The following is a 54,954-nucleotide window of genomic DNA, read 5'->3' on the forward strand; positions in this document are numbered from 1 at the left end:
CAGCTGTCCAACGCGCTGATGGCCGTGGGCCGCGGCGAGTGGACCGGCGTGGGCCTGGGCAACTCGGTGCAGAAGCTGTACTACCTGCCCGAAGCGCATACCGACTTCATCTTCTCGGTGACCGCCGAGGAGCTGGGCTTCCTCGGCACGTGCCTGATCATCGCGCTGTACGCGCTGCTGGTGGGCCGCACCTTCTGGCTGGGCATGCGCTGCGTGGAGATGAAGCGTCACTTCTCCGGCTACATCGCCTTCGGCATCGGCCTGTGGATCAGCATGCAGAGCTTCGTGTCGATCGGGGTCAACCTCGGCATCCTGCCGACCAAGGGCCTGACCCTGCCGCTGATCTCGTCCGGTGGTTCCAGTGTGCTGATGACCTGCGTGGCGATGGGCCTGCTGTTGCGCGTGTCCTATGAGCTGGACCGCGCCGAGCGGCGCCAGGCCGTGCGCATGGGCGCGCCCGAGGGCGACGACGGTGCCGCTGCGGCCGACGCGCCGACCAGCGCCACGGCCGTCGCCGCCGCCCTGCAGGATGCCCCGCGCGACAGCTCGCCGCGCGGCACCAGCCGCATGCAGCAACGCATCGAACCGACCCTGGGGAGGATGGGATGAGCCTGCCCGTTGCCCCTTCCGAACGCCCGGTGATGATCATGGCCGGTGGTACCGGCGGCCACATTTTCCCCGGCCTGGCCGTGGCGCGCGTGCTGCGCGAACGCGGTGTGCCGGTCACCTGGCTCGGCGCCGATGGCGCGATGGAAACCCGCCTGGTGCCGCAGCACGGCATCCACATCGACACGTTGGCCATCAGCGGCCTGCGCGGCAAGGGCACGCTGGCCCTGATCGGTGCGCCGTGGCGCCTGCTGCGCGCGGTGCGTGCCGCTGGCTTCCTGATCCGTGACCGCCAGCCGCGTGCGGTGATCGCCTTCGGTGGCTTCGCCTCCGGTCCGGGTGGACTGGCCGCGCGCCTGCACGGCCTGCCGCTGCTGGTGCACGAACAGAACCGCGCGCCGGGCCTGACCAATCGCGTGCTGTCGCGCGTCGCGCGGCGCATCCTGACCGGTTTCCCGGGCAGCTTCGCCGCGCGCGAGGAAGCGGTGGGCAATCCGGTGCGCGCCGAGATCGCCGCGATCGCCATTCCCGAATCGCGCCTGGCCAACCGCCAGGGGCCGCTGCGCCTGCTGGTGCTTGGCGGCAGCCAGGGTGCGCGCGCGTTGAACAACGCCGTGCCCAAGGCGCTGGCGGCACTGGGCGCGCGCGTTGCCATCGACGTGCGCCACCAGAGCGGCGAGAAGCTGCATGCCGAAGCCGTCACTGCCTACCGCGAGGCTGGCGTAACCGCGCAGGTGGATGCGTTCATCGCCGACATGGCCGAAGCGTACGCCTGGGCCGACCTGGTGGTGTGCCGTTCCGGCGCGTCCACCCTGGCCGAGCTGTGCGCGGTGGGCGTCGGCAGCGTGCTGGTGCCGTTTGCGGCCGCCGTCGACGATCACCAGACCCGCAATGCGGAGTACCTGGTCGAGCGCGGCGCGGCCGTATTGCTGAAGCAGGATGAAACGCTGGCAACGCACCTGCAGGGCGTGCTGCACGAATTGTCCGAAAATTCCGCCCGACGCATGCAGATGGCCAATGCCGCGCGTGCCCTGGCCAAGGTCGATGCCGCTGAGCGCATCGCCGACATCATCCTCGAGGAATCCAAATGAACACCGCACCGCGCCACGGCGCAGGCCCGACGCGAGGCCGCGCATGATCCGCCGCCTGCACGACACCAACGACCTGGTACGCGCCTTCCCGCGCGTGCACTTCGTTGGCATTGGCGGCACCGGCATGAGCGGCATCGCCGAAGTGATGCTGACCCTGGGCTATGAAGTGTCCGGCTCGGACAACGCCGACAACGCCGCCACCCGCCGCTTGGCCGGCCTGGGCGCGCGCGTGATGCGCGGCCATTCCGCCGCCAACGTGCTCGGCACCGACTGCGTGGTGGTCTCCAGCGCGATCCGCGAGGACAACCCGGAACTGATGGAAGCGCGCAGCCAGCGCATTCCGATCATGCCGCGCGCGGCCATGCTGGCCGAACTGATGCGGTTCCGTCGTGGCATCGCCGTCGCCGGTACCCACGGCAAGACCACCACCACCAGCCTGACCGCGGCGGTGCTGAGCGAGGGCGGGCTGGACCCGACCTTCGTGATCGGCGGCCAGCTGCTGGCTGCCGGCGCCAATGCCAAGCTTGGCAGCGGGCAGTGGCTGGTGGCCGAGGCCGACGAAAGCGATGGCAGCTTCCTGCGCCTGAACCCGCTGGTGTCGGTGATCACCAACATCGACGCGGACCATCTGGAGAACTACGGCAACGACTTCTCGCGGGTCCAGGCCGCCTTTGCCGAGTTCCTGCAGCGTCTGCCGTTCTACGGGCTGGCGGTGCTGTGCATCGACGATCCGGAAGTGGCCGCCCTGGCCGCACAGACCCCGCGCCATGTCATGAGCTATGGCATGAGCGGCACCGCCGACGTGCGCGCCGAGGACGTGGTCCAGGACGGCCCGCGCATGCGCTTCACCCTGCGCCTGCCGGAGGGCAGCAGCCACCCGGTGACGCTGGCGCTGCCGGGCAGGCATAACGTGCTCAACGCGCTGGCCGCCGCCGCGGTCGGCTGGCAGCTCGGTGTCGCCCCGGAGGCCATCGCGCGTGCACTGGAAGGCTTCGCCGGCATCGGCCGTCGCTTCAACGACCTGGGCATCGTCACCACCCGCACCGGCGCCAAGGTGCGCGTGATCGACGACTACGGCCACCACCCGCGCGAGCTGGCTGCGGTATTTGCCGCCGCCCGTGGCGGCTGGCCGACCCAGCGCCTGGTGGTGGCGTTCCAGCCGCACCGTTACAGCCGTACCCGCGATCAGTTCGACGCCTTCGCCGCGGTGCTGTCCGAAGTGGACGCGCTCGTGCTGAGCGAGGTCTACCCGGCCGGCGAGGCGCCGATCCCCGGCGCCGATTCTCGCTCGCTGGCCCGTGCGATCCGTGCGCGCGGCCGCAGCGAGCCGGTCGTGGTCGGCCAGGCGGCAGAGCTGGCGCACGTGCTGCCTGACGTGCTGCAGGACGGCGACCTGCTGCTGATGATGGGCGCCGGCGACATCGGCTACGTGGCCCAGCACATCGCGGTGGACGGTTTCCAGGAGGCACCGGCCGAATGAGCGCATTCGTGTTTCCCTCGCTGCGCATCACCGACCCGGCCGCCTTCGGCCGCGTCGCGGTGCTGCTCGGCGGCAGCTCCAGCGAGCGCGAGGTATCGCTCGATTCCGGCCGCAACGTGATCGAGGCGCTGCGCGCCCGTGGTGTCGATGCGACCGCCGTGGACGGCATTCCGGCGCTGGCCCAGGCCCTGGCCGAGCGCCGCTTCGACCGTGTGTTCAACATTCTCCACGGCCACAACGGCGGGGGCGAAGACGGCATCGTGCAGGGGCTGATGGAGGCCTTCGCCGTGCCGTACACCGGCTCGGACGTGCTCGGCTCGGCGCTGAGCATGGACAAGATCCGCACCAAGCAGGTGTGGCTGGCACACGGCCTGCCGACCCCGCGCTTCGTGTCGATCGGCACCGGTGCCGATGTGCATGCGGCCGCGCGCGAGCTCGGCCTGCCGGTGGTGGTCAAGCCGGCCAATGAAGGCTCCAGCGTGGGCATCAGCCGGGTCACCGAGGAATCGGGCCTGGACGAGGCCGTGGCGCTGGCCGTGCGCTACGACGGCCAGCTGCTGATGGAGCAGATGGTGGTCGGCGATGAGCTGACCGTGGCCATCCTCGGTGATGTCGCGCTGCCGTCGATCCGCATCGTGCCCAAGGGCCAGTGGTACGACTACAACGCCAAGTACATCGCCGAAGACACCCAGTACCTGTGCCCGGGTCTGGAGGGTGAGGACGAGATCGAGATCCGGCGCATCGCACTGGCGGCGTTCCGCGCCGCCGGCTGCAGCGGCTGGGGCCGTGTCGACGTGATGCGCGATCGCAGCAGCGGCCGCTTCTACCTGCTCGAGGTCAATACCGCCCCGGGCATGACCAGCCACTCGCTGGTGCCGAAGGCAGCCCGTCAGGCCGGCATCGACTTCGAGGAACTGGTCTGGCGCGTGCTGGAGCAGACCGTGGAGGTGCGCTCCGCATGAACGCCGTGCTGCGCATCTTCGTCTGGTTGCTGGCCCTGTCGCTGGTGGCGCTGCCCGTGGTGGCGGTGCTCAACGGCTGGGTCGGCGCCGAGCGCTGGCCGCTGGCGAAACTGCGGGTGCACGGTGAATTCAAGCGCGTGCCGGCCGAACAGCTGCAGCAGGTGGTCCTGCCCTATGCCAGGGCCGGCTTCTTCGCGGTCAAGCTGCAGGACGCCCAGGACGCGATCGAAGGCCTGCCGTGGGTGGAAAGCGCGCAGGTTCGCAAGCAGTGGCCGGACGTGCTGGAAATCCGCCTGGTCGAACACAAGCCCTTTGCGCACTGGGGCAAGGACCGGCTGCTGTCCGAGCAGGGCAAGCTGTTCGCCACGCCGCGCAAGCTGCAGGACGTCGAGCTGCCCGACCTGGACGGCCCGGACACCCAGACCGCCGAAGTGGTGGCGCTCTACAACGATGCGCGCGCGCTGTTCGCGCCGGCCGGGGTGGACGTCAAGCGGGTCACGATGGACGCGCGCGGCAGCTGGTCGCTGCTGCTGAGCAACGGCACCGAAGTGGTGGTCGGCCGCGACGATGCGCGCTCGCGCCTGCAGCGCTTCGTGCGCGTGCTGCCGCAGCTGGCCAGCCAGCAGGCGCCGATCGAACGCGCCGACCTCCGATATACCAATGGTTTCACGCTGAGCTGGGGCACCCCGGCCCCGGCCGCGCCGGCCGCACCGGCCAATGTGGCGCACAGGACGCAGGACAGGACATGAATCGCAAGGGTGACAAATCGCTGATCGTCGGCTTGGACATCGGCACCTCCAAGGTGGTGGCGCTGGTCGGCGAGTACTCGCCGGGCAATCCGATCGAGGTCATCGGCATCGGTTCGCACGAATCGCGCGGCCTCAAGCGCGGCGTGGTGGTGGATATCGAGTCCACCGTTCAGTCGATCCAGCGTGCGGTCGAAGAGGCCGAGCTGATGGCGGGCTGCGAGATCCGTTCGGTGTATGCCTCGATCTCGGGCAACCACGTGCAGTGCAAGAACTCGCCCGGCATCGTGCCGATCCGCGATGGCGAAGTGACCTGGGGCGACCTGGACCGCGTGCTCGATGCGGCCAAGGCCGTGGCGATCCCGGCCGACCAGAAGATCCTGCATGCCATCCCGCGCGAGTACGTCCTGGACGATTCGCAGGAAGGCATCCGCAACCCGGTCGGCATGACCGGCGTGCGCCTGGAAGTACATGCGCACCTGGTGGTGTGCGCGCAGTCGGCCGCGGCCAACATCTCCAAGTGCGTGCAGCGCTGCGGCCTGCAGGTCGACGACCTGGTGCTGTCCTCGCTGGCCTCCAGCGTGGCGGTGCTGACCGCCGACGAGCGCGAGCTGGGCGTGGTGCTGGTCGACATGGGCGCCGGCACCACCGATCTGGCCGTGTTCGTGCAGGGCGCCATCTGCCACACCGCCTCGCTGCCGATCGCCGGCGACCACGTCACCAACGACATCGCGCATATGCTGCGCACGCCGACCCCGGAAGCGGAGCAGATCAAGGTGCGCTATGCGTGCGCCCTGGCCCAGCTGGCCACCGCCGAGGAAAGCATCCAGGTGCCCAGCGTCGGCGATCGTCCGCCGCGCCGGATGCCGCGCCATGCGCTCGCGCAGGCGGTGCAGGGTCGCTACGAGGAAATCTTCGAGATGGTGCAGGCCGAACTGCGTCGCTCCGGATTCGAGGAACTGGTGCGCGCCGGCATGGTGCTCACCGGCGGTGCCTCGAAGATGGAAGGCGTGGTCGAACTGGCCGAGGAAATGCTGCAGATGCCGGTCCGCGTGGGCATCCCGCAGCATGTCACCGGGCTCGGCGAAGTGGTGGGCAACCCGGTGCACGCCACCGGCGTGGGCCTGCTGCTGATGGGCAGCCAGATCGAACACCCGCGCCGTCCGTCGCTGCCCACCGGGCGCGCGGGCAGCATGTTCAAGAAACTCAAAACCTGGTTCCGGGGCGAGTTCTGACGCCCCCGCGGTACAGCCGACTGTTGGTCGGCTGGTTCAACACCGGCCTTGGCCGGCGCTTCAAACAGCAACACACAACCCACACAGCCGCAACGGCAACATGCAGCGCGAAGGCAGGACGCCTGGACGCCCATGCCACCCAGAAGCGGATACAACGAGGACACGGACATGGCGCATTTCGAACTGATTGAAAAGATGGCACCCAATGCGGTGATCAAGGTGATCGGCGTGGGCGGCGGCGGCGGCAACGCCGTGGCGCACATGGTGAGCACCAGCGTGGACGGCGTGGAGTTCATCACCGCCAACACCGATTCGCAGGCCATCAAGAACTGCGGCGCCAAGCTGCAGCTGCAGCTGGGCACCAACGTCACCAAGGGCCTGGGCGCCGGCGCGAACCCGGAAGTCGGCCGCCAGGCCGCGCTGGAAGACCGCGAGCGCATCATGGACGCCCTGCAGGGTGCGGACATGGTGTTCATCACCGCCGGCATGGGCGGCGGTACCGGCACCGGTGCCGCACCGGTGGTGGCACAGCTGGCCAAGGAGATGGGCATCCTGACCGTCGCCGTGGTCACCAAGCCGTTCCCCTTCGAAGGCCGTCGCCGCATGCAGGTCGCGCTGAAGGGCATCGAGGAGCTGAGCCAGCACTGCGACTCGCTGATCACCATTCCGAACGAAAAGCTGATCACCGTGCTGGGCCGCAATGCCACCATGATCCAGGCCTTCCGTGCCGCCAACGACGTGCTGCAGGGCGCCGTGCAGGGCATCGCCGACCTGATCGTGCGTCCGGGCCTGATCAACGTCGACTTTGCCGACGTGCGCACCGTGATGTCGGAAATGGGTCTGGCGATGATGGGCACGGGCACCGCGCGTGGCGATGACCGCGCCCAGGCCGCTGCTGAAGCCGCCATCCAGAACCCGCTGCTGGACGATGTGAACCTGGCCGGCGCCAACGGCATCCTGGTCAACATCACCGCCGGTGCCGACTTCACGATGGCCGAGTTCGACGAGATCGGCCGCACCATCGATGGCTTCGCGTCCGAAGACGCCACCGTGGTGGTGGGTACCGTGCTCGATCCGGACATGCAGGACGAAGTCCGCGTGACCGTGGTGGCCACCGGCCTGAACCGTGTTGTCAGCGCCAAGACCCAGCGTCCGGGCGAACGCGCGCCGATCAAGCTGGTCCGCAACGCCACCACCGGCCAGCCGGAGTTCGGCGAGTTCGACACCGGTGGCGATGCCGTGTCCAAGGCGGTGGGTGGCATGGGTCTGGGCCTGCGTCGTCCGAGCGCGGATACCGTGGCGCCGTCGTCGTCGTCGTCCTCCTCGGGCCCGGCCGCGGCCGAGCTGCCGAACGATTACCTGGACATCCCGGCGTTCCTGCGCCGCCAGGCGGACTGAGGAACGCCCACCCGGGGTCTTGTCCTCCCCGGTGAGCGCCTCCATGTCCCATGCTGCCGGGCCAGGATCGGCCCGGCAGTCTGCCGCCCCGTCGCCACGACCGTGTGTCATGGCCCCTTGGCGGTGGTATCGATGCACCCCGGTTCAGAAAGGGGTGGCGGTACTGCGTGTTATTCTTGTTTGTCACTTGTCGCGCTGACTGCGCGCTATCCGGCCTGGCCCCATGATTCCGCAACGCACCCTCAAGAACACGATCCGCGCCACCGGCGTTGGCCTTCACAGTGGCGACAAGGTCTACATGACCCTGCGCCCGGCCCCGGTCAATCACGGCATCGTGTTCCGTCGCGTGGACCTGGACCCGGTGGTGGAAGTCCCCGCCCGTGCCGATCTGGTCACCGAAGTGACCCTGTGCACCGGCCTGACCCACCACGACGCCAAGATCCAGACCGTCGAACACCTGATGTCGGCCCTGGCCGGCCTGGGTGTGGACAACATCATCGTGGAGCTGTCCTCGGCCGAACTGCCGATCATGGACGGTTCTTCCGGCCCCTTCGTGTTCCTGCTGCAGTCGGCGGGCATCGCCGAACAGGACGCGCCGAAGCGGTTCATCCGCATCCTCAAGACGGTTGAAGTGACCGACGGCGACAAGGTCGCCCGGTTCGAACCGTATGAAGGCTACAAGCTTGGCTTCACCATCCAGTTCGACCACCCGATGATTCCCGCCAAGCAGTCGCGCGCGGAGATCGAGTTCTCGACCCTGGCCTACACCAAGGAAATCTCCCGCGCGCGCACGTTCGGTTTCATGCGCGACCTGGAGTACATGCGCGAGCGCAATCTCGGCCTGGGTGGCTCGATGGACAACGCCATCGTGCTGGACGAGTTCCGCGTGCTCAACGATGACGGCCTGCGCTACGCCGACGAGTTCGTGCGCCACAAGATTCTCGATGCGATCGGCGATCTCTACCTGGCCGGTGGCCAGGTCCTGGGCGCCTATGAAGGGTTCAAGTCGGGGCATGCCCTGAACAACAAGCTGGTGCGCGCGCTGCTGGCCGATGCCTCGGCGTGGGAGTGGGTGAGCTACGAATCGCCGGCCGCTCCGGCCCCGGTGGCGTATGGAATGCCCGCCTACGCGTAAGATGGTTTTTGCAAGCCATTGAAATGAAAGAAAAAACAACGGCGCCGATGGCGCCGTTCGCGTATCCGGACCGGACGCCAGCGCTGGCGTTGACGTGAGTGAACCGTGGGGGTGCCTACGTCACGGATTTGTGAACCCGATCAATTTATCGTCGATGTTTAACGCGTTTCTAACAAAACGCTAACGACTGGGCGACCATCCACCGCTACGATGCTGGCCGGCTCCCTGCCAAGTTCACATGCTCGTGACGCGGCGGGGAAGGGGCTGGATGCCCCGATGCAGTCAGGAGGTGGAGGACGAATCCACGTCGTGCAGACAAGCCAAGGCGTCGCGTAGCCCTTTGTGCGTGGCGGCTGAAACTGCGTGGGGGCCATTCCGGTTGTCGAGCGCTGGGGAGCGCGGTGGAGGGGCAGACGCAGTCTTGACGGTCACCTTGGTGACTTTCAGCCCGATGGACCGGGCCGCGTCGATGAGCTGGGCTTCGGCAAGCCGCACCTTGGCATGCCAGACCGGGGACTCGACGAGAAAAACGAGGTGTTCGCCGTTCACATTCGCCAGCCGGCAACGGGTGGCCAGGGTGCGCGGCAAATGGGGGCGCAACTGCCGGTCCAGCGCATCGAGCCACAAGGCTCGGCGCAACGGGTTTCCGGATTTGTCCGCCATGACTGCATCCAGCGCCGGTTTCGGTGTTGAAGCAGGACGGGCACTGGATTTCGGCTCAGACATGAAAACTCACTGATGGCATTCAAAAAGATCGTAATCAAAACGCGTGAAGGACAGGCCAAGACGCCGCTGGCGCGTTTGCGTTTCTACTTCGAGGATCGACCCCGGGCCCTGCTGGGCAGTGTACTGGGGGTGGGCTGCCTGATCGGCTTTGGTGCCGGTATTGGTGGCAGCATGTTCAATGATTCCCGCCTCCACGCCAAGGTCGCCCAGCAGGAGCGCGAGCTGGCACAGGCCCGGAAAGACGCCCAGACCCAGGTCAACGCGCTGGCAGCGCGGATGGGCGAACTGCAGGCGCAGGCCACCCGTCTCAACGCCCTGGGCGAACGACTGACCCAGATGGGCAAACTGGAAGACGGCGAATTCGACTTCAACGAGACCCCCGGCCTCGGTGAAGGTGAAGCCGGCCCGACCCAGGACATCCCGGTCAGCGCGGTCAATGCCGACTTACAGGTGCTGGAGCAGCGCTTCGCTGCTTCAGGCCGCCAGCTGTCGGTGATGGAGTCGCTGATGTTCGACCACCAGCTCGAACAGAACGCCGTTCCGGGTCGCATGCCGATCCGCAACACCTACATCACCTCCAATTTCGGTACCCGCAGCGATCCGTTCGGTCGCGGTGCGGCCACCCACAAGGGCATGGATTTCCACGCCCGCGTTGGCGATCCGGTGATGTCCGTGGCCGACGGCGTGGTCAGCTTCGCCGGGGTCAAGGGCGGTTACGGCAACGTGGTCGACGTGGACCACGGCAATGGCTATGTGACCCGCTACGCGCATAATTCGCGCCTGGTGGTGAAGCCCGGCGATCTGGTCCGGGCCGGTCAGGAAGTGGCCAAGGCCGGTTCCACGGGCCGTTCCACCGGTGCCCACGTGCACTTCGAGGTCTGGGAAAACGGGCAAGTGGTCAATCCCCGCAAGTTCCTGGGCGATGGCGGCAATACCCCGGTCGGGCGCGTTTCGCGCGGCTGATCCACTTGGGCGGGGGTGCTTGAAACGTACGCCCCCCGTCCCAAGCTACAATGGGTGTTGCCATAGACAGGGCGCAGTGCGCCCTGTTTCGTTTGCGGCCGATGGCTCCCCGTGGGGAGCCTCGCCGTTGGGGCGTCTCATTCCAACCGGTTCCTTCAATGATCAACAGCCTGCTTACCCGCGTCTTCGGCAGTCGTAATGAACGACAGCTGCGCCAGCTCAACCGCATCGTCGCCAAGATCAATGCGTTGGAGCCGGACATCGAAAAGCTCTCCGACGAGCAGCTCAAGGCCAAGACGCCGGAATTCAAGCAGCGCATCGCCGACGGTGAAGCCTTGGACAAGGTCCTCCCGGAAGCGTTCGCAGTCTGCCGCGAAGCCAGCCGCCGCGTGCTCGGCATGCGCCACTACGACGTGCAGCTGATCGGCGGCATGGTGCTGCACCTGGGCAAGATTGCCGAAATGCGCACCGGTGAAGGCAAAACCCTGGTGGCGACCCTGCCGGTCTACCTCAATGCGCTGGAAGGCAAGGGCGTTCACGTGGTGACCGTCAATGACTACCTGGCCCGCCGCGACTCGGCCCAGATGGGCAAGCTGTACAACTGGCTGGGCCTGAGCGTGGGCGTGGTCTACCCGGGCATGCCGCACAGCGACAAGCGCGAGGCCTACGGCAGCGACATCACCTACGGCACCAACAACGAATTCGGCTTTGACTACCTGCGCGACAACATGGCGCTGTCGCGCGCGGACCGCTACCAGCGCGGCCTGCACTATGCGATCGTCGACGAGGTCGACTCGATCCTGATCGACGAAGCCCGTACCCCGCTGATCATCTCCGGCCCGGCCGACGACTCCCCGGAGCTGTACATCCGCGTCAACCGCGTCGTGCCGCACCTGATCAAGCAGGAAGCGGAGGACGGCGAGGGTGACTTCTGGGTCGACGAGAAGGGCAAGCAGGTGCACCTGTCCGAAGCGGGCATGGAGCACGCCGAGCAGCTGCTGGTCGAGGCGGGCATCCTCAACGCCGAGACCGAAGGCCTGTACGCCGCGCAGAACCTGACCGTGGTGCACCACCTCAATGCCGCCCTGCGCGCGCATGCGATCTACCAGCGCGACGTCGATTACATCGTGCGCGACGGTGAAGTGGTCATCGTGGACGAATTCACCGGCCGCACCCTGGCCGGCCGCCGCTGGTCCGATGGCCTGCACCAGGCGGTGGAAGCGAAGGAAGGCGTGCCGGTCCAGCGTGAGAACCAGACCCTGGCGAGCATCACCTTCCAGAACCTGTTCCGCATGTACAAGAAGCTGTCCGGCATGACCGGTACGGCCGATACCGAAGCCTACGAATTCCAGAGCATCTACAACCTGGAAGTGGTGGTCATTCCGACCAACCGTCCGACCATCCGCAAGGATGCGCCCGACCAGGTGTTCCTCAACCGCAACGGCAAGTTCAATGCGGTGCTGGCCGACATCCAGGACTGCAACAAGCGGGGCCAGCCGGTGCTGGTGGGCACCACCTCGATCGAAACCTCGGAGATGCTCTCCGAGCACCTGCGCAAGGCCGGCGTGCACCACGAAGTGCTCAACGCCAAGCAGCACGACCGCGAAGCCACCATCATCGCCAATGCCGGCATGCCCGGTGCGGTGACCATCGCCACCAACATGGCCGGTCGCGGTACCGACATCGTGCTGGGCGGGTCGCTGGAAGCGCAGCTGCATGAGCTGGGCGAAGAAGCCACGCCCGAGCAGCGCGCCCAGGTCAAGGCCGCCTGGCAGGAGCGCCACGACCAGGTCAAGGCTGCCGGTGGCCTGCACATCGTGGGCACCGAGCGCCATGAATCGCGTCGTATCGACAACCAGCTGCGTGGCCGTTCGGGCCGCCAGGGAGACCCGGGTTCCTCGCGCTTCTACCTGTCGCTGGAAGACAACCTGATGCGCATCTTCGCCTCGGACTGGGTCCAGAAGGCGATGCGCATGATGGGCATGAAGGAAGACGACGTCATCGAAGATCGTCTGGTCAGCCGCCAGATCGAGAAGGCGCAGCGCAAGGTCGAAGCGCACAACTTCGACATCCGCAAGAACCTGCTCGACTTCGACGACGTCAACAACGACCAGCGCAAGGTGATCTACGCCCAGCGCGACGAGCTGCTCGATGCCGAGTCGGTGAAGGACAATGTGGACGGCATCCGCGGCGACGTGATCTACGACATCGTCGCCCGCTTCGTGCCGCCGAATTCGATCGACGAACAGTGGGACCTGCCGGGTCTGGAGGCTACGCTGGCCGCCGACCTGGGGCTGCAGATGTCGCTGACCGACCTGGTCAAGTCGCACGAGGAGCTGGACGCCGAGGGCATCGCCGAGAAGGTGCAGGCCCGTGTGGACCAGCACTTCGCCGAGAAGGAAGCCGGTGTCGGCGACGAGACCATGCGCGCGCTGGAAAAGCACGTGATGCTGACCGTGCTCGACCAGAGCTGGAAGGAACACCTGGCCCGCATGGACTACCTGCGCCAGGGCATCTACCTGCGCGGTTACGCGCAGAAGCAGCCCAAGCAGGAGTACAAGAAGGAAGCCTTCGAGCTGTTCTCGGACATGCTGGAGAACGTCAAGCGCGAAGTGGTGACCCTGCTGGCGCGCGTGCGCATCCGCAGCGAAGAAGAAGTGGCGGCGCTGGAAGCGGCCGAACGCCAGCAGGCCGAAGCGCGTCTGCTGCAGTCGCAGTTCCAGCACCAGGACGCCGGCGGCTACAGCGCCGACGAAGAGGCGGCGGAGGTGGAGGCGGCGCGCAACGGCGTGGGCCAGGTCACCCGCGAAGAGCCCAAGGTCGGCCGCAACGACCCGTGCCCGTGCGGCAGTGGCAAGAAGTTCAAGCATTGCCACGGTCAGCTGACCTGATGCACACGAAGCCCCGCCTCGAGCGGGGCTTTTTTTTGGGGTGACGGTTTTCCCCCAACGTGTCCAGGCCAGTGGCGCCCTGTGGACGCGTTGGCGTCCCACGCCTGCCGGGATGACCGCCTCGCGCGCCTCTGACCGTGCGCCACCAGCCCTGGCCATCCATGCGGTCGGCAGCCATTGCGCCAGCCGGCCGGGATTGGGCATCCTGCCTGTATGCCTTCCCCCAAACGATCGATCCATGTCGTGGCCGGCGTCATCACCGACGTCCGTGGCCGCATCCTGCTCAACCGCCGTACCGAGAACAGCGATATGGCCGGCCTGTGGGAGTTCCCTGGCGGCAAGCGCGAGCCGGGCGAGACCTCCGAGCAGGCGCTGGTCCGCGAGCTCCGCGAAGAGCTGGGCATCGAGGCCGAGGTCGGCGCGTGGCTGATGGATGTCCCGCAGGTCTATCCGGACAAGCATCTGCGGCTGGAAGTGCGGCACATCCGCAGTTGGAAGGGCTCCCCGCGCGGCCGTGAAGGCCAGGCCATCACCTGGGTGACCCCGGACAAGCTGTCGCGGTACTCGATGCCCCCGGCCGACCTGCCTGTGGTGGCCGCCCTGCGCCATCCCGACCGCTATCTGGTCACCCCGGAACCCGCTGGCGAGCACGACCATCCGCACTGGCTGCAGCGGCTGGGTGCAGCGTTGGATGCCGGCGTGCGCCGCGTGCATCTGCGCACCCCCGACAGCCCCGCCCGGGCCGCGCTGGCCGAGGCGGCGATCCGGGCCCACGGCAACCGGGCGCAGTGGCTGCTCAACCGCGACATCGCGTTGGCCGGGCGGCTGGGGGTGGGCGTGCACCTGGGCAGCGAGCAGCTCCTGCAGCTGGACGCCCGCCCGCTGCCGGCCGGGCAGCTGGTGGGAGCCTCCTGCCACGACCTGACGCAGCTGCAGGCCGCACAGCGGCTCGGCTGCGACTTCGCGGTGCTGGGGCCGGTGCAGGCCACCCCCAGCCACCCTGGCGCGACACCATTGGGATGGGAGGCCTTCGAGGCCTTGCGGGCGCAGGTCTCGCTGCCGCTGTACGCGCTCGGCGGCCTGGCCCCGGCCGATATCGCCGAGTCGCGTCGCCACGGCGCCCAGGGCATCGCCGCCATCCGCAGCCTGTGGCCTACAGTGTGATCCAGAAACAGCCGTACTGACGCCGTAGCCCGAACACCGTGCGGGCCGGCGTGACCGAGTTGGCCAGGGTCTGCTCCAGGCGCAGGCCGATCGGGCGCGGGCGCGCGACCGGCGCGGGCAGCGGGTCGGTGCTGCCGGGAACCGTGAGGCTGGCCGGCGCTACGTCCACCGCATCGGAGTACACCGGCGCGATATCGATCAACGGGCGCTGCACCACCGTCTCCAGCCGTCCGATGATGTGGTTGGCGGTGGCGTCGGACACGTTGTTCCACAGGTAGATCGAGGACAGCCGGTTGACGTCGCGGGTGCTCACCGCATCGCGGATCTGCCCGGTCAGTTCGCTCAGCCGCCGCGCGCAGCCGGCGCGGAACATGCCGGTGTTGCCGACCTGCGGCACGCGCGCCGGCATTCGTGTGGTGGCACCCAGCGCATCGCAGCTGCGGTCGGTGAACACGGTCTCGCCCTGCGCGGTGGTGCAGCGGTTCACGCGCGACGCCTGTGCCCCGGCCGGCGTGGGGAGGCAGGGCAGGCACGCAAGCAGCAGGAGCACGGTCGTTCGCATCGCTGCAGCGTAGCGGCCGCGCCGTTATCTGCAAGCGATTGAGCGCCGTCGCTCAGCCGCGCAGCAGTTTCAGCACCTGGGTGGTGGGCTTGGCCAGATTGAGGGTGTAGAAGTGCAGGCCCGGCGCGCCGCCGGCCACCAGCCGTTCGCACAGGCTGGCGACCACCTCGGCACCGAAGGCGCGCACCGACTCGGCGTCATCGCCGTAAGCCTGCATGCGCTTGCCGATCCAGCGTGGGATTTCCGCGCCGCACTGTTCGGAGAACCGGCGCAGCTGGCTGAAATTGGAGATCGGCATGATGCCCGGCACGATCGGCACGCTCACCCCCAGCCTGCGTACCGCGTCCACGAAGTGGAAGTAGGCATCGGCATTGAAGAAGTACTGGGTGATCGCCGCATCGGCGCCGGCATCGATCTTGGCCTTGAAGTGCTTCAGGTCCAGCAGCGCGTCGTTGGCCTGCGGGTGCGTTTCGGGGTAGGCGCCGACCTCGATGCGGAACGCGTCGCCATGCTCGGCGCGGATGAAGCTGATCAGCTCGGCGGCATAGCGCAGGTCACCGGGGTGGCCCATGCCCGACGGCAGATCACCGCGCAGTGCGACGATGCGGCGGCATCCGATGGCACGGTACAGCTTGAGCAGTTCGCGGATCTCCTCGCGGCTGCCGCCGACGCAGGACAGGTGCGGGGCCGCCTCGAAGCCGTGGTGCTGGTTGAGGTGGCGCACCGTCTCGGAGGTATAGCTGAGGGTCGAGCCGCCGGCGCCGAACGTACACGAGACGTACTCGGGCGCGAATGCCTTCAGCCTGCTCGCGGTACGGTCGAGCTGGGCGCGCTGCTCGTCGGTCTTGGGCGGGTAGAACTCGAAGCTGATGGCAGTCATGGGCGGGCGCGGCGACGGGGGTGATGCAATCATATCTCTTCATCGCGATGAAAGTGAAGTGAACGCCATGCGCCTTGCACAGGGTCCGGCTTACAGTGGCGGCACTGTCCAGGAGTACCCGCCATGCAGATTCTCATTACCGGTGGCACCGGCTTCATCGGCCGCCGCCTGTGCACGCGGCTGCTGGCCGACGGTCACACGCCCATCGTGCTGACCCGCCGGCCCGGCCGCACCCCGCAGCCGGGCATCCACAGCGTCGGCACGCTGGCCGAGGTCGGCCCGGTCCAGGCGGTGGTCAACCTTGCCGGTGAGCCGCTGATGGACGGACGCTGGAGCGAGGCGCGCAAGCAGGCGCTGCATGACTCCCGGATCGGCACCACACAGGCATTGCTGGCCTGGATGGCGGCGCTGCCGGAGCGGCCGCAGGTACTGGTGTCGGGGTCGGCGATCGGCTGGTACGGCCCGCGCGACAGTACGCCGCTGGACGAAACCGCGTCGCCGGGCCACGACTTCGCGGCGATGCTGTGTCGCCAGTGGGAAGCCGAAGCGTTGAAGGCCGAGGCCCTGGGAGTGCGCACCTGCGTGCTGCGGACCGGCATCGTGCTCGAACGCGAGGGCGGGGCGCTGCAGAAAATGCTGCCGCCGTTCCGGATGGGGCTCGGTGGCCCGATGGGCGATGGCCGGCAGTGGATGAGCTGGATCCATCGTGAGGACCTGGTCGGCATGATCCTGTGGCTGCTCGCCAACGGGCGGGCACGGGGGGCCTACAACGGCACCGCGCCGGGCACGGTCACCAACCGCACCTTCGCCACCACGCTGGGCGAGGTCCTGCAGCGTCCCGCGCGGCTGACCACCCCGGCGTTCGCCCTGCGGCTGGCCTTCGGCGAACGGGCCGGGCTGCTGCTGACCGGCCAGAACGTACAGCCCGCGCACGCGCTGGCCGAGGGCTTCACCTTCCAGCATCCGTCGCTCGCAGGCGCATTGCAGGCAATCCTGGGTGCGCCGGACGATTGAGCCGTGCCGCGTCATCGGTCCCCCGCGACCGCTCACCCGCCGTCTGCGGCCGCTGCTCATCTCACCGCCCCCGCCCGCGTCGACCCGCGCCACGCTGTGTACTCACCCAGCAGGAGCCTGCCATGTCGACCGAACGCCACCGCCCCCTCCGCTCCCTCGCTCCGTGGATCGCGCTCGCGCTGACGGCGTGGGCCGTCCTGGCCCCCCCGGTCCACGCAGCGCCCGCGCGCTTCCAGGATCTGCAGGTCGAGGTGATCGGCAGCGGCCGCCCGGTGCTGATGATCCCCGGCCTCAACAGTGGGGCCGAGGTGTGGCGCGATACCTGCGCCGCACTGCAGCCGCAGGTGCAGTGCCATCTGGTGCAGCTGCCCGGTTTTGCCGGAGCGCCGCCGGTGGCCAGCGATGACTTTCTCATGGCGATGCGCGACCGGCTGCTGGCTTATGCCGCCGCACAGCGGCTGGAGCATCCGGCGGTGATCGGCCACAGCCTGGGCGGTGTGGTGGCCCTGCAGATGGCGATCGAGGCGCCGGACCGGGTCGGGCCATTGGTGATCGTCGATGCCTTGCCCTATCTCGACGCCGTCCGCGATCCGCCCGCGACCCCGGCGCTGCGCAGAGCCGCCGCCGCCCAGGAACGCAGCACCCTGATGGCGGTCGAGGACGCCGCGTACCGCGCCAGCACCGACCGCTTCCTGGCCAGCATGACCCGCTCACCCGAGCACCTGGCCACGCTGCAGCAGTGGGGGCGCGACAGCGACCGGGCCACCACCGCCAATGCGATGTACTCAATGAGCATGACCGACCTGCGCGAGCCGATCGCCGCGATCACCGCGCCGGTGCTGGTGCTCGGTGCGTGGGCGGCCTACCAGCCGTACGGCGCCACGCTCGCGTCCACCCGTGCAACCTTCGCCGGGCAGTACGCACGTCTGCCGTCGGCGCGCATCGAGATGAGCGCCGACGGCTACCACTTCCTGATGTGGGATGATCCGCGCTGGCTGCAGGCACAGGTGCGTCGCTTCCTCGACCTGCCTGCACGCCACTGATCGCCCACGCGGAGAGCTCGACCGGCATGCAGGCAACAGGCGACAACGCGTTCTGGTGGCGCAATGCGGCGGTATGGCTGACCTATCTGGCCGTCAGCACGATGCTCGGCATCGGCTATGTCGGCCAGTGGTCGGGCATGCTGCTGATCTCGGCCAGTGTGGGCGTGGGGCTGTTCCTCGTCAGCGCGGCGATCCGGTTCCATGCGCTGCGCGTCGGCTGGCTGCAGCACGACGCGCTGGCCCTGGGCTGGCGCCTGCTGCTGGCAGTGGTGATCGGCAGCACGCTGGTCCAGGTGGGCACTGCCCTGCTGCTGTTGCCTGCACTGCAGCTGGACTGGGTACGCCTGCCCGGTCAGCGGGCCGATTACCGGCCGTTCGCGCTGTTCGGCTACTGGCTCAACAGCGCGGTGATGCTCGCGGCGTGGTGCGCGCTGTGGGCCGGTCGTCGTGCCCTGCTGCGCGCCCGCGACAGCGAAATGGCGCAGCTGCGGGCAGATGCCCAGCGGGTCACGCTGGAGCACCAGGCACTGCGCGCCCGGCTCAATCCCCATTTCGTCTTCAATGCACTCAACAACCTGCGTGCATTGATCCATGAAGATCCGGTGCGCGCGCGCGACATGGTGACCCACCTGTCGGGCACCTTGCGCCACGCACTGACCCACACCGACGCTGGGTGGGTCGCGTTGGCGGAGGAATGGCGGGTGGTCCAGGACTATCTGGCGGTGGAGGCAATCCATTACGAAGCGCGTCTGCGCGTGCGGGTCGATATCGAGACCGCGGCGCTGGCCGCGCGCCTGCCGCCGATGGCGCTGCAACTGCTGGTGGAAAACGCGATCAAGCACGGCATCGCGGTGACCTGTGGCGGTGGAGATCTGCAGATTGCCGCGCGCCTGGTCGCTGGACAGCTGCACCTGCAGGTACGCAACCCGGTGGGTACCGCTCCGCCCGGTGAAGGACATGGTGTTGGCCTGGCCTACCTGCGTGCGCAGCTGGGCATTGGCGATGGCCAGGCAACATCGGCACAGGGGCGGTTGCAGCTGCTGCGCGAGGGCGATGCCATGCTGGCGCAGCTGGAGGTACGGCAGTGACCGCGCCGTTGCGGGTGCTGGTGGTGGACGATGCGCGGCTGGCGCGGCTGGAACTGCGCACGCTGCTGGCCGGGATCGAGGGCGTGCAGTGGGTGGGCGACGCGGACGACGTACCCGCCGCGCGCGAGGCGATCGCCCGGCTGCATCCGGACCTGGTGCTGCTGGACGTGCAGATGCCGACCGGCAGCGGGTTCGATGTCCTGGAGGGCATCGAGGCCCTTCCTCTGGTGGTGTTCGTCACCGCGTACGACCACTACGCGGTGCGGGCGTTCGAGCGTGATGCGCTGGACTACCTGGTCAAACCGGTCGACGCGACGCGGCTGCAGTCCGCCGTGGCGCGGGCGCAGGCACGGCTGGCGCGTGTCGATGCAGCGGCCGCCGCACCCCGCGATCGGCTGGGTGTGGACGACCAGGTCTTCCTGCGCGACGGCGAGCGCTGCTGGTTCGTGGCCCTGGGCGAGATCCGCCGGATCGTGGTGGACGGCAACTACGCGCGCCTCTGGTTCCGCGACCAGAACGCCGTGCTGGCGCGCAGCCTCACCACGCTGGAAGCACGCATGGACCCGGCGCTGTTCTTCCGCGCCAATCGCACTACGCTGGTCAACCTGAGGCGCATCCGCGCGGTGGAGCCCAGCATCGGCGATGGCTACGATCTGGTGCTCGACGACGGCAGCCAGGTCGAGGTATCGCGCCGGCAGGCGCGCGAACTGCGTGAGCGGATGGCACTGTAGGGGAGGACGTCGCGCTAACCTAAGCGCAGTTTCTCCGCCGAACACACCATGTCCATCGTCCTCACCGAATTCGCCCGACCCCGCCTGTTCCCGCGCGTGCCGCGGGCCAACACCATCCAGGACTGCAGCGCCGAGCAGTTCCAGGCGCACCTCAACGCGCATGCGCCACTGAAGGTGCTGGACGGCTATGCGCCGTTCTGCAAGCTGCATGTGTACGAGAACTGGACCAGTACGCGCTGTCTCACGGTGCCGATCACCGACGCCAACCGCCACCAGCTGCACAGCGCCTACGAGGCACGCAACCGCGACGAACTGCCGGTGCTGGTGCGCTGGTTCGAGGGCGTGGAATCGCCCCGCGCCAACTACCTGGTGGTGATCCTGTACAGCGCCGCGCAACTGGCCAGGGAAGGATCGCCCATCGACGCGGACTGGGGCATCGTCGGCTGCATCTACACCGCCGAGCCGGAGGAGGTGCCGATGGCGCCGATCACCATGATGCGCAATGCGCTGGGGGTGGAAGAGGGCGGCTCGGGCGTGCCGCTGGACCGGGAGGCCTATGCACGCGCGGTGGCATTCTGGGACTGCAATGCCAACTGGCGTCCATGAGCTGCCGGGTGTGAAGCAGTGCCTGTCGCCGGGCTGGCTATCATGGCGACAGGCACAGACAGGGAGCGCAGACAATGCAGGCACGGATGACGGGCGCGATCGCGCTGGGAGCAATGGCCGTGGCGATGTGCGTGCCGGTGCAGGCAGCCGGCGTCAACCGCAATGGCCCGTGCGGCGGATTGACGGACCTGGCGCCCATCCAGGACGCCCAGGTGAACCGCCTGGTCGCGCAGCCGCAGGCCGGGCAGTGTGTCATCCGCATCGAGGCGGACACGGCATCCGCCCTGGAACGCCAGCAACGCATGCTCGAGGCGATCGCACAGATCGCCTGCAAGGGCGCAGTGACGCTGAAGCCGGACCCGCAGGTCGGGCTGGCAGCAGAGGCGACGCTGCCGGCGCGCTGCGCACTGCCTGCCGGCAAGCCGCTGTTGCCGACGGGAGAGCGGTTCTGGGGCCGGCTGCACAACATGTCCTTCCGCTATCCGGCGCAGGCGCAGCGCGATGGACTGCAGGGCCGGACCGTGCTCAGAACACTTGTCGATGGCACCGGACGGGTGAGGGCGGCCGTGCTGGCGACGTCCAGCGGCCATGAGGTTCTCGATGAGGCGGCGGTGGCGCAGACGGCGCCCTGGCGGTTCGAACCGACCCGGCCCGGTCTCGCGGCGCCGGGCATGAGCGTGATGCCCGGTACCGTGAGCTACAACCTGGAGTAGCGCCCGCCTACGCAGGTGGACGTGGGGTCCATTCCCACCACGGCGCGTGGTACTCGCGGTCGGTGCAGCGCCATCCCCGCCCGCATACAGTGCAGGTGGCGTCCAGCGTATCGCCCCAGCCGCCGTCGGCCACGCCGGTGGCGAGGGGCAGCACGTGGCCGCTGGCGACTTCGCGGCCGGGCTGATAATGCATCCAGTGCGGATACAGCTGGCACAGGCATCCACTGCCGTCACGCCAGTGGCGCAGCTTGCGCAGCACGAAGTCCAGTTCGTAGTGTTCGCGGATCCACCTGGGGTCTGTGGTGTAGCGCGCCCGGGCGGACTCCACGTAGGGCAACTGTGCAACCAGGTCGTCCAGCACGCCCGCATCGCGGGTGAGGGCGACGGTGGCGGCCGCCGTGCGCAACCGGCCGTAATCGCCACTGCCCAGCGCCTGCAGCAGGGCAGTGCCTGGGCGACCCTCCTGCAGCGTCGGCAGGGACGCCCCCATCAGGCGCTCGAACAGGCGTCCGATCATGCCGATCTGCCGATCGGTGCATACGCGCCGTGGGTGAGCTGCAGCAGGTCGGCCGGGGCCAGGGCCACTTCCAGACCACGGCGTCCGGCGCTGACGTGCACGGTGGGCAGCGCCGCCGCGCTGGCGTCCACGAAGCTGCGCAGCCGCTTCTTCTGCCCCAGCGGGCTGATCCCGCCCACCAGATAGCCAGTGGCGCGCTGCGCCTCGTCGACCTTGGCCATCCCGCACTTGCGGCAACCGGCTGCCTCGGCCAGCGCCTTCAGATCGAGCGTGCCGCTGACAGGCACGATCGCCACCAGCAGTTCGTGTGTGTCGGTACTGGCGAGCAGGGTCTTGAACACCTGGGCGGGGTCCAGCCCGAGCTGCTGTACCGCTTCGCCACCGTAGGAGTCGGCCGTGGGGTCATGCGTGTAGGACAGCACGCGGTGGGCGATGCCAAGCTTCTTGAGCAGGTTGATGGCCGGGGTCATGGCAGTTCCTTGGAGCCGGGTGCACGTGCATCGTAGCGGTGCTGCGGGGGTGTTGGCTTGACCGAGGCTATCGGGGAAGGCGAGACAAAAAAAACGGGCACCTTGCGGCGCCCGTTTCGTTTCAATGCAACTGGACCGGCAGGCCGATCAGTAGCGGTAATGATCCGGCTTGAACGGACCTTCCACCGGCACGCCGATGTAGTCGGCCTGTTCCTGGGTGAGGGTGGTCAGCTTCACGCCGATCTTCTCCAGGTGCAGGCGGGCCACTTCTTCGTCCAGGTGCTTGGGCAGCAGGTACACCTTCTTCTCGTAGCGGTCCTTGTTCGCCCACAGGTCGATCTGGGCGAGGGTCTGGTTGGCGAACGAGTTGGACATCACAAAGCTCGGGTGGCCGGTGGCGCAGCCCAGGTTCACCAGGCGGCCCTCAGCCAGCAGGAAGATCGCGTTGCCGTTGGGGAACACGTACTTGTCCACCTGCGGCTTGATGTTGATCTGCTGCACGCCCGGGTAGCTGACCAGCGCGTCGACCTGGATCTCGTTGTCGAAGTGGCCGATGTTGCAGACGATGGCCTGGTCCTTCATCGCGCTCAGGTGCTCGATGCGGATGATGTCCTTGTTGCCGGTCGTGGTGACGTACAGATCGGCACGGCCCAGGGTGGATTCGATGGTGTTGACCTCGAAGCCTTCCATCGCGGCCTGCAGGGCGCAGATCGGATCGATCTCGGTGACCACCACGCGGGCGCCGTAGGCGCGCAGCGAGGCGGCACAGCCCTTGCCCACGTCGCCGTAGCCGCACACCACGGCGACCTTGCCGGCCAGCATCACGTCCATCGCGCGCTTGAGCCCGTCGGCCAGCGACTCGCGGCAGCCGTACAGATTGTCGAACTTGCTCTTGGTGACCGAGTCGTTGTCGTTGATCGCCGGGATCAGCAGGGTGCCGGCCGGGGCCAGCTGGTACAGGCGGTGCACGCCGGTGGTGGTCTCTTCGGAGACGCCCTTCCAGTCCTTGACCACACGGCCCCAGTAACCCGGGCGCTCCTTGGCCACGCGCTTGAGCAGGTTCTTGATGACCTGTTCTTCGTGCGAGGCGGCCTTCTCGTCGACCCAGGTGCTGCCGTTCTCGAGTTCATACCCCTTGTGGATCAGCAGGGTGACGTCGCCGCCGTCGTCCACCACCAGCTCCGGGCCGGTCAGGGTGCCGTCGGGCAGGGTGAAGGTCAGCGCGTCCAGGGTGCAGTCCCAGTACTCTTCCAGCGACTCGCCCTTCCAGGCGAACACCGGCGTGCCGGACTTGGCGATCGCCGCGGCGGCATGGTCCTGGGTGGAGAAGATGTTGCACGAGGCCCAGCGCACGTCGGCGCCGATGTCCTTCAGCGTTTCGATCAGCACGGCGGTCTGGATGGTCATGTGCAGCGAGCCGGTCACGCGCACGCCCTTCAGCGGCAGGGTGGCGGCGTGCTTGCGGCGGATCGACATCAGGCCGGGCATTTCGTGCTCGGCGATATCCAGTTCCTTGCGGCCCCAATCGGCCAGCGAGATATCGGCGACCTTGTAGTCGCCTTCGGTCGAGAAGGTCTTGGCAACAGCGTTCATTCGTAAGCTCCGGTAGTTGCGGGTCCGAGGGGACTCGCATTCGCCGGGCGCCGTTGGAACCAATCCTGGCCACCGAGCCTGGCCGGCCGGACAGGGTCCGGAACGGTCGCAGCGCCCCTCGGTGGAGGGTCGCCCATTATATCGCGGCAGGGGCGGTCGGCATGAATCGGTCCCGGCCCCCAACCATCGGCAGGGGGGCGATCGGCGCGCGGCTGTTAAGGTCCAAGGTTTGCACCAACATAGGGATCGAAGATGACACGCAATGATCGCCAGCGCCGCGCGCGCTGGGGCAGCCTGATCGTGGGCATGGCACTGCTTGCGGTGGCCCCGTTGGGTCTGGCCGCGCCCGCTGCCCAGACCCACACCCAGCAGGTGGCGGCCGCCAAGGGCGAGCAGGGCTACGAGCTGCCGTCGGCCGCCCTGCAGGCCGTGGTGGACGCACCGCGTGCGCCGACCCTGAGCCTGTCGCCGCGCCGCGACATCGCGGCCATGCTGCAGACCCCGCCGCTGCCCTCGATCAGCGTTGTCGCCCAGCCCGAACTGAAGCTGGCCGGCCTGCGCATCAACCCGGCCACGCATTCGTCCAGCCGCTTCAGCTTCGGCGACAAGCTGTGGCTGCTGAACGTGGCCGATGGCAGGGAGCGCCAGATCAGCGGCCTGCCGCAGCCGTTGTCGATCGCCACGCTGGCGTGGTCGCCGGACCAGAAGTACCTGGCGTTCAACCAGGTGCACGCCCCCACCGGTGCCAATGAACTGTGGATCGTGGATGTCGCGGCGGGGTCGGCGCGACGCCTGCTTGCCGATCTCAACACGGTGATGGGCGATGGTTACAGCTGGCTGCCCGACAGCCGCGGCCTGCTGGTGATGCAGCAGCTCAAGGGCCAGGGCGCCGCACCGGCCGCCGGCGGCATCCCGACCGGCCCGGCGATCCAGCAGACCGATGCGGATTCGGGCGTGCGCTCGATCCGTACCTACCAGGACCTGCTGAAGAATGAGGCCGATGCGCGCCTGTTCGATTACTACGCCAGCGCGCAGCCGGCACGCGTGGCCCTCAACGGCGAGGCCGCACCGCTGTCCACCGCCGGGGTGTACCTGGATGTGAGCGTGTCGCCGGATGGGCGTCACCTGCTCGCCGAGCGCGTGCTGCGCCCGTACTCCTATCTGGTGCCGGCCGACGATTTCGCCCGCCGCATCGAAGTGCTGTCCGCGCAGGACGGCTCGCTGCAGCACACCGTCAGCACCCTGCCGCTGGTGGAAGGCCTGCCGACCGGCAACGACGCCGTGCCGACCGGTGTGCGCAGCATCAGCTGGCGCGCCGACGCACCGGCCACCCTGGTCTGGGCCGAGGCCCAGGACGGCGGCGATCCGGCTCGCGAGGCCAAGGTGCGCGACGCGGTGCTGATGCAGGCCGCGCCGTTCGACAGGCCGCCGGTCACCGTGGCGCAGCTGGGCAGCCGCTATGCCGGCATCCAGTGGGGCCGTGGTGATCTGGCGCTGCTCAATGAATCGTGGTGGAAGAGCCGCGAGGTGAAGCAGTGGCGGATCGCGCCGGACCAGCCGGACAAGGCGCCGGAACTGCTGTCGGCCCGGTCTTCGCAGGACCGCTACAACGACCCGGGTCGCCCGGCGATGGTGCGCGACGTCAACGGGCGCGCGCGCCTGCAGGTCAGTGCCGATGGCCGCAGCATCTTCCTGATCGGGCAGGGCGCATCGCCGGAAGGCGACCGTCCGTTCGTTGATCGTCTGGACCTGGAGAGCCGGCAGACCACCCGTCTGTTCCACTCACAGGCGCCGTCCTATGCGTTGCCGCAGGCGCTGCTCGACCAGGAAGGCACCTCGCTGCTGCTGACCCGCGAATCGCCTGACGAGCCGTCCAACTTCTACGTGCAGTCGCTGTCCGATGCCAGCGCCGCGCCGCGCGCGTTGACCCGCTTCCAGCACCCGCTGCCGCAGCTGCGTGGGGTGAGCAAGGAGCAGATCCGCTACAAGCGCAACGATGGCGTGGACCTTACCGCGACGCTGATGCTGCCGCCGGGCTACAACGCGAAGAAGGACGGCCCGCTGCCCTTGCTGATGTGGGCCTACCCGGGCGAGTTCAAAACCGCCGCGGCTGCCAGCCAGGTCACCGATTCGCCGTATCGCTTCAACGCGATCAGCTACTGGGGCCCGCAGGCGTTCCTGGCCAAGGGCTATGCGGTGCTGGTCAGCCCGTCGATGCCGATCATCGGCGAAGGTGACAAGGAACCCAACGACACCTACCTGCCGCAGCTGATCGCCAACGCCGAAGCAGCGGTGGATGAAGTGGTGCGCCGTGGCGTGACCGATCGCGATCACATCGCCATCGGCGGCCATTCCTACGGCGCGTTCATGACCGCCAACCTGCTCGCGCACACGCGCCTGTTCAAGGCCGGCATCGCCCGCAGTGGCGCCTACAACCGCACGCTGACCCCGTTCGGTTTCCAGGCCGAGGAGCGCAACTACTGGCAGGCGCAGGACGTCTACCAGAAGATGTCGCCGTTCAACTACGCCGACAGGATCAAGGACCCGATCCTCTTCATCCACGGCGTGGACGACAACAACTCCGGCACGTTCCCGATCCAGAGCGAGCGCATGTTCGCCGCAGTGAAGGGCCTGGGCGGCGACGCACGGCTGGTGATGCTGCCGAACGAATCGCATGCCTACCGCGCGCGCGAATCGATCATGACCATGCTGGCCGAGAGCGAGCGTTGGCTGGAAAAGACCATCGGGCCGGGCAAGCCGATCAAGAAGACGCGCTGACGCCACGGGCAACGGCCGCCGGCCGGTATGGAGCCCGAGGGCAACGTACCGGCCGGTGAATGAAACACAGGATCACGGGAGGTGCCGGCCGCTGGCCGGCACTACCAGATGAAACCATTGTTCTGCGGTAGGCTGGATCGGATTCCGTTCCCGAGGCCAGTGCGTCGCAGATGAACGAGTACCGCAGCAGCATCGTATTTGCCACTCCCGATATTCCCCTGCGCGATGACGTACGCCGGCTTGGCGCACTGGTCGGCGACCTGCTCGCCGAGCAGGTCTCCACGCAGTTCTACGAGGACGTGGAACAGGTGCGCACGCGCGCCATCGCCCGGCGCGAGAGCGACGCCCCCCTGTCCGACCTCAACGATGCACTGACCGGCCTGCCGCCAGAGCGCGCCGAAGCGATGGTCCGGGCGTTCAGCACCTACTTCCAGGTGGTCAACATCGCCGAGCGCGTGCACCGCATCCGCCGCCGTCGCGATTACCAGCGCGCCGGCACCGCCGCGCCGCAGCCGGATGGCCTGCAGGACGCGCTGCAGAAACTCAAGGCGCAGGGCGTGACCCTGGCCGAGCTGGCGGACTGGCTGCCACGCATCGACATCGAGCCGGTGTTCACCGCGCATCCCACCGAAGCGGTTCGCCGCGCGCTGCTGGAAAAAGAGCAGCTGATGGTCGCCAGCCTGGTCGACAACCTGGATGGCCAACGCACGCCGGGCGAAGCCGCCGCCGATGCCGCACGCTTCCGCATGGCGCTGACCGCCTCGTGGCAGACCACCGATTCCTCGCCGGTACGCCCGACCGTGGAGGACGAGCGCGAGCATGTCGGGTTCTATCTGGTGCAGGTGCTGTACCGGGTCATCCCGGTGCTGTACGAATCGCTGCAGCAGGCGTTGCTCGATACCTACGGCGAGGACCTGCCGCTGCCCCGCCTGCTGCGTTTCGGCACCTGGGTGGGCGGCGACATGGACGGCAACCCGAACGTGGATGCCGGCACCATCCGCGCCACGCTCGATGCGCAGCGCCAGGCGGTGCTGGGGCGCTATCAGAAAGACCTGCTGCAGTTGGCCAGCCTGCTCAGCCAGTCCACCGAACGGGTGGCGGTCAGCGATGCGCTGCAGGCACGGGTGGCGCACTACCGGGAGCTGCTGCCGCAGGTCACCTCGCGTCCGCGTCATGCCGACATGCCCTATCGCCTGCTCAATGACCGCATGCGCGCCCGCGTGCAGGCCACCCTCGATGACGCCACAGGTGCGTATGCCTCACCGCAGGCGCTGGAAGACGACCTCACGCTGATCCTGGACAGCCTGCACGCGAACAAGGGCGACCATGCCGGCGGCTTCGCGGTGCGCCGCCTGCTGTGGCGGGTGCGCACCTTCGGCTTCCATCTGGCGCGGCTGGATGTGCGCCAGGAATCGAGCGTGCATGGCCGCGCGCTGGCCAGCGTGCTGGATGGGCAGGAGGCCTGGGACGCCGCCGACGCGGTAGCCCGTGCGGCGCGGCTGGCACCGTTCGCCAGCGGTGAGCAGGCGCTGCCGGCCAGTACCGACGACGGCGGCGCACGCCTGGACGCGGTGTTCGCCGCGTTGGCCGACGCACGCCATCGGCACGGTACCGATGCGCTGGGCAGCTACATCATCTCGATGGCGCACGACCGCAGCGATGTGTTGGCGGTACTGGCGCTGGCGCGGCGCGGCGGTCTGGTGGATGACGCCGGGGCGGTACCGCTCGACATCGCGCCGTTGTTTGAAACGGTCGATGATCTCAAGCGCGGCACCGATACCCTGCGGGACCTGCTGGCCGACCCGGTGTACCGCGCGCACCTGACCGCCCGCGGCGATGTGCAGATGGTGATGCTGGGCTACTCCGACAGCGGCAAGGACGGCGGCATCGCCGCCTCGCGCTGGGGGCTGCAGCGTGCGCAGGTGGAGCTGCTGGAGGTGGCGGCCGACAGCGGCATCCGGCTGACCTTCTTCCACGGTCGCGGCGGGTCGATCAGCCGCGGCGGCGGCAAGACCACCCACGCGGTAGACGCCTCGCCGCGCGGCAGCATCGACGGCCGCCTGCGCGTGACCGAGCAGGGCGAAGTGATCCATCGCAAGTACGGCATCCGCGCGCTGGCGCTGCGTTCGCTGGAGCAGTCCACCGGGGCGGTGCTGCGGTCCAGCCTGCGTCCGCGTGCGCCGGAACCGCGCGAGGCGCAGTGGCGGCCGGTGATGGACCTGGTGGCGGCCAGGAGTGCCGAGGCCTACCGCGCCTTCGTTGGCCAGAAGAATTTCATGCAGTACTTCCGCCAGGCCACGCCGATCGATGTGATCGAACGGATGACGCTGGGCTCGCGCCCGTCGCGGCGGCTGGGCGAGGACGCGGCGCTGTCCAACCTGCGTGCGATTCCGTGGGTCTTCGCCTGGAGCCAGGCGCGGGCGGTGATTCCGGGGTGGTATGGCGTGGGCAGTGGCCTGCAGGCGGCGATCGATGCCGGGCACGAGGCCACGCTGCAGGAGATGGCGCGTGACTGGCCGTTCTTCAGTACCTTCCTGGACGACATCGCGATGGTGCTGTCCAAGGGCGACATCACCATCGCCGAGCAGTTCTCGCGGTTGTCCGGCCCGCTGCACGGGGTGTTCTTCCCGCAGATCCAGCGCGAGCTGGCGCTGACCGGGTCGCTGATCCTGGCGCTGACCGGACAGGACGAACTGCTGCAGCACGACCAGCGCCTGGCGCTGTCGATCCGCCTGCGCAACCCCTACGTTGATCCCATCAGCGTGCTGCAGGTGGACCTGCTGCGTCGCTGGCGCGACAGCGGCGGTGAAGACGACGATGTGCTGCGCGCGCTGGTGGCGTGCGTCAACGGCGTGTCGCAGGGCGTGCAGAACACCGGGTAGGCGAAAGCAGCGCCGGAGGCTACGAATGGCTGGGCGGGTTGGACGCCAGCAGTTCCAGATGGCGCTGTTCCATTTCCTCGCGCAGCTGGCGGCGGATCAGCGCGGCCGCATGGCGACGGCGCTCGTCGCTGGTTTCCAGCTGCAGCGGCGGCACCGGGGTCGGTCTGCCCTCGTCGTCCACCGCCACCATCGTGAAGAAGCAGCTGTTGGCGTGGCGCACGCTGCGCTTGAGGATGTCTTCGGCCACCACTTTCACCCCGATCTCCATCGAGGAGGTGCCCGTGTAGTTCACCGAGGCCAGGAAGGTGACCAGCTCGCCCACCGCGATCGGCTGGCGGAACATCACCTGGTCCACCGACAGGGTCACCACGTAGCGGCCGGCATAGCGGCTGGCGCAGGCGTAGGCGACCTGGTCGAGCAGGCGCAGCACCGCGCCACCGTGGACCTTGCCGGAGAAGTTGGCCATCTCCGGGGACATCAGCACGGTCATCGACAGCTGGTTGGATTTGAATTCGGTGGTCATTGGCCGATTGTAGCCGGCGATCGGACGCCTGAAACGACGATGGGCCGCTTTCGCGGCCCGTCGTTTGAGGGGCAGCCGACCAACGGTCGGCTCCACCCGCAGGAAGTGGGCCGCGTTGGCGGCCCATTTCTTACTTCAGCTTCGCATCCGCGCGCAGGGCGGCGGCGCGATCGGTCTTCTCCCAGGAGAAGGCGGTCGCGTTGACCAGCTCACCGGCACCGTCGGTGTAGCTGAATTCCTTCGGCTTGCGGCCGAAGTGGCCGTAGGCGGCGGTCTGCTGGTACATCGGGTGGATCAGGTCCAGCATCTTGATGATGCCGTACGGGCGCAGATCGAAGTGCTTGCGGATCAGCTTCTCGATCTTGTCGTCGCTGATCTTGCCGGTGCCGAAGGTGGTGACCGAGATCGAGGTCGGCTCGGCCACGCCGATGGCGTAGGAGACCTGCACTTCGCAACGGTCGGCCAGGCCGGCAGCCACGACGTTCTTGGCGACGTAGCGGGCAGCGTAGGCGGCCGAACGGTCAACCTTGGACGGATCCTTGCCCGAGAAGGCGCCACCACCGTGACGGGCCCAGCCGCCGTAGGTGTCGACGATGATCTTGCGGCCGGTCAGGCCGCAGTCGCCCACCGGGCCGCCGATCTCGAACTTGCCGGTCGGGTTGATGTGGAACTTGGTGCCCTTGTGCAGCCACTTGGCCGGCAGCACCGGCTTGATGATCTCTTCGCGGACGGCCTCGATCAGGTCCTTCTGCTTGACGCCCGGGGCGTGCTGGGTCGACAGGACAACCGCGTCGATGGCCGAAACCACGCCGTTTTCATAGCGCAGGGTGACCTGGCTCTTGGCGTCCGGACGCAGCCAGGACAGCGGCGAGTTCTTCTTCTTGCGGACCTTGGCCTGCTGCTCGACCAGACGGTGCGACAGGTGGATCGCGGCCGGCATGTAGCTGTCGGTTTCGTTGGTGGCATAGCCGAACATCAGGCCCTGGTCGCCGGCGCCCATTTCTTCGGGCTTCTTGCGATCCACGCCCTGCGCGATGTGCGGGGACTGCTTGCCGATCAGGTTCAGCACGCCACAGGTGGCGCCGTCGAAGCCCACGTCGGAGCTGTCGTAGCCGATGTCCAGGATCACCTTGCGGGTCAGGGCTTCCAGATCGATCCAGGCGCTGGTGGTGATTTCACCGGCCACGATCGCCACGCCGGTCTTGACCATCGTCTCGCACGCCACGCGGGCGCGCTTGTCCTGGGTCAGGATCGCGTCCAGCACCGCATCGGAGATCTGGTCGGCAATCTTGTCCGGATGGCCTTCGGAGACCGATTCGGAGGTGAACAGGTAGCTGGACATCAGGCGTAATATCCTTTGATTCGGATGGAAAGATGGGCGCGAATGATACACGGCAAGTCGCGCTGATGCATTGTGCGCCAGCCGGAGTTGCCCGAGGTTAAGCCGGTGTGCCCGTCGCAGGGCCCGCTGTGACGCCATTGGGGCCCAGCGTCACCGCCCAGTGTTCCACCAGCGTGACAAATCCACGGCCCTGCACGGGCCGGCCGTCATCGATCTGCCGCCAAACCGCCATCACGCTGCCTTCGTTGCGGGCCACGCTCTCGGCCAATCCGGCCGCCGGGCATGAGTGAGCACGCCATGCAGCAGTTCGAGCAGCGCCTCCAGGAGCGGTATCCGCAGTGGTTCCACGGCCCTCGGGCCCGTCTGGCCAGGCCGCTGCTGCGCAGCGTGGGGCGCTGGTCGCAGCTGGACCGGATCGAGGCGTTCCTGCAGCGCAGCGCCGGCCTGCGCGGTTTCGGCTTCGTCAGTGCCGGCCTGGACTTCCTGGGCGGCCGCTATCGGGTCGAGGACGTCGAGCTTGCGCGGATTCCCACCACCGGCCCGCTGCTGATCGTGGCCAACCACCCCTCCGGTGCGCTGGACGCGCTGGCCCTGCTGGACGCGGTCGGGCGCATCCGGCACGACGTACGGATCGTGGCCAACGATCTGCTGGCTGCCATCGAGCCCCTGCAGGACCTGCTGCTGCCGGTCCGCATCCTTGGCGGCACGGCGAAGCGACCGAGCGTGCAGGCGGTGGGGCAGGCCCTGGCGGCGGGCCAGTGCGTGATCGTGTTTCCGGCCGGGGAAGTGTCGCGGCTGTCGTTGCGCGGGATCCGCGATGGCCGCTGGCAGCGCGGCTTCGTGCGCTTGGCACGGGACGCGGCGGCCCCGGTGCTGCCGATCCGGGTGGACGCGCGCAATTCGGCCCTGTTCTATGGCGTGTCCACCGTGTTCAAACCGGCTGCAACGCTGCTGCTGGCGCGGGAGATGTTCGCCCATCGCGGCCGGCCGCTGCGCCTGCGCATCGGCACGCCCATGCAGCTGGGGCAGGGCGACACCCGCAGCGAACTGCTGGCGGTGCGACGTGCGTTGTACGCGCTGGGGCGGCAGGCTGAGGCCACGCCGGCCGGTGGTGCCGGCCCCGAGCCGCTCGCCGCACCGGTCGCGCCCTCGCGGGTGGCCGCCGCGATCGCCGCGGCCGAGGTGCTCGGGCAGACCGCCGATGGCAAGCAGATCCTGCTGGCCCGCTGCAGCACCGGGTGCGCGCTGCTGCTGGAGCTGGGACGACTGCGCGAGCTGACGTTCCGCCGGGTCGGCGAAGGCACCGGCCGCAGCAGCGACCTGGATGCCTTCGACCTGGACTACCAGCACATCGTGATCTGGGACGGTGCCGCGCAGCGCATCGCCGGGGCCTACCGGATCATGCGCGGCGCCCAGGCCCTCGCGCAGCGCGGCCTGGCCGGGCTCTACAGCGCGTCGCTGTTCCGCTACTCCGACGACGCCATCCCCCGCATCGCCGAAGGACTCGAACTGGGCCGCAGCTTCGTGGTGCCCGACTACTGGGGCAGCCGCAGCCTGGACTACCTGTGGCAGGGCATCGGCGCGTATCTGCAGCGCCGGCCCGGCATCCGCTACCTGTTCGGCGCGGTCTCGATCAGCGCCGCGCTGCCGCAGGACGCCCGCGAGCAGCTGGTGGCGTACTACCAGCGCTACTTCGGTGGCGAGGCGGGGCTGGTGGCCTCCCACCGGCCGTTCCAGTACTTCGCCGCGCCGCCGTGCTTTGGTGACCTGGATGCGACGGCCGCGTTCGACGTGCTCAAGGCCAATCTGGCTGCGCTCGGCACCGGCGTGCCAACCCTCTACCGCCAGTACACCGAGCTGGCCGAACCCGGCGGCGCGCGCTTCCTGGCCTTCGGCGTCGATCCGGACTTCAGCGATTCGATCGACGGCCTGATCGAAGTGGATCTGCACGCGATCCGCCCGCACAAGCGCAAACGCTACCTGCGCCAGGCAGGGCTGCCGGCATGAAGGCACTGACGCGCCTGCCCCCCCACCGGCGCGCGGTATTTCTCTCCGACGTGCACCTGGGCTCGCGCCATTGCCACGCCACCGAGCTGGCGCGGTTCCTGGCCGAGCTGCGCTGCGAGCGGCTGTACCTGGTGGGCGACATCATCGACCTGTGGTGGATGGCGCACCGGCGGGCGAGCTGGCGGCCCGCCCACAGCGACGTGATCCAGGCCCTGCACGCGCTGCGCGGTGCCGGCACGGAGATCATCTACATTCCGGGCAACCACGACGCGTCGCTGCGCCGTGCGTGCGGGCTGATGCTGCCGGCCATGCAGGTCCGCCGGCGGGTGATCCACGTCACCGCCGACGGGCGCCGGCTGCTGGTGGTCCACGGCGACGATTACGATGGCATCACCCACTTCGGCGGTCTGCAGGAACGGTTTGGCGACTGGCTCTACTACCGCATCCTCACCGGCAACCATCTGCTCAATGCCGTCCGGCGGCGGTTGGGACGACGCTACTGGTCGCTGTCGGACTTTCTCAAGAAGCGCAGCGGCGCCGCCGAGCGCTACATCGAACGCTTCGTGCAGGCCGGGTTGGATGACGTGCGCCGGCGCGGGCTGGATGGCATCGTCTGCGGACACATCCACCGCGCCGCGCTGGTCGAGCGCGACGGGCTGGTGTACGCCAACGATGGCGACTGGGTGGAAAGTCTGACCGCGCTGGTCGAGGACCCCGACGGCAGCCTGCGGTTGCTGGACCACCAGGGAAACATGCTGGTGGAGCTGGCCGCCACAGCGCGGTTGCCGAAGGCCGCCTGAGCGCGCGGCATCGCGCGTGTCCGGCTGCTAGCATCGGCCGATGGACTCCTTAAGCCAGATCGTACTGGGCGGCGCCGTCGCCGCCGCCATCGCCCCGGCCGGCCACCGCCGCGCCGCCCTGCTTGCCGGTGCCGCCCTGGGCACCCTGCCGGACCTGGATGCACTGCTGCTGGCGGCGACCGCCGCCGACCCGGTGGCACTGATGACCGAGCACCGCAGCTACAGCCACTCGCTGCTGGTGCTGCCGTGGGTGGCGGCGCTGATATGGTGGGGCTTCAAACGGTTCGGCAAGGGGCGGGTGGCCGAGGCACCGGGACGCTGGTTCTGGGCCATCCTGCTGGCGCTGATCACGCATCCGCTGCTGGATGCGTTCACCGTCTATGGCACCCAGCTGTGGTGGCCGTTCACCCCGCCGCCGACCATGTGGTCCAGCGTTTTCATCATCGATCCCGGCTATACGGTGTGGCTGCTGATCGGCTGTACGGTGGCATGGTTCGCCCGCGCGCGGCCGCTGGCGCAGCGCGCGCTGGTGGCCGGGCTGGTTCTCAGCAGCGGCTATCTGGGCTGGTCGCTGCTGGCCAAGCACACGGTGGACCGCGAGGCCGACCGCGCGCTGGCCGCGATGGGCCTGGCCGACGCCCCCCGGTTCTCGGTGGCGATGCCATTCAACACCCTGCTCTGGCAGGTGGTGGCGATGACCCCCAACGGCTATGTGATCGGCGAGCGTTCGCTGGTCGCCGACCGTGGCCCGATGGTTTTCCACGGCCATCCGTCCAACGTGCAGGCGCTGCGCCAGGCGGCGGCTCTGCCGGCCGTGGCGCGGCTGCAATGGTTCAACCGCGGCTTCATGCGCGCCCGGGTGGTGGACGGCGAACTGCAGCTCAGCGACCTGCGCATGGGCCTGGAGCCGGACTACACGTTCACCTTCGCGGTGGCGCGGACCGAGGGCGACGGCTGGGCGGCAATCACGCCGCGACAGCTGCGGCCGGCGTATGAAGGGAAGGAGGGCAGGGCGAGGGTGGAGCGGCGGTTCGCGTCGATGTGGCAACGCATCTGGCGCACACCGACCGCGACCGGCGTCATCGCCCCGAAGGCAGGCTGGCAGGAGGCACCGTGAGCGGACGTTTCAGCATGGAGATCAACGGCACGCGCTACACCCGGCTGGCCGATGTGCCACCGGAGTACCGCGCGCTGCTGGTGCAGTTGACCCCGGCAGCGTCAACCACGCCGCCGGCGGCACCGCTGCGCGAACTGCTGCAGAAGGCCAGGGCGCAGCCCGATCGCGGGCGCCAGCAGCAGGTGCTGCTGGAGGCGCTGCGCAGCGTCGACCCCGAACGCGCGCAGCGTATGGAACACACGCTGTCCGAGCGCAATCCGCCCCGGGGGACGGGTACGCTGGAGGTGGGCAGCACGCCGACACCGCGCCCGCGTGAAGGCGCGCGCATCCAGAGCGTGGGCACCACCGTGGCGGCCGGCGATCGCGGTGGCATGGCGATCTGGGCGCTGCTGGCGGGGGTGGTGGTGCTCAGCCTGGTCGGCTGGCTGCTGTCCGCGTAGCGGCCGCGGCCGTCAGTACACCGTGGCGCGGGCCTGCACGAAGGAAAAGAAGAACACTGCGTTGGGGTCGTTCTGCACCAGGCTGAACTCGCGGCGCATGCCGTCCACGGTGTCCTGGTCGACCAGGCCGGCCTCCAGCAGCGGGCCGGCTGCCGACAGCAGCAGCTGCTCCCAGAACGCGATCATGGTCTTGCGACGGGCCGGCTCGCGGTTGTCCAGGTGGATGGTCTTGATCTCGGTGTGGACGTCGCGGAAGCCGCCGGCCAGCAGCAGGTTGCCCAGCTTGGCGCCGACAAACGGGTCGCCGCCGTGGTCGTACTGGAAGTCGTTGAAGGCCATCCAGTAACGCCAGATGTGCGGCGAGTACGGATCGAGCAGGAACGAGGCGTTCATCACTTCGGTCACGTACACCGGCGAGCCCGGTACCAGCACGCGGCGCACTTCATTGAGCACCCGCGCCGGCGAGGGGACGTGTTCGAGCACCCAGCACAGGAAGGCGGCGTCGAACTCGCGCGGGCCGAACGGCAGGTTGCCGGCGTCGGCCTGCAGCAGCGCGTAGCGTTCGCTGCACCACGGCGTGCGGGCCAGGTTGGTGGCGGCGGTGGACAGTTGCGCCTCGCTCAGATCCACACCGGTGACGTGCAGCTCCGGGAAACGCCGCAGCAGGATCTCGGTCTGCGCGCCGACGCCGCTGCCCACTTCCAGCAGGCGCCTGGCGCCACCGTAATCGATGCCGCTGAAAATGCTCGATTCAAACAGGCGCGACTGGGTGACCAGCCGCTGCTGTTCGGTGTCGGAGAAGCCGTGGAGGTAGGTCGGTGCGGTGATCGGCGGGGTCATGGCGGCAGGCTCAGGCGGCAGACGACACCGGCTCGCCGGCGGCGAGGGCATCGAAGTAGTCGGTGGTCAGGGCGATCTGGCTGGCGGCATCCTCGGCGCGGTTGACCACCGCGCGGAAGGCGGCGTTCTCCGGCCGGTCCTTGGCGTACCAGCCCAGGTGCTTGCGCGCGATGCGCACGCCCTGCGGCTCGCCATAGAAGTCGTGCAGCGCCTGCAGGTGGCCCAGCAGAATGTCGCGGACTTCGTCCAGGGTCGGTGGCGGCAACAGGGTGCCGGTGGCCAGGAAATGGGCGACCTCGCGGAAGATCCACGGACGGCCCTGGGCGGCGCGGCCGATCATCACCGCGTCCACGCCGGTCTGGGCCAGCACCTGCGCGGCCTTCTGCGGCGAATCGATGTCGCCGTTGGCCAGCACCGGAATGCGCAGCGCGGCCTTGATCGCCGCGATGGTCTCGTACTCGGCGCTGCCGGTGTAGTGCTGGTCGCGGGTGCGCCCGTGCACCGCCAGCGCAGCGATGCCGCTGTCCTCGGCGATGTGTGCGATCAGCGGACCATTGCGGTGGTCGCAGTCCCAGCCGGTGCGGATCTTCAACGTGACCGGTACGTCCACCGCCTCGACCACGGCGGTGAGGATGCGCGCCACCAGCGCCTCATCGCGCATCAGCGCCGAGCCGGCCCAGGCATTGCACACCTTCTTGGCCGGACAGCCCATGTTGATGTCGATGATCTGTGCGCCGTGGTCCACGTTGTAACGCGCCGCGTCGGCCAGCTGCTGCGGCTCGGTGCCGGCGATCTGCACGCTGATCGGGTCCGGCTCGCCGGCGTGGTCCATACGGTGGAGCGACTTGCGGGTGGTCCAGAAACGCGGGTCGGAGATGGTCATTTCCGAGGCGGCCAAGCCCGCACCCAGCCGTTTGCACAGCAGGCGGAAAGGCTTGTCGGTGACACCGGCCATCGGCGCCAGCACCACGTTGGGCCGGATGTTGTAGGGGCCAATCTGCATGCACGCATTGTAGTGCCGGCCGCCGGCCGGCAACCACGCACCGGACCGCGATCCGGGCCAGTGTTAAGGCCGATCCGGAAGGCCCTGATGCGCTCCGGTCATGAGCATATGCTTGACGATTGCTTCCGCCGCCCCCAGCGCGGCGGGATGGTGGGCGGTTGGCAGGGGGTTACAGCCGCGTCCAGACCTGCACGCTGCCGGCCAGATGGAGACCGGCCAGCGTCAGGCAGGCCGCTGAGCTGGTGTACCAGAAACGGGCGCCGTTGCAGCCGGGGCGCACCCGTCCGATCAGCAGCCCGGCCAGCCCGCGCACGCCGAGGACCGCGATGATCAGCACCAGGACTTCCTGACGGCCGGGGAGCACCGGCAGCCAGCCCGCGGCCGAGAGGGCGTAGGCCGTCCATAGCGCCAGCACCGCGGTGATGGCGGTGGTGATTGCCGTGGGGAAGGGATGGCCGGCGCGGGACAGCCGCACCATCCGTTCGCCCGCGCCAAAGAACGCGTACCAGCGCGCGCCGAAGATGATGCAGCCGATGTGCAGCAGCACCGCGAGCGCGGTGCCTGCGGCCGCCAGCAGCAGCCAGGGGGTGTCATCCATGCAGACGCGATCCATGAGGCAGGCCACGATGGTCGAGCCGGCCTGCCGGACGGTCAATGCGCAGGCCGGCCTTAGGCTGTCAGGATCCGGCCAACCCTGTCGGCGCGCGCGGTGGACCCATGAAAAAGCCGGCGCTGGGCGCCGGCTTGGTCAGTACCGCAGGTTCCGCCAGGCCGCTCAGGCCGTGGCAGCATCCTGTGGGGTGAAGTGCGGCATCGCTGCGGCGGCGCCTTCCTTCTCGGTGGAACGGCCGGCGAACTGGTTGGCGAAGCGCACATGGCGGGCGAACGCGGCGTCCGGGTCCTGGGCGATGGAGGCCACCAGCGCACCGTTGAACGCATCGCCGGCACCGGTGGTGTCCAGCACCTGCACCTGCTCGGCGCCCACCCGGTAGTACGGCTGGGTGTCGCCGCGCAGGTTCTCCTCGGCGTGCGACACGAACACGCCCACCGATCCCAGCGTCACCACCACGGTGCCGTTGCCGACCAGCTTGCGGCACAGCGCATGCAGGCTGGCGCCGTCCAGCGCGGCCACGTCGTTGGCATCCACGCGCTCGCCCACATGGCGGCCGAGCAGGGCGGCGAACTCGGTCTCGTTCGGGGTCAGCACGTCGGCCAGCTTGAGCAGGCCGATGCTGGACGGGGCGTCGGCCGGGGCCACGTTGAGCACGGTGGTGGCACCGGCCTCGCGGGCAATCGCCAGCGCCGCTTCGATGGTCTCCACCGGCGACTCCAGCTGCGCCAGTACCACCTTGGCGCCGCTCAGCAGCGCACGCTGCTGCTCGACGTAGGCGGTGCTCAGGGCGGCATTGGCACCCGGGCCGATCACGATCGTGTTGCGGCCGCGGCTGTCCACGTAGATGCCACCGGTGCCGGTCGGCTCGGTGCTGGCTTCGGCCTGCAGGGTGAAGCCGTCATCAGCGGCCAGGCCACGGGCCATCGCACCGCCGGCATCGTCACCCAGCGCGCACACGAAGGTGGTCGGCGCGCCCGCACGACGTGCGGCGACGGCCTGGTTGAAGCCCTTGCCGCCCGGACCGGTGCTGTAGCGCCCGGCGATGGTCGCGCCCGGGGCCGGGAGCGATTCGCAACGCCACACATGGTCCACATTGAAGGAGCCGACAACGACGACACTGCTACTCATAAAGTCTGTTTCTCAATGAACGGATATCAGCTGAAATGCGTCAGCACGCCGGCGATGGTCGCCGTCATGAAGGTGGCGATGGTACCGCCAAGCACCGCGCGCAGGCCGAACTTCGCCAGATCGTGGCGACGCTCGGGGGCCAGACCACCAATACCACCGATCTGGATTGCGATCGAGCTGAAGTTGGCGAAGCCGCACAGCGCATAGGTGGCGATCAGGCGTCCTTCGGCCGACAGGGTCATCCCCGGCACCTGGCCGTTCACGATCTCCGACAGCTTGGAGTACGCGACGAACTCGTTGATGACCACCTTCTGACCGATCAGCGACCCCACGGTGGTGGCATCGGCCCACGGGGTACCGATCACCCAGGCGATCGGGGCCAGCAGGTAGCCGAAGATGGTCGACAGGTCGGTCGGACGGCCGATCATCGCCTGCAGGCCGGAGATTTCGCCGAACCAGGTCAGCGGCGCATTGAGCAGGGCGATCAGGGCAATGAAGGCCAGCAGCATCGCGCCGATGTTCAGCGCCAGCTTCAGGCCGTCGCCGGCGCCGGCCGCCGCCGCATCGATGATGTTGCTGGAGGTCTTCTCCACTTCCATCTTGACGGTGCCGCGGGTCAGCGGGGTGCCGGTTTCCGGCACCAGCAGCTTGGCCACCACCAGGGTTGCCGGCGCGGCCATGATGCTCGCCGCCAGCAGGTGCTTGGCGTAGAAGGCCTGCTGCACCGGATCGTTGCCGCCGAGCATGCCCACGTACGCAGCCAGCACGCCACCGGCGATGTGCGCCATGCCGCCGATCATCATCGTGATCAGTTCGGACTGGGTCATCTTGGCGATGTAGGGGCGGACCGTCAGCGGCGCCTCGGTCTGGCCGATGAAGACGCTGGCGCAGACGCTGGTGGTTTCCGCACCGGACACGCGCATGATCTTGGTGATCGCCCAGGCCATGCCGCGCACGATCATCTGCATGATGTTGAGGTGGTACATCACGCCCATCAGCGCCGAGAAGAAGATGATGGTCGGCAGCACCTGGAAGGCGAAGATGAAGCCGAACTTGCTGGTGTCCATCAGGCTGCCGAAGATGAAACCGGAGCCTTCGTTGACGAAGCTCAGGATCTTCACGAAGCCCTTGCCCAGCGCATCGAATACATCGCGGCCGCCGGGCACCAGCAGCACCACCGCCGCAAAGGCGATCTGCAGCGCGATACCGGTGACCACCAGGCGCCAGTCGACGGCGCGCTTGTTGTTCGAGAACAACCAGGCGATGCCGATCAGCACCACCAACCCGAACAGGCCGAAGCCAATCCTGCCCAAACCTTCGACCATGTGACTTCCCTTGGGGCGCCGCGAAAAACGGGAAGCCTAGAGCAGCGGCAGGGGCGGAGCAAGGAAAAGCGGCGTGCGCGGGCCGATCGGCGCCGATCCGGCCAGCATCGACAAGGGTTTGCGGGCCCGCGCCGGCTACACTAGCGGGCATCGATCCGGCCCGGATGCGGGCCTGCAGCAGGAGAATCGCATGCTCTACCGCCGCCTGGGCTCCACCGGCCTGAAGCTCTCCGCCCTGTCCTTCGGGGCCTGGGTGACTTTCGGGGATCAGATCGCCCGCGACGAGGCCCGCAACCTGATCGCGGCCGCCTGGGACAACGGGATCAACTTCTTCGACAACGCCGAGGGCTATGCGCGCGGGCGGGCCGAGCAGGTGATGGGAGACGTGATCGCCGACCTGCGCCTGCCGCGTGACGGCTTCTGCGTGTCCAGCAAGGTCTTCTTCGGTGCCGTGGATGACCCGCGCCCGACCCAGCATGGCCTGTCGCGCAAACATGTGACCGATGCCTGCCATGCCGCGCTCAAGCGCCTGCGGGTTGACTATCTTGACCTTTATTACTGTCACCGCCCCGATCCGGACACCCCGATCGCCGAGACCGTGCAGGCGATGGACACCCTGATCCGGCAGGGCAAGGTCCTGTACTGGGGCACCTCGGAGTGGTCGGCGGCGCAGATCCAGGAAGCGGTGGATATCGCCCGCGCCGGCCATCTGCACGCCCCCTCGATGGAGCAGCCGCAGTACAACCTGCTGCACCGCGACCGGGTCGAACGCGAGTATGCCCCGCTGTACGCCGATGCCGGGCTGGGGACCACCATCTGGTCACCGCTGGCCTCGGGCCTGCTGACCGGCAAGTACAACGCCGGGGTGGACGCGCAGTCGCGGCTCGGTCAGGCCCAGACCGCCTGGCTGAAGGACCTGGTGCTCGGCGATCCGGCCGAACAGCGGCTGGAAAAGGTGCGCCGCTTTACCGCGCTGGCCGCCCAGCTCGGCCAGTCGCCGGCGCAGCTGGCCATCGCCTGGTGCCTGCGCAACCCCAATGTCTCCAGCGTGATCCTCGGCGCCAGCCGGGTGGGGCAGTTGCAGGAAAACCTGGGCGCGCTGCGGCTGTTCGACACGATGGACGAGACCGTCTGGCAGCAGGTGGACGCCGCTTTCGATTGATAAGATCAATCGAACTCACGGGTTCGATCATTAATGCCATCAATCAAAATGAGAATGGTTGTTGATTGTCAACTGAGAATCATTATCATTTGACTCGTCCCTCGCACGAGTCCAGACGATGATGAACACTCAAGCTGCTGTACTGCTGCGCCCCGAAACGCTCACCCTGCGCGACCGCCCGGTACGCGTGGTGCCGCCCGAAGAAGTGATCGACAGCGAAGCCCTGCTCAAGGGCCGCCGCGAAATCCTGATCCAGCACGGCGACCGCTTCTACCGTCTGCGTCATACCAGCAACGACAAGCTGATCCTGACCAAGTAATGCCGGCGCCGTCCACGCGGGCCCGCCCCTCCCCCCGGGCCCGCGCTGCTCCTGCTCTCTCCCCCTCGACACCTCGCCGGCGGCTCCGGTCGATGGCGTGGGTCGGGGGTCTCCTTCTGCACCCCGCCGCTTCCCGCCACCCCATGACGATCCGACCGACTGCCCTGAGCGCCGCCTTGTGGCTGGCGCTGCCGATGGCCGCGCATGCCGATGCCGACGCCGCCCCCTCTTCCGTCAACGACGCGCGCGAGTTCGATCGCGTGCAGGTCACCGCCACGCGCACCGAGCGCGCGCTGAGCGACGTGGCCGCCACCGTCGATGTCATCGACCGCGAGCAGCTGGACAACCACCTGGCGCAGAACATCAAGGATCTGGTCCGCTACGAGCCCGGCGTGTCGGTCACCAGCAGCCCGGCCCGCTTCGGACTGGGCGGCTTCCGGATCCGTGGCCTGGACGGCAACCGCGTGCTGATCCAGACCGATGGCATCGCCATGCCGAAGGCGTTCGACATCGGCAGCTTCGCCGACGCCAACCGCAACTTCACCGATCTGGAAACCCTCAAGCGGGTCGAGATCGTGCGCGGTCCGGCGAGCTCGCTGTATGGCTCCGACGCGCTGGGCGGCGTGGTCGCGTTCGTCACCAAGGACCCGGCCGACTACCTCAAGGACGGCAGGAACAGCTACGTCGGCCTGAAGTTCGGCTATGACGGCGACTGGCAGGGCCTGCTTGGCAGCGCCACCACCGCCTTCGGCGGCGACCACTGGAGCGGCATGGTCAACGTCAATCATCGCCAGGGCCAGGAAACCCAGAGCAACGGCGATGTCCGCAGCAACGACCGCACCCGCACCGCGGCCAACCCGCAGGACCGCGATGGCCGCAGCGTGCTGAGCAAGCTGGTGTATGCCCCCAGCGATACCCAGCGCTTCAAGCTCACGGTGGAAGGCAACGAAGACAGCGTGGACACCAACGTGCTGTCGGCGATCGACCACACCACCACCACCGGCATGAAGGCCCGCGACCACCAGACCCGTGCGCGCGTGTCGTTCCGCCACGAACTGGACGACGTCGGCATGGGCGTCGCCGACAGCCTGTCGTGGCAGGTGTACCGTCAGGACAGCGAGACCACCCAGCGCACCGATGAGAACCGCGCCAACCGCACCACGCGCCACCGCGAGTTCAACTTCGACCAGCGTGTGTACGGCCTGCAGGCGGTGTTCCACAAGGGCCTGGAAACCGGCGCGGTCGAGCATGCGCTGACCTACGGCTTCGATGGCGCCTGGACCGAAACCCGACAGAAGCGCGATGGCTATCAGGTCCTCGCCAACGGGGCGATCAGCACCACGATCCTGCCCGACGCCTTCCCGGTGCGTGATTTCCCGATCAGCAGGACCACCGAGCTGGGCCTGTACGCGCAGGATGAAATGCGTTTCGCCGACGGCCGCGTCTCGCTGGTGCCGGGCGTGCGCGTGGACCACTACGAGCTGCGCCCGGAGGTGGACGGCATCTTCGGTGCCGACAACCCCGGCATGGCCGTGTCCGGCCTGACCAAGACCAGCGTGTCGCCGAAGCTGGGCATGGTCTGGCGCTTCGCCGACCAGTGGTCGCTGTTCGCCGGCTATGCGCACGGCTTCCGCTCGCCGCCGTACAACGACGTCAACCTGGGCTTCACCAACGTGATGTTCGGTTACACCGCCATTCCCAATCCGGACCTCAAGCCGGAAACCAGCGATGGACTGGAGCTGGGTGTGCGTTTCATCGCCCCGGCCGCCTACGTGAGCCTGAGCGGGTACTACAACGACTACAAGGACTTCATCGAGTCCCAGCGCCAGGTCGGCATCAACGCCCAGGGCCTGATCGTGTTCCAGTCGCAGAACGTGGCCGATGCGGACATCTACGGGGCAGAGCTGAAGGCCGGCGTCGATTTCGGCGAGCTGAGCACGGCGCTGGCCGGCTGGTCGCTCAACGGGTCGGTGGCCTGGTCGCGTGGCCAGAACAAGACCGAAGATGTGCCGCTGGAATCCATCGACCCGCTGCGCGGCACGCTCGGCATCGCGTTCGACCGCGATACCTGGGGCGTGGAGCTGGCCGGTACCTTCGCCAGGCGCAAGGATCGCCTGCCGCCGGCGGTCGGTACTGTCGCGCCCTTCGCGCCGGCGGGGTATGGCGTGCTCGACCTGATGGCGCACTGGACCGTTGCGCCCGGTGCCAAGCTCAACGTGGGCGTGTTCAATCTGGGCGACCGCACCTACATCGACTACTCGGGTATCACCTCGACGCTGGCGACCAACAGTACAGTGATCGACCGTTTCACCAACCCCGGCCGCACCGTGTCGGCCAGTCTTGCCGTGAGCTGGTAGCCGCCATGAGCCGAGCCCTGTCCGCCTTCCGTCCCCTGGCCCACGCACTGCCCGCCAGGGCCTTGCCCACGCCGGGACAACTCGCGGCACTGGGCACGGTGCTGTGCCTGTACCGACCCGACAGCAGCGAACTGGGCGGCTGGAAGCGGGCGGTTTCCGCCCACGCCTGCCAAGGCATGGACAGTGAAGGCATCCGCGAAAGCCTGTGCTTCGTCGATGTCCGCGGCCGCTGCTGCTGGCGCCTGTATCTGCTGCCCGACAGCGACTATCTGGCCTGGGACCGGCTGGTGGGTGCCTTCCCGGCACGGCCGGAGCCGATCAGCGATGGCGGCGTGGCCGAGCGCCTGTGGCGCCGCCTGGCGGTCCGCCTTGGCGGCGAGCCGTGGCGCATGTGCGCGCTGCGCCTGCACGCGGCCGAGGAGGGCCTCGGCCTGGCGGCCAGCCTGGCCCCGCTGTCGTCGCTGGGTGCGGGTATCGCCCGCCACATCGCCGATGTCGAAGGCGCCGAAGGCGAGCTGTGGGTCGATGACTGCTGCTGCGCCACCGCCGCCCGCCACGGGCCGCGCGCCGATCCCGCCGATCCGCCGTTGATCCGGTTGTAATCCACCTTGCAAGCCACTCCAGAAGGGACCTCCAGATGAAATTCCAGACAGCCGGTGCGTGGCTGCTGCTTGCCGGCAGCGGTGTCGTCCACGCCCAGCCCTCCGACCTGCAGCGCGACCACGACAGCATCCTGGCGATGAAAGGCGAGTACATCGTCGATTTCGCCTTCGATGAGACCGTGCTGCTCAAGCCCGGCTACGAGCGCGCGCCGGCTGTGCGCAGCGGCGGCAATGAAGTGGTGATCGTGGTTGAGGACTCCCCCCGGCGCATCGTCCTGCAGCATCTGCTGGTGGACGGCAAGAGCGGCCACGTGACCAAGCACTGGCGCCAGGACTGGGTGTACGAAGCGCCGCACCGGTTCGAATTCAGCGCCGACCAGACCTGGCAGGTGCGCACGATTCCGACCGCGGTCAACGCCGGTGCATGGACGCAGTGTGTCTATGAAGTCAGCGATGCGCCGCGTTACTGCGGCACCGGCAGGTGGGCCTACGACAATGGCGTGGCGACCTGGACCAGCGACCTGAGCTGGCGCCCGCTGCCGCGTCGTGAGTACACCCGACGCAGCGACTACAACGCGCTGGCCGTGGTCAACCGCCACACGCTGACCCCGAACGGCTGGACCCACGAGCAGTTCAACACCAAGATCCTGCGCGGTGCCGATGGCAGCCAGCAGGAGATCGCGCGCGAGTTCGGTTTCAACGACTACAACCGGACCACCGACGTCGATTTCAAACCGGCCTACGACTACTGGACCGCCACCGCCGGCTACTGGGCCAGCGTGCGCCAGCGCTGGGACGGTTTCCTTGTGAAGGCACCGGGCGTGCACCTGAAGACCACGCTGGACGGCATGGCGATGATCATCCCGCTGTTCACCCAGGCCCAGGACATCCAGGACGGCAGGAAGGTCAAGGACGCCGAGATCGACAAGGTGTTCACCCAGTGGGTCGAAACGGCCCCGGCCGAGGCCGCCCGCTGAGTCGTGCGGGGCAGGGGCACGGGCTGCGCGCAAAGCCGACCGCAGCCCCCTCGTAGAGCCGGGCTCTGCCCGGCTGCTCTCCGTTCCGCGGCCGATACCCCCAAGCGCGCTGCGCGCGCAGCCGGCCAACGGTCGGCTTGCAGCCCCTCGTAGAGCCGAGCTCTGCTCGGCTGCTCTCCGTTCCGCGGCCGATAGTTACCCAGGCGCGCTGCGCGCGTAGCCGGCCAACGGTCGGCTTGCAGCCCCGTCGTAGAGCCGAGCTCTGCCCGGCTGCTCTCCGCTCCGCGGCCGATACCCCCAACCGCGCTGCGCGCGCAGCCGGGCAGAGCCCGGCTCTACGGTCTGGCGGCCGATATTTACCCAATAGCCGGCCAACGGTCGGCTTGCAGCCCCCCTCGTAGAGCCGAGCTCTGCTCGGCTGCTCTCCGTTCCGCGGCCGATAACCCCAAGGCGCGCTGCGCGCGCAGCCGGGCAGAGCCCGGCTCTACGGTCTGGCGGCCGATACCCCCAGGCGCGCTGCGCGCGCACCCGGCCAACGGTCGGCTTGCAGCCCCCTCGTAGAGCCGAGCTCTGCTCGGCTGCTCTCCGTTCCGCGGCCGATACCCCCAGGCGCGCTGCGCGCGCAGCCGGGCAGAGCCCGGCGCTACGGGGTGGCGGCCGAGACGGCCCGTCCTATTCCTTGAACATCAGCAGCGCGGCGATCACGATCAGGCAGAACGCCGCATAGTGGTTCCACTTCAACGGCTGCTCCAGGTACACCGCCGAGAACACCGCGAACACCACGAGTGTGATCACCTCCTGCATGCCCTTGAGCTGGGGGGCCGAATACACCGCGCTGCCCAGCCGGTTGCCCGGCACCTGCAGGCAGTACTCGAAGAACGCGATGCCCCAGCTGACCAGAATCACCGTCATCAGCGGCGCGCTTTTGTACTTGAGGTGCCCGTACCAGGCGAAGGTCATGAAGATGTTGCTGCCCAACAGCAGCAACACGGGGTACAGATAGGCGGTGAATGACGTGCCGGGCATCCGGGCGATCTCTGGGAACGGGGGCGCGCAGGATACCGGGCGCGGCGGCAGCAGTGTGTCAGCATGCGGCCGCCGCGCCGGTTGGCCGGTCAGGCCTCCCGCAACGCCAGCGCCGGTGGGGTGCGCAGGATGCGCCGCGTGCCCAGCCAGCCCGACGCCATGCTCAGCAGCACGCCCAGCGCGCCGCCCACCAGCAGCGGCCCCCACGGCGGGCTCAGCTGCAGCTCGAACACCTGGCGCGCCACCACACTGCCCAGCACCGCCGCCGTCGCGACCGCCAGCAGCGCCGACAGCAGCCCCAGCAGCCCGAACTCCACCAGCACCGCCCCACGCAGCTGGGAACGGGTCGCGCCCAGCGTGCGCAGCACGGCGCTGTCATAGCGGCGTTCGCCGGCCGTGGCCTGGAGCGCCGCCAGCAGCACCAGCAGCCCGGCCAGCAGGCTGAAGCCCATCACCAGCTGCACCGCCTGGGTCACCCGATCGACCACCTCGCGCACGCGCTCGAGAATGCCATCGATGTCCAGCAGCGAGATGTTGGGATGCTCCCGGGTCAGGCCCGCCAGCGCCGGCGCCTGCGCGCGCGGCAGATGGAACGCGGTGATCAGGTTGTACGGCGCATCGCCCACCGCGCCCTCGTTGAGCAGCAGGAAGAAATTGACCTGGAACGAATCCCAGTCGGCCTTGCGGATGCTGGTGATGGTGAACCGGCGTTCCTGTTCGCCCATCTGCAGCGTCACCGTATCGCCCAGTTTCATGTCATAGCGCTCGGCCCAGCCCTGCTCGATCGATGCCTCCGCCGCCGTGCTCCCGACGGCCCAGAAACGCCCCTCCAGCAGCTGGTTGGCTGGCGGGAAATCGCGCCGCCAGGAGAAGTTGACCGGGCGGTTGGCATCGTCGTCGTCGTTGCTGTTGTCCTCGCGCTGCTGCCGCTGCGGCGCGCGGTCGTTGACGGCCAGCAGGCGGCCGGTGCTGAACGGCTCGATGCCCGGCGCCATCACGCCCAGCTCCTGCAGGGTCGCCAGCACGGCCGCGCGTTGCCCGGGCTGGATGTTCATCAGGAAATAATTGGGCGTATCGCTGGGCAGGCGGTCGCGCCACTGTGCCAGCAGGCCCGGGCCCACCACCGACAGCAGCAGCAACGCGCACAGCGACAGCGACAGCCCCACCAACTGCATCACTGCCAGCCCGCGGCGCCGGGTCAGCGCCGCCACCCCGAGCTTCCAGCGCCCACGCAGGCGGCCCTGCAGGCCACGCAGCAGCCACAGCAGCAGCGCGCCCACGCCGCCCGCGAGCGCGGCCAGCGCCGCCAGTCCGCCAAGCACCCAGGCCGCCAGGCGCACATCACCGGTGGCCTGTACGGTCAGCGCCACCGTGGCGGCCAGCGCCGCCAGGTAGACCAGCAACGAGCTCGGGGGCAGTGCGGCGAAACTGCGGTTGAGCACGCGCATCGGCGGCACCCCGCGCAGCCGCAGCAGCGGCGGCAGGCCGAAGCCGAGCAGCAGCACCAGGCCGATGCCGGCACCGCTCAACGCGGGCGTCGCCTGCGGCAGGGGCAGGCGGTTGGGCACCAGCCCGCCCAGTGCCTGCACCAGCCCGGCCTGCGCGGCCAGCCCCAGACCGATGCCGGCCAGACAGGCCGGGATGGCCAGCATCACCAACTGCAGCGCCATCGCGGCCAGGATGTCGCGCTGGCGCGCGCCGAGGCAGCGCAGGATGGCCACCTGGTCGATCCGGCGCATCGCAAAGCGGTTGGCCGCCAGGGCCGTGGCCACGCCGGCCAGCAGCACCGCCAGCAGGGCGGCCAGCGACAGGAAGCGGCCCGCGAGGTCAAACGCGCCGCGGACGCCACGCTGGGTATCGGCGATGCCGACGATGCGGTAGCCCTTGGCCTGCGGCGCCAGCCATGCACGGAAGTCGGCGATCACCTCGGGCGGCCCGGCGAACATCATGCGGTAGGAGGCGCGGCTGCCGGGACCGAGCAGGCCGGCACGGTCGACATCGACACGGTTGACCAGCAGCGGCGGCGACAACTGCATCAGCTCGCCGGACGTGTCCGGCTCGGCCTGCAGCACGCGGGTGACGGTGAGGGTCCCGGCGCCGAACTCCAGCGCATCGCCGATTTTCAGCCCCAGTGCCTGCATCAGCCGAGGATCGGCGTAGGCCTCTCCCGGTGGCGGCGTGCCGGCAGTTTCGCTGGCGGCATCGTGCAGGGCACGTCCAACGCGCAGCTCGCCGCGCAGCGGATAGCCCGCGCTGACCGCCTTGATGTTGGCCATCTGGCTGTCGTCGCCGTGGAACAGCACGCTGGGGAAACTGACCATGCGGGTGCTCGCCAGCCCGCGCGTGCGCGCGGCGTCGGCAAACCGCGCCGGCACGTCCTCACGTGCGCTCAGCCCGAGGTCGCCCCCCAGCATCTCGGCGGCACTGCTGGTCAGGGCGAGCGTGACCCGGTTGACCAGGGTGCCGACTGCGGTCATGACCGCCACGCCGAGCACCAGCGCGGCGAACACGGTCAGCAGGTCACCGGCGAGAAACTCGCGGCGCAGCGCCCGCGCGGCATGACGGATGACATTCATGCCGGCGTGCCGACGGACGCGTCGACCAGACGGCCGCCATCCAGGCGGTAGATGCGCTCGCACCGCTGGGCCAGGCGCAGGTCGTGGGTGACCAGCACCAGCGTGGTGTCGCTGCTGGCGTTGAGCGCGAACAGCAGGTCGCTGATCTGCTGGCCGGTGGCCTGGTCCAGGCTGCCGGTGGGCTCGTCGGCGAACAGGATGCGCGGGCGTGCAACGAACGCGCGCGCCAGCGCCACACGCTGCTGCTCGCCACCGGAGAGCTGGCGCGGATAGTGGCGCGCACGGTGGCCGAGGCCGACCTGCTTGAGTACTTCGCGCACCCGCGCCGCATCCTCGCGCCCGGCCAGCTCCAGCGGCAGGGCGATGTTCTCTTCGGCGGTCAGCGCCGGCAACAGGTGGAAGCTCTGGAACACGAAGCCGACCTCGCGCGCGCGCAGCTGCGCGCGGGCTTCCTCGTCCAGCGTGTCCAGCGATTCCCCGGCCAGGGTGATGCGGCCACGGCTGGGCAGGTCCAGCCCGGCGAGCAGGCCGAGCAGGGTGGTCTTGCCGGAACCTGAAGCGCCGACGATCGCCACGCTCTCGCCTTCATGGACGGTCATGCCGATGTTGTCCAGTATGTGGACTTCACCCTCCGGGCCACGGGCGGATTTGCCGACATCGTGGGCGGAAATGGCGACGGGCGCGCTGCGGGGGGACAGGCTGTCGATGAGGATTCTCCAATGTACCGAGCGAAGTGGAAGCGGCATCAGGCCGGGTGGATCGTGGTGCTGGCAGCATTGCTGTGGTGGCCGCTGCTGGCGTGTGCCAAAGGTCCGGAACCCCGCCATGCGGTGCTGGTGGTCGGGGACAGCCTCAGTGCCGCCCACAATATCCCGGCGGCCTCGGGCTGGGTGAACCTGCTTCAGCAGCGGGTCAACCAACAGATCAAACCGCCGCCGGCGATCATCAATGCCAGCATCAGCGGTGAAACCTCCTCCGGAGCGCTGACCCGGCTGCCGGGCCTGCTGCAGAAGCACCGGCCCTCGGTGGTGGTGATCGAACTGGGCGGCAACGATGCCCTGCGCGGGCTGACCCCCGCCCAGCTGCGCGGCAATCTGGAGAAGATGATCCTGGCCAGCCAGGCGGCCGGGGCCAACGTGCTGCTGCTGGGCATCGACGTGCCGCCCAACTACGGCCCGGCCTACCGGCAGCGGCTCAAGCAGGTCTATGCCGATCTGGCGCGGCAGCACAAGGTGGCGCTGCTGCCGTTCCTGCTGGAGGGGGTGGCGCTGCAGCCCGGATCGATGCAGGCCGACGGTCTGCATCCCACCGCTGCCGCGCAACCCCGGGTGCTGGACAACGTCTGGCCCCTGCTGAGACCCCTGCTCTGATTGTGTCGTGACCGGCTTCACACGGCGTCCACTGCCCATGCGGCATGTTTCACAAAGCTGAAGAAAGAGGGACTCTCATGCGTCAGACAAAGGAAACCGCCGGCCTGGTGCTGGTGGTCGAAGACAACCGCAACATCTCCGAGATGATCGGTGAATACCTGGAAGGCCGCGGCTTCGAGGTCGACTACGCCCAGGACGGGCTGGACGGCTATCGCCTGGCAGCGGAAAACAGCTATGACGTGGTCGTGCTGGACCTGATGCTGCCGCGTCTGGACGGCATCGAAGTCTGCCGCCGGCTGCGCAACGACGCCCGCAAGTCCACCCCGGTGTTGATGCTCACCGCGCGCGACACGCTCGATGACAAGCTGACCGGTCTGGGCTTTGGCGCCGACGATTACCTGACCAAACCCTTCGCCATCCAGGAACTGGAAGCGCGGTTACGCGCCCTGATCCGCCGCGAGCGCCGGCAGGTGGGCTCGGAAGTGCTGAAGGTCGCCGACCTGGTGCTCGATCCGGTCAGCATGCGCGCCACGCGTGCGGGCACCGAGCTGCAGCTGTCGCCGATCGGCCTGCGTCTGCTCACGATCCTGATGCGCGAGTCGCCCCGGGTGGTGACGCGCCAGGAAATCGAGCGCGAGATCTGGGGCAACGGTCTGCCGGATTCGGACACCCTGCGCAGCCATCTGTACAACCTGCGCAAGATCATCGACAAGCCGTTCGATCGCCCGCTGCTGCACACGGTGCAGAGTGCGGGCTACCGGATCGCCGATATCGCCCAGCCGATGAGCTGAGCGCATCGCGTGACGACAGTATGACCGAGTGGGCCCTGCGGGGCCCTGGGACCCTCGACGACCTGGCACCTTCCCGGTCGTCCGGGTTCCTTGCACGATGGAATCACGGCGCGCTTTCCTATAATCGCGGCGAACCGCCCTGGACCCCGTAATGCCGCACGGTCTGCCGCGCAAGATACGTATCGTCTTCATCCTCCAAGCCGTGCTGGCCAGTCTGGGCATCCTGCTGGGCGCATGGCTGGTGTCGCTGGTCATCAAGCACAGCCTGGTCAGCAGCGCGTTGCGCGAGGAAGCCGCCTATTTCTGGCAGCTCCACGACGCCTCGCCGGCGCAACCGCCGCCGAACACCCAGAACATCCGCGGTTATCTGCTGGAGGCGGGGCAGTCCAGCCTGAGCCTGCCGGCCAACCTGCGCACGCTGGGGCCGGGGTTCCACGAGCTGAAGGACGACGACCAGCTGGTCCTGGTCGATGCCCGCGAGGAGGGCCAGCTGTACCTGGTGTTCCTGCGCTCGCGCGCGGAAATGCTGGCCTTCTGGTTCGGCATCGTGCCGGTGCTGCTGACCCTGCTGGCGGTGTACGGCGCGTCCTGGATCACCTACCGGGCCTCCAAACGGCTGGTGTCGCCAGTGAACTGGCTGGCGCGGCGGGTCTCGCGCTGGGACCCCGGGCATCCGGAAGCGGCGGACCTGGCGGCGGACAAGCTGCCGGCGGACATGCAGGGTGAAACCCGGCAGCTCGCGGCCGCGCTGCATTCGCTGGCCACGCGGGTCAGTGCGCATGTGGCGCGCGAGCGCAACTTCACCCGCGATGCCAGTCACGAGCTGCGCACGCCGCTGACCGTGATCCGCGTCGCCAGCGACATGGCCCTGGGCGATGCGGAGATGACTCCGCGCCTGCGTCGCGGCCTGCAGCGCATCCAGCGCGCCGGGCGGGACATGGAGGCGGTGATCGACGCGTTCCTGATCCTTGCGCGCGAGGCGGACGTGGAGCCGCAGGTCGAACTGTTCGATGTCAACGACATCGTGCGTTACGAGGTCGACAACGCACGCGAGCTGCTGGCCGGCCGGCCCGTGGAGATCCACATGCACAGCGGAGGCCCGGTGCACCTGCACGCGCCGCCGCGGGTGCTGCAGGTGGTGGTCAGCAATCTGCTGCGCAATGCCTGCAGCTACACCGACGAAGGCAGCATCGAGGTGGACGTCGAGCAGGACCGGGTGGTGGTGCGCGACACCGGCATCGGCATGTCGGCCGACGCCCTGGCCCGCGCCTTCGAGCCGTTCTACCGGGCCGACCCGACCCGCCCGCAGGGCACGGGGCTGGGCCTGTCGATCGTGCGCCGCCTGTGCGACCGGTTCGGCTGGAAGATCACCCTGACCAGCGAACCCGGCGTCGGCACCCAGGCGACGATCGTCTACCGCTGACCTGCGGCAACGCCGGGCGCTGCCGTCATTCGCAGCGCACCTTGGGCGCCAATGCCTCGCGCCAGATCGCATAGCCGTCCGGGGTCATGTGCAGCATGTCCTCCCGGAACAGCGACGCGCGTGGCTGGCCGTCGGCACCCAGCATTGGCGTGTAGATGTCGGTGTAGCCGGTGTTGGGCATCCGGGCCAGCGCCTGCCGGATCAGCCCGTTGGCTTCGACCACCGCCGGCAGCAGCTGCGCGCGCGACGGGCTGGGCTTGATCGAGATCACTTCCACGGTCGTCTTCGGCAGGTCGCGGTGCACGCGCTGCACGAACGCCACTACGTCGTCGCGCACCTGCGCCGGGCTGCGGCCGCTGTTGAGATCGTTGTCACCGGCGTAGAAGAACACCTTGCACGGCGCGTACGGAATCACGATCCGGTCGGCGTACCAGGTGCTGTCGCGCACTTCCGACCCGCCGAAGCCGCGGTTGAACACCTTCTGGCCCGGGAAATCGGCGGCCAGGGTGTCCCACATGCGGATCGAGGAGCTGCCGATGAACTCGATTCCGCCGCGCGGTGGCGGCGCCGCCTTGTCGGCGGCGGCGAACTGGTCCATGTCCCCGGCCCAGGCCACGTTGGAGACCTGGGCCGGCACCTGCGGCGCGGCCGGCGGGACGGGGCTGCGGGCCAGCGCCGGCAGGGCGCAGGCCAGCGCCAGGGCGAGCAGCAGGGGGCGGCGGTACGTCATCGCAATCTCCATTCAGGCAAGGCATTCATCATAGAAGCTCCGCCCGGTTTCCGCCGTGCCCCATCGGGCCATTCCGGGCCTGCGTCCGTGCCGGCAACGGGCTTGTGGCAAAATGACGGATTGACCGCCCATTCAGCGATGCCCATGACTGCCAGCCGTGCGCTGTTACCTCTGTTCCGGCCCACCCCGCGCAGTGGAGTCCGTTGCCGTGGCTGACGAAATGGGGCACATGCCCCGCGGCCCGCGACGCATCTTCAAGGCGGCGGTGTGGTCCTGGCAGGGGCTGCGGGCAGCCTGGCTGCACGAGTCCTCGTTCCGCCTGGAGGTCTACCTGCTGGTGGTGCTCGCACCTCTGGCGCTCTGGCTGGGCCAGACCCCGGTCGAGCGTGCGCTGATGATCGGCTCGATGCTGCTGGTGCTGGCAATGGAGCTGGCCAACTCGGCCATCGAAGCGGTGATCGAACGTTACGGCAGCGAGTTCCATGAGCTGGCCGGGCGCGCCAAGGACATGGGGTCGGCCGCGGTCTTCGTGCTGATGATGAATGTCCTGGTGTGCTGGGGCCTGATCCTGGTACCGCACTTTTTCTGACGCGTCTGCGGCGCGTCATCCCCCCTGTAAGGATGGAAGTCCATGTTCCTTGAGTTGCTGTCCGACCCCAATGTCTGGTTGACCCTGCTGACCCTGAGCGCGCTGGAAATCGTGCTCGGCATCGACAACCTGGTGTTCATCTCGATCGCCGTGAGCAAGCTGCCGGAAGCGCGCCGCCCGTTCGCGCGCAAGCTCGGCATCGCGGTGGCCTGCATCACCCGCATTCTGCTGCTGGTCTCGCTGGCCTACCTGGCACACATGCAGGCCAACCTGTTCACCGTGGCCGGCATGGGCATCTCCATCCGTGACCTGGTCCTGATCGTGGGCGGCCTGTTCCTGATCATCAAGGGCGGCATGGAAATCCGCGAGCTGATCACCGGCGGTGAAGACGAAGATCCCACCACGACCAAGGCCTCGGCCGTGTTCGGCCTGGTGATCGCCCAGATCGCCATCATCGACATCGTGTTCTCGCTGGATTCGGTCATCACCGCCGTCGGCATCGCCGAGCACGTGCCGGTGATGGTCGCCGCGATCCTGCTTTCGGTCGCCGTGATGCTGCTGGCCGCCAACCCGCTGGGCCGCTTCATCGATGCCAACCCGACCGTGAAGATGCTGGCCCT

General features: G+C 68.4%; 50 protein-coding genes and 1 riboswitch. Of the genes, 33 read left to right on the forward strand and 17 right to left on the reverse strand.

The window, feature by feature from the left end:
- The 8 genes from ACPEH1_RS14840 to lpxC all read left to right on the forward strand — a co-directional run.
- On the forward strand, positions 1-609 hold a 609-nt coding region (locus tag ACPEH1_RS14840), incomplete at its 5' end, for an FtsW/RodA/SpoVE family cell cycle protein (RefSeq protein WP_423715991.1).
- On the forward strand, positions 606-1,697 hold the full coding sequence (gene murG, locus ACPEH1_RS14845; protein ID WP_017355442.1) for an undecaprenyldiphospho-muramoylpentapeptide beta-N-acetylglucosaminyltransferase: 1,092 nt from the start codon (positions 606-608) through the stop codon (positions 1,695-1,697). The genes ACPEH1_RS14840 and murG, both read left to right, overlap by 4 nt.
- A 43-nt stretch (positions 1,698-1,740) precedes the next feature.
- A complete protein-coding gene (murC, locus tag ACPEH1_RS14850; RefSeq protein WP_017355443.1) occupies positions 1,741-3,177 on the forward strand; it encodes a UDP-N-acetylmuramate--L-alanine ligase in 1,437 nt (478 codons plus the stop codon).
- Positions 3,174-4,139 carry a D-alanine--D-alanine ligase gene (locus ACPEH1_RS14855; RefSeq protein ID WP_136003675.1) on the forward strand — a complete coding sequence of 322 codons (966 nt, stop codon included), beginning with the start codon at positions 3,174-3,176 and terminating at the stop codon, positions 4,137-4,139. The genes murC and ACPEH1_RS14855 overlap by 4 nt, the downstream gene beginning before the upstream one ends.
- Positions 4,136-4,888: a cell division protein FtsQ/DivIB gene (locus ACPEH1_RS14860; protein WP_017355445.1), complete on the forward strand. Its 753-nt coding sequence runs from the start codon at positions 4,136-4,138 to the stop codon at positions 4,886-4,888. Before ACPEH1_RS14855 ends, ACPEH1_RS14860 begins: the two co-directional genes overlap by 4 nt.
- Positions 4,885-6,120 (forward strand): cell division protein FtsA, encoded by a 1,236-nt coding sequence (gene ftsA / locus ACPEH1_RS14865; protein ID WP_017355446.1) that lies wholly within the window; start codon positions 4,885-4,887, stop codon positions 6,118-6,120. The genes ACPEH1_RS14860 and ftsA overlap by 4 nt, the downstream gene beginning before the upstream one ends.
- Positions 6,121-6,288: 168 nt before the next feature.
- A complete protein-coding gene (gene ftsZ, locus ACPEH1_RS14870; protein ID WP_017355447.1) occupies positions 6,289-7,518 on the forward strand; it encodes a cell division protein FtsZ in 1,230 nt (409 codons plus the stop codon).
- Positions 7,519-7,741: 223 nt separating this feature from the next.
- Positions 7,742-8,653 (forward strand): UDP-3-O-acyl-N-acetylglucosamine deacetylase, encoded by a 912-nt coding sequence (gene lpxC, locus ACPEH1_RS14875; protein ID WP_017355448.1) that lies wholly within the window; start codon positions 7,742-7,744, stop codon positions 8,651-8,653.
- A 282-nt stretch (positions 8,654-8,935) separates the two neighbouring features.
- On the opposite strand, the gene ACPEH1_RS14880 is transcribed toward lpxC, so the two are convergent.
- Complete coding sequence (locus ACPEH1_RS14880; RefSeq protein WP_423715992.1) at positions 8,936-9,379, reverse strand: DciA family protein; 444 nt, start codon at positions 9,377-9,379, stop codon at positions 8,936-8,938.
- A 12-nt stretch (positions 9,380-9,391) separates the two neighbouring features.
- Between ACPEH1_RS14880 and ACPEH1_RS14885 the strand changes: the two genes are divergently transcribed.
- From ACPEH1_RS14885 to ACPEH1_RS14895, 3 genes are all read left to right on the forward strand, one after another.
- A complete protein-coding gene (locus ACPEH1_RS14885; protein ID WP_017355450.1) occupies positions 9,392-10,342 on the forward strand; it encodes a M23 family metallopeptidase in 951 nt (316 codons plus the stop codon).
- 158 nt (positions 10,343-10,500) lie between these two features.
- Positions 10,501-13,233 carry a preprotein translocase subunit SecA gene (secA, locus tag ACPEH1_RS14890; protein WP_017355451.1) on the forward strand — a complete coding sequence of 911 codons (2,733 nt, stop codon included), beginning with the start codon at positions 10,501-10,503 and terminating at the stop codon, positions 13,231-13,233.
- A 213-nt stretch (positions 13,234-13,446) separates the two neighbouring features.
- Positions 13,447-14,397: a Nudix family hydrolase gene (locus ACPEH1_RS14895; RefSeq protein WP_153164899.1), complete on the forward strand. Its 951-nt coding sequence runs from the start codon at positions 13,447-13,449 to the stop codon at positions 14,395-14,397.
- Here the strand turns inward: ACPEH1_RS14895 and ACPEH1_RS14900 are convergent.
- Both ACPEH1_RS14900 and metF read right to left on the reverse strand, forming a co-directional pair.
- Positions 14,387-14,959, reverse strand: coding sequence for a hypothetical protein (locus ACPEH1_RS14900; RefSeq protein WP_423715993.1), 573 nt, complete (start codon positions 14,957-14,959; stop codon positions 14,387-14,389). The two genes, ACPEH1_RS14895 and ACPEH1_RS14900, sit on opposite strands and share 11 nt — an antisense overlap.
- A gap of 52 nt (positions 14,960-15,011) precedes the next feature.
- The gene (metF, locus tag ACPEH1_RS14905) at positions 15,012-15,839 is read right to left on the reverse strand and encodes a methylenetetrahydrofolate reductase [NAD(P)H] (RefSeq protein ID WP_017355284.1); all 828 of its coding nucleotides are present in this window, start codon (positions 15,837-15,839) and stop codon (positions 15,012-15,014) included.
- Between the two features lie 123 nt (positions 15,840-15,962).
- Between metF and ACPEH1_RS14910 the strand changes: the two genes are divergently transcribed.
- The 6 genes from ACPEH1_RS14910 to ACPEH1_RS14935 all read left to right on the forward strand — a co-directional run bounded on the left by ACPEH1_RS14910 (position 15,963) and on the right by ACPEH1_RS14935 (position 21,034).
- Entirely contained in the window at positions 15,963-16,853 is an 891-nt protein-coding gene (locus tag ACPEH1_RS14910; protein WP_423715994.1) for a TIGR01777 family oxidoreductase, read from the forward strand.
- Between the two features lie 122 nt (positions 16,854-16,975).
- Positions 16,976-17,896, forward strand: coding sequence for an alpha/beta fold hydrolase (locus tag ACPEH1_RS14915; RefSeq protein WP_423715995.1), 921 nt, complete (start codon positions 16,976-16,978; stop codon positions 17,894-17,896).
- 26 nt (positions 17,897-17,922) lie between these two features.
- Positions 17,923-18,984 (forward strand): sensor histidine kinase, encoded by a 1,062-nt coding sequence (locus ACPEH1_RS14920; protein ID WP_423715996.1) that lies wholly within the window; start codon positions 17,923-17,925, stop codon positions 18,982-18,984.
- A complete protein-coding gene (locus ACPEH1_RS14925) occupies positions 18,981-19,715 on the forward strand; it encodes a LytR/AlgR family response regulator transcription factor (RefSeq protein ID WP_017355280.1) in 735 nt (244 codons plus the stop codon). The genes ACPEH1_RS14920 and ACPEH1_RS14925 overlap by 4 nt, the downstream gene beginning before the upstream one ends.
- Positions 19,716-19,763: 48 nt before the next feature.
- Positions 19,764-20,321: a DUF3228 family protein gene (locus ACPEH1_RS14930; RefSeq protein WP_017355279.1), complete on the forward strand. Its 558-nt coding sequence runs from the start codon at positions 19,764-19,766 to the stop codon at positions 20,319-20,321.
- 86 nt (positions 20,322-20,407) lie between these two features.
- Positions 20,408-21,034: an energy transducer TonB gene (locus tag ACPEH1_RS14935; RefSeq protein WP_423715997.1), complete on the forward strand. Its 627-nt coding sequence runs from the start codon at positions 20,408-20,410 to the stop codon at positions 21,032-21,034.
- A 7-nt stretch (positions 21,035-21,041) separates the two neighbouring features.
- Here the strand turns inward: ACPEH1_RS14935 and ACPEH1_RS14940 are convergent, their stop codons facing one another.
- The 3 genes from ACPEH1_RS14940 to ahcY form a co-directional block, all read right to left on the reverse strand.
- Positions 21,042-21,551, reverse strand: coding sequence for a hypothetical protein (locus ACPEH1_RS14940; protein ID WP_287251444.1), 510 nt, complete (start codon positions 21,549-21,551; stop codon positions 21,042-21,044).
- Positions 21,548-22,021, reverse strand: a complete 474-nt coding sequence (gene ybaK / locus ACPEH1_RS14945; RefSeq protein ID WP_017355276.1) for a Cys-tRNA(Pro) deacylase — start codon at positions 22,019-22,021, stop codon at positions 21,548-21,550. Before ybaK ends, ACPEH1_RS14940 begins: the two co-directional genes overlap by 4 nt.
- A 147-nt stretch (positions 22,022-22,168) precedes the next feature.
- Positions 22,169-23,614, reverse strand: a complete 1,446-nt coding sequence (gene ahcY / locus ACPEH1_RS14950; RefSeq protein ID WP_423715998.1) for an adenosylhomocysteinase — start codon at positions 23,612-23,614, stop codon at positions 22,169-22,171.
- Positions 23,615-23,652: 38 nt separating this feature from the next.
- Positions 23,653-23,740, reverse strand: a riboswitch (S-adenosyl-L-homocysteine riboswitch).
- Positions 23,741-23,866: 126 nt separating this feature from the next.
- On the opposite strand from ahcY, the gene ACPEH1_RS14955 reads away from it, so the two are divergent.
- On the forward strand, positions 23,867-26,392 hold the full coding sequence (locus tag ACPEH1_RS14955; protein ID WP_423715999.1) for a prolyl oligopeptidase family serine peptidase: 2,526 nt from the start codon (positions 23,867-23,869) through the stop codon (positions 26,390-26,392).
- Between the two features lie 170 nt (positions 26,393-26,562).
- The gene (gene ppc / locus ACPEH1_RS14960) at positions 26,563-29,274 is read left to right on the forward strand and encodes a phosphoenolpyruvate carboxylase (RefSeq protein ID WP_423716000.1); all 2,712 of its coding nucleotides are present in this window, start codon (positions 26,563-26,565) and stop codon (positions 29,272-29,274) included.
- A 19-nt stretch (positions 29,275-29,293) separates the two neighbouring features.
- Here ppc and ACPEH1_RS14965 read toward each other — a convergent pair whose 3' ends face one another.
- Together ACPEH1_RS14965 and metK are read right to left on the reverse strand one after the other, a co-directional pair.
- Positions 29,294-29,797: an acyl-CoA thioesterase gene (locus ACPEH1_RS14965; protein WP_017355271.1), complete on the reverse strand. Its 504-nt coding sequence runs from the start codon at positions 29,795-29,797 to the stop codon at positions 29,294-29,296.
- Positions 29,798-29,927: 130 nt separating this feature from the next.
- Positions 29,928-31,139: a methionine adenosyltransferase gene (gene metK, locus ACPEH1_RS14970; RefSeq protein WP_017355270.1), complete on the reverse strand. Its 1,212-nt coding sequence runs from the start codon at positions 31,137-31,139 to the stop codon at positions 29,928-29,930.
- A 297-nt stretch (positions 31,140-31,436) separates the two neighbouring features.
- Here metK and ACPEH1_RS14975 point away from each other — a divergent pair, with 297 nt between their 5' ends.
- From ACPEH1_RS14975 to ACPEH1_RS14990, 4 genes are read left to right on the forward strand one after another with little or no spacing between them, the layout of a single operon-like run.
- On the forward strand, positions 31,437-33,146 hold the full coding sequence (locus ACPEH1_RS14975; RefSeq protein ID WP_423716004.1) for a lysophospholipid acyltransferase family protein: 1,710 nt from the start codon (positions 31,437-31,439) through the stop codon (positions 33,144-33,146).
- Positions 33,143-33,946: a UDP-2,3-diacylglucosamine diphosphatase gene (locus ACPEH1_RS14980; protein ID WP_136003698.1), complete on the forward strand. Its 804-nt coding sequence runs from the start codon at positions 33,143-33,145 to the stop codon at positions 33,944-33,946. Before ACPEH1_RS14975 ends, ACPEH1_RS14980 begins: the two co-directional genes overlap by 4 nt.
- A 40-nt stretch (positions 33,947-33,986) precedes the next feature.
- The gene (locus tag ACPEH1_RS14985) at positions 33,987-35,063 is read left to right on the forward strand and encodes a metal-dependent hydrolase (RefSeq protein ID WP_017356138.1); all 1,077 of its coding nucleotides are present in this window, start codon (positions 33,987-33,989) and stop codon (positions 35,061-35,063) included.
- Positions 35,060-35,503, forward strand: coding sequence for a hypothetical protein (locus ACPEH1_RS14990; RefSeq protein ID WP_423716001.1), 444 nt, complete (start codon positions 35,060-35,062; stop codon positions 35,501-35,503). The genes ACPEH1_RS14985 and ACPEH1_RS14990 overlap by 4 nt, the downstream gene beginning before the upstream one ends.
- Before the next feature lie 12 nt (positions 35,504-35,515).
- On the opposite strand, the gene ACPEH1_RS14995 is transcribed toward ACPEH1_RS14990, so the two are convergent.
- The 5 genes from ACPEH1_RS14995 to ACPEH1_RS15015 form a co-directional block, all read right to left on the reverse strand.
- Positions 35,516-36,343 (reverse strand): methyltransferase domain-containing protein, encoded by an 828-nt coding sequence (locus ACPEH1_RS14995; RefSeq protein WP_017356136.1) that lies wholly within the window; start codon positions 36,341-36,343, stop codon positions 35,516-35,518.
- Between the two features lie 10 nt (positions 36,344-36,353).
- Positions 36,354-37,346, reverse strand: a complete 993-nt coding sequence (gene dusB / locus ACPEH1_RS15000) for a tRNA dihydrouridine synthase DusB (protein ID WP_037591248.1) — start codon at positions 37,344-37,346, stop codon at positions 36,354-36,356.
- A 169-nt stretch (positions 37,347-37,515) separates the two neighbouring features.
- Complete coding sequence (locus ACPEH1_RS15005; RefSeq protein WP_037591666.1) at positions 37,516-37,944, reverse strand: hypothetical protein; 429 nt, start codon at positions 37,942-37,944, stop codon at positions 37,516-37,518.
- A gap of 177 nt (positions 37,945-38,121) precedes the next feature.
- The gene (locus ACPEH1_RS15010) at positions 38,122-39,087 is read right to left on the reverse strand and encodes a ribokinase (protein WP_017357217.1); all 966 of its coding nucleotides are present in this window, start codon (positions 39,085-39,087) and stop codon (positions 38,122-38,124) included.
- Between the two features lie 26 nt (positions 39,088-39,113).
- Positions 39,114-40,412, reverse strand: coding sequence for a NupC/NupG family nucleoside CNT transporter (locus tag ACPEH1_RS15015; RefSeq protein ID WP_017357218.1), 1,299 nt, complete (start codon positions 40,410-40,412; stop codon positions 39,114-39,116).
- A 190-nt stretch (positions 40,413-40,602) separates the two neighbouring features.
- Between ACPEH1_RS15015 and ACPEH1_RS15020 the strand changes: the two genes are divergently transcribed.
- From ACPEH1_RS15020 to ACPEH1_RS15040, 5 genes are all read left to right on the forward strand, one after another.
- Entirely contained in the window at positions 40,603-41,574 is a 972-nt protein-coding gene (locus ACPEH1_RS15020) for a potassium channel beta subunit family protein (protein ID WP_017357219.1), read from the forward strand.
- 121 nt (positions 41,575-41,695) lie between these two features.
- The gene (gene hemP / locus ACPEH1_RS15025; RefSeq protein ID WP_019182448.1) at positions 41,696-41,893 is read left to right on the forward strand and encodes a hemin uptake protein HemP; all 198 of its coding nucleotides are present in this window, start codon (positions 41,696-41,698) and stop codon (positions 41,891-41,893) included.
- A gap of 143 nt (positions 41,894-42,036) precedes the next feature.
- Complete coding sequence (locus tag ACPEH1_RS15030; protein ID WP_423669787.1) at positions 42,037-44,250, forward strand: TonB-dependent hemoglobin/transferrin/lactoferrin family receptor; 2,214 nt, start codon at positions 42,037-42,039, stop codon at positions 44,248-44,250.
- A gap of 5 nt (positions 44,251-44,255) precedes the next feature.
- A complete protein-coding gene (locus ACPEH1_RS15035; protein ID WP_136003702.1) occupies positions 44,256-44,852 on the forward strand; it encodes a Hemin transport protein in 597 nt (198 codons plus the stop codon).
- 35 nt (positions 44,853-44,887) lie between these two features.
- Positions 44,888-45,829, forward strand: a complete 942-nt coding sequence (locus ACPEH1_RS15040) for a DUF6607 family protein (protein ID WP_313217751.1) — start codon at positions 44,888-44,890, stop codon at positions 45,827-45,829.
- Positions 45,830-46,501: 672 nt separating this feature from the next.
- Here the strand turns inward: ACPEH1_RS15040 and ACPEH1_RS15045 are convergent.
- The 3 genes from ACPEH1_RS15045 to ACPEH1_RS15055 all read right to left on the reverse strand — a co-directional run bounded on the left by ACPEH1_RS15045 (position 46,502) and on the right by ACPEH1_RS15055 (position 50,030).
- The gene (locus ACPEH1_RS15045) at positions 46,502-46,855 is read right to left on the reverse strand and encodes a DMT family protein (protein WP_136003706.1); all 354 of its coding nucleotides are present in this window, start codon (positions 46,853-46,855) and stop codon (positions 46,502-46,504) included.
- Positions 46,856-46,944: 89 nt separating this feature from the next.
- Positions 46,945-49,431, reverse strand: a complete 2,487-nt coding sequence (locus tag ACPEH1_RS15050) for an ABC transporter permease (RefSeq protein WP_423716002.1) — start codon at positions 49,429-49,431, stop codon at positions 46,945-46,947.
- Positions 49,428-50,030 carry an ABC transporter ATP-binding protein gene (locus tag ACPEH1_RS15055; protein WP_423716005.1) on the reverse strand — a complete coding sequence of 201 codons (603 nt, stop codon included), beginning with the start codon at positions 50,028-50,030 and terminating at the stop codon, positions 49,428-49,430. Before ACPEH1_RS15055 ends, ACPEH1_RS15050 begins: the two co-directional genes overlap by 4 nt.
- A 120-nt stretch (positions 50,031-50,150) precedes the next feature.
- Between ACPEH1_RS15055 and ACPEH1_RS15060 the strand changes: the two genes are divergently transcribed.
- The 3 genes from ACPEH1_RS15060 (at position 50,151) to ACPEH1_RS15070 (ending at position 53,015) form a co-directional block, all read left to right on the forward strand.
- Entirely contained in the window at positions 50,151-50,801 is a 651-nt protein-coding gene (locus ACPEH1_RS15060; protein WP_017357190.1) for an arylesterase, read from the forward strand.
- A gap of 77 nt (positions 50,802-50,878) precedes the next feature.
- Positions 50,879-51,592, forward strand: coding sequence for a response regulator transcription factor (locus tag ACPEH1_RS15065; protein WP_017357189.1), 714 nt, complete (start codon positions 50,879-50,881; stop codon positions 51,590-51,592).
- Positions 51,593-51,743: 151 nt separating this feature from the next.
- A complete protein-coding gene (locus ACPEH1_RS15070) occupies positions 51,744-53,015 on the forward strand; it encodes a sensor histidine kinase (protein WP_136003715.1) in 1,272 nt (423 codons plus the stop codon).
- Between the two features lie 25 nt (positions 53,016-53,040).
- On the opposite strand, the gene ACPEH1_RS15075 is transcribed toward ACPEH1_RS15070, so the two are convergent.
- Positions 53,041-53,745 (reverse strand): SGNH/GDSL hydrolase family protein, encoded by a 705-nt coding sequence (locus tag ACPEH1_RS15075; RefSeq protein ID WP_136003717.1) that lies wholly within the window; start codon positions 53,743-53,745, stop codon positions 53,041-53,043.
- Between the two features lie 208 nt (positions 53,746-53,953).
- Between ACPEH1_RS15075 and ACPEH1_RS15080 the strand changes: the two genes are divergently transcribed.
- Positions 53,954-54,334, forward strand: a complete 381-nt coding sequence (locus ACPEH1_RS15080; RefSeq protein ID WP_153164889.1) for a diacylglycerol kinase — start codon at positions 53,954-53,956, stop codon at positions 54,332-54,334.
- Positions 54,335-54,376: 42 nt separating this feature from the next.
- The coding region (locus tag ACPEH1_RS15085; protein ID WP_423716003.1) for a TerC family protein at positions 54,377-54,954 on the forward strand (578 nt) is incomplete at its 3' end.

Source organism: Stenotrophomonas sp. NPDC077421, from assembly GCF_049545505.1.
GTDB lineage: Bacteria > Pseudomonadota > Gammaproteobacteria > Xanthomonadales > Xanthomonadaceae > Stenotrophomonas > Stenotrophomonas nematodicola.

Coding starts and splice junctions, on each gene's coding strand:
- ACPEH1_RS14915 (WP_423715995.1), top strand. CDS start 16,976: ATGTCGACCGAACGCCACCGCCCCCTCCGCTCCCTCGCTCCGTGGATC.
- ACPEH1_RS14980 (WP_136003698.1), top strand. CDS start 33,143: ATGAAGGCACTGACGCGCCTGCCCCCCCACCGGCGCGCGGTATTTCTC.
- ACPEH1_RS15010 (WP_017357217.1), bottom strand. CDS start 39,087: ATGAGTAGCAGTGTCGTCGTTGTCGGCTCCTTCAATGTGGACCATGTG.
- ACPEH1_RS15055 (WP_423716005.1), bottom strand. CDS start 50,030: ATGACCGTCCATGAAGGCGAGAGCGTGGCGATCGTCGGCGCTTCAGGT.
- metF (WP_017355284.1), bottom strand. CDS start 15,839: ATGACTGCCATCAGCTTCGAGTTCTACCCGCCCAAGACCGACGAGCAG.
- secA (WP_017355451.1), top strand. CDS start 10,501: ATGATCAACAGCCTGCTTACCCGCGTCTTCGGCAGTCGTAATGAACGA.
- ACPEH1_RS15015 (WP_017357218.1), bottom strand. CDS start 40,412: ATGGTCGAAGGTTTGGGCAGGATTGGCTTCGGCCTGTTCGGGTTGGTG.
- ACPEH1_RS15035 (WP_136003702.1), top strand. CDS start 44,256: ATGAGCCGAGCCCTGTCCGCCTTCCGTCCCCTGGCCCACGCACTGCCC.
- ACPEH1_RS15020 (WP_017357219.1), top strand. CDS start 40,603: ATGCTCTACCGCCGCCTGGGCTCCACCGGCCTGAAGCTCTCCGCCCTG.
- ACPEH1_RS14855 (WP_136003675.1), top strand. CDS start 3,174: ATGAGCGCATTCGTGTTTCCCTCGCTGCGCATCACCGACCCGGCCGCC.
- ACPEH1_RS14920 (WP_423715996.1), top strand. CDS start 17,923: ATGCAGGCAACAGGCGACAACGCGTTCTGGTGGCGCAATGCGGCGGTA.
- ACPEH1_RS14880 (WP_423715992.1), bottom strand. CDS start 9,379: ATGTCTGAGCCGAAATCCAGTGCCCGTCCTGCTTCAACACCGAAACCG.
- ftsZ (WP_017355447.1), top strand. CDS start 6,289: ATGGCGCATTTCGAACTGATTGAAAAGATGGCACCCAATGCGGTGATC.
- ACPEH1_RS15075 (WP_136003717.1), bottom strand. CDS start 53,745: ATGACGTACCGCCGCCCCCTGCTGCTCGCCCTGGCGCTGGCCTGCGCC.
- ppc (WP_423716000.1), top strand. CDS start 26,563: ATGAACGAGTACCGCAGCAGCATCGTATTTGCCACTCCCGATATTCCC.
- ACPEH1_RS15060 (WP_017357190.1), top strand. CDS start 50,151: ATGTACCGAGCGAAGTGGAAGCGGCATCAGGCCGGGTGGATCGTGGTG.
- ACPEH1_RS15045 (WP_136003706.1), bottom strand. CDS start 46,855: ATGCCCGGCACGTCATTCACCGCCTATCTGTACCCCGTGTTGCTGCTG.
- ACPEH1_RS14955 (WP_423715999.1), top strand. CDS start 23,867: ATGACACGCAATGATCGCCAGCGCCGCGCGCGCTGGGGCAGCCTGATC.
- ACPEH1_RS14995 (WP_017356136.1), bottom strand. CDS start 36,343: ATGACCCCGCCGATCACCGCACCGACCTACCTCCACGGCTTCTCCGAC.
- murC (WP_017355443.1), top strand. CDS start 1,741: ATGATCCGCCGCCTGCACGACACCAACGACCTGGTACGCGCCTTCCCG.
- lpxC (WP_017355448.1), top strand. CDS start 7,742: ATGATTCCGCAACGCACCCTCAAGAACACGATCCGCGCCACCGGCGTT.
- ACPEH1_RS14895 (WP_153164899.1), top strand. CDS start 13,447: ATGCCTTCCCCCAAACGATCGATCCATGTCGTGGCCGGCGTCATCACC.
- ACPEH1_RS14975 (WP_423716004.1), top strand. CDS start 31,437: ATGCAGCAGTTCGAGCAGCGCCTCCAGGAGCGGTATCCGCAGTGGTTC.
- ftsA (WP_017355446.1), top strand. CDS start 4,885: ATGAATCGCAAGGGTGACAAATCGCTGATCGTCGGCTTGGACATCGGC.
- ACPEH1_RS15040 (WP_313217751.1), top strand. CDS start 44,888: ATGAAATTCCAGACAGCCGGTGCGTGGCTGCTGCTTGCCGGCAGCGGT.
- ybaK (WP_017355276.1), bottom strand. CDS start 22,021: ATGACCCCGGCCATCAACCTGCTCAAGAAGCTTGGCATCGCCCACCGC.
- murG (WP_017355442.1), top strand. CDS start 606: ATGAGCCTGCCCGTTGCCCCTTCCGAACGCCCGGTGATGATCATGGCC.
- ACPEH1_RS14940 (WP_287251444.1), bottom strand. CDS start 21,551: ATGATCGGACGCCTGTTCGAGCGCCTGATGGGGGCGTCCCTGCCGACG.
- ACPEH1_RS15070 (WP_136003715.1), top strand. CDS start 51,744: ATGCCGCACGGTCTGCCGCGCAAGATACGTATCGTCTTCATCCTCCAA.
- ahcY (WP_423715998.1), bottom strand. CDS start 23,614: ATGAACGCTGTTGCCAAGACCTTCTCGACCGAAGGCGACTACAAGGTC.
- ACPEH1_RS14985 (WP_017356138.1), top strand. CDS start 33,987: ATGGACTCCTTAAGCCAGATCGTACTGGGCGGCGCCGTCGCCGCCGCC.
- ACPEH1_RS14900 (WP_423715993.1), bottom strand. CDS start 14,959: ATGCGAACGACCGTGCTCCTGCTGCTTGCGTGCCTGCCCTGCCTCCCC.
- hemP (WP_019182448.1), top strand. CDS start 41,696: ATGAACACTCAAGCTGCTGTACTGCTGCGCCCCGAAACGCTCACCCTG.
- metK (WP_017355270.1), bottom strand. CDS start 31,139: ATGTCCAGCTACCTGTTCACCTCCGAATCGGTCTCCGAAGGCCATCCG.
- ACPEH1_RS15050 (WP_423716002.1), bottom strand. CDS start 49,431: ATGAATGTCATCCGTCATGCCGCGCGGGCGCTGCGCCGCGAGTTTCTC.
- ACPEH1_RS14910 (WP_423715994.1), top strand. CDS start 15,963: ATGCAGATTCTCATTACCGGTGGCACCGGCTTCATCGGCCGCCGCCTG.
- dusB (WP_037591248.1), bottom strand. CDS start 37,346: ATGCAGATTGGCCCCTACAACATCCGGCCCAACGTGGTGCTGGCGCCG.
- ACPEH1_RS14860 (WP_017355445.1), top strand. CDS start 4,136: ATGAACGCCGTGCTGCGCATCTTCGTCTGGTTGCTGGCCCTGTCGCTG.
- ACPEH1_RS14935 (WP_423715997.1), top strand. CDS start 20,408: ATGACGGGCGCGATCGCGCTGGGAGCAATGGCCGTGGCGATGTGCGTG.
- ACPEH1_RS14930 (WP_017355279.1), top strand. CDS start 19,764: ATGTCCATCGTCCTCACCGAATTCGCCCGACCCCGCCTGTTCCCGCGC.
- ACPEH1_RS15065 (WP_017357189.1), top strand. CDS start 50,879: ATGCGTCAGACAAAGGAAACCGCCGGCCTGGTGCTGGTGGTCGAAGAC.
- ACPEH1_RS15030 (WP_423669787.1), top strand. CDS start 42,037: ATGACGATCCGACCGACTGCCCTGAGCGCCGCCTTGTGGCTGGCGCTG.
- ACPEH1_RS14965 (WP_017355271.1), bottom strand. CDS start 29,797: ATGACCACCGAATTCAAATCCAACCAGCTGTCGATGACCGTGCTGATG.
- ACPEH1_RS15005 (WP_037591666.1), bottom strand. CDS start 37,944: ATGGATGACACCCCCTGGCTGCTGCTGGCGGCCGCAGGCACCGCGCTC.
- ACPEH1_RS14885 (WP_017355450.1), top strand. CDS start 9,392: ATGGCATTCAAAAAGATCGTAATCAAAACGCGTGAAGGACAGGCCAAG.